This is a genomic window from Pseudomonas sp. S37, assembly GCF_016658545.1.
Classification (GTDB): Bacteria; Pseudomonadota; Gammaproteobacteria; order Pseudomonadales; family Pseudomonadaceae; genus Aquipseudomonas.
Map to the genome: position 1 here is coordinate 1 of NZ_JACVZC010000024.1, position 57,087 is coordinate 57,087.

A 57,087-nucleotide genomic window follows, 5' to 3' on the forward strand; every position below is an offset into this window, starting at 1 on the left:
TCCCGTCATCCGGCCCCTACGCTGCGCTCCGGGGTTCCCTCTCTCCGGCCTCCTGAAGTCGCGAAGATCAAGATCAAGATCAAAAGCCAGAGCAACAGCCAGAGCAACAGCAACAGCTATAGCTACAGCGGTACAGTACAGTTTTGACTCGTTATTGCTATTGACTGTACTGGCCACTGACTCCGCATAATGCCCCCTCGAACTGACCGGAGGTGGCATGCACAAGACAGTCCTGGTACTGGTGGAAACCGTCGATGATTACCTGCCCATGCTCGAGCAGGCCGGTTACCGCCTCATCCGTGCCCCCTCACCGCAACAGCGGGCCAATGCCATCCAGCGCCACGCCAATGAAATCGACGCCGTGCTCACCCGTGGCCCATTGGGCCTGACCGCCGCCGAAATCGACGCATTGCCCAACCTGCAGATCATCTGCGTCATCGGTGCCGGCTACGAGCAAGTCGACCTGGCCGCTGCCGCCGCCCGTGGCATTACCGTCACCAACGGCGCCGGGGCCAATGCTGCTGCCGTTGCCGACCACACCCTGGCCCTGCTGCTGGCCCTGCTGCGCGACATCCCCCGCGGCGATGCCAGCACCCGGCGCGGCGAGTGGAACCGGGTGATCAGCCCCTCGGTCAGCGGCAAGCGCCTGGGCATTCTCGGCCTCGGCGCAGTAGGCCTGGCCATCGCCAAACGCGCCCACCTCGGCTTTGACATGCCCATCAGCTACCACAGCCGCACGCCCCGCCAGGATGTGCCCTACACCTGGTACGACAGCCCGCAACACCTGGCCGATGCCGTGGATATCCTGGTCGTAGCCACCCCCGGTGGTGCCAACACCCGGCACCTGGTCGATGCCCAGGTGCTGGAGGCCTTGGGCGCCGAGGGCTATCTGGTGAATATCGCCCGGGCCAGCGTGGTCGACACCCAGGCCTTGGTTGCCGCACTGCAACGTGGCCAACTGGCCGGCGCCGCGCTGGATGTGTTCGACGACGAGCCGGCAGTGCCCGATGCGTTGAAAGCCTTGGCCAACACCGTGCTAACGCCCCATGTAGCCGGCCAGTCACCAGAGGCGGCGCGCGACACGGTGACCCTGGTGCTGCGCAACCTGCAGGCGTTCTTTGCCGGTGAGCCGGTATTGACTCCGGTACGCCCGTAACCCTATTCAGACATCTGCCTGGCAACGCCCGGGCAACAAGGAGCGTGTGCATGCAACTCGAAATCTTCCAGGTCGATGCCTTTTCCGCTGAGCCGTTCGGTGGCAACCCGGCGGCGGTGATCCCGCTGCAAAGCTGGCTGCCGGACGATGTACTGCAACGCATCGCCGAAGAAAACAACCTGTCGGAAACCGCCTACTTCGTGCGCAATGGCGAAACCTACGACCTGCGCTGGTTCACCCCGACCGTGGAAGTCGACCTGTGCGGCCACGCCACCCTGGCCTCGGCCTATGTACTGTTCGAGCAACTGGGGGAGCAGGCAAAGGTGCTGCGCTTCAATACCCGCAGCGGTGAGCTGCGCGTCAGCCGTAGCGCCGATGGCCTGCTGGCCATGGATTTCCCGGCCAAGCAGCCCGTCGCCGAGGAAGTCCCGGCGGGCCTGTTGCAGGCGCTGGGCCTGAGCCAGGCGCAGGCGCTGTACCGCAGTGACGATTACGTGGTGGTGATTGACGACGCGTTGCTGCTCGATACGCTGAAACCAGACTTCGTTGCGCTGTCGGCCTTCGATGTGCGCGGCATTGCCGTGACTGCAGCTGGGCGTGGCTTTGATTTCGTCACCCGCTGGTTCGGCCCCAACGTTGGTGTGAATGAAGACCCGGTGACCGGTTCGGCGCACACCTCGCTGGCGCCAGTGTGGGCCGAGCGGCTGGGCAAGCAGGTGCTGGCGTGCGAGCAGGGCGGGGCGCGCAAGGGGCAGTTGCTGTGTGAAGTGCCGGGTAATGGGCGGGTGATCATCAGTGGGCGGGCGGCGTTGTATCTGCGCGGTACGGTCTTCATCTGACGGCCAACGCTGTCCTTGTAGGAGCGGCCTTGCGTCGCGATCGGGCCGCAACGCGGCCCCGCGATTTTCGCGTTATTGCATAAACCCCGGGGCTGCTTTGCAGCCCATCGCGACACAAGGCCGCTCCTACAAAAAACGCGCATCTATAATTGCTGGCCCAACCCCCGTTCAAGGAGCCAGCCATGGCCCTGGAAAAACACGGCACCTGCCTGTGCGGCGCCACCCGGCTCACCGTCACCGTCGACAACACCCACATCAGCGCCTGCCATTGCAGCATGTGCCGCAAGTGGACCGGCGGCCCACTGCTGGTGGTTGATTGCAGCAAGCCGCCGCTGATCGAGGGGCGTGCGCCTAGCGTCTATGACTCGTCCGACTGGGCACAGCGCGCTTTTTGCGGCCAGTGCGGTACGCATCTGTATTACCGGCTCAAGGCCAATGACTTCCATGCCATACCGGTCGGCCTGTTCGACGGCGACCAGGACTGGGATTTCAACATGCAGATTTTCGTCGAAGAGAAACCCGCCTGGTACTGCTTCGCCAACCAGACCAGGCAACTGACCGGCCAGGAGGTGTTCGAGCAGAACAGCTGATTCAGGCCTGCGCCAACAGCCACTCGGCAAACACCTGGGCGGCAGGCGAGGGCAGGGTCTGGCGGTCATGCACCAGGTAGTCGGCCTGGCCGGTGCGCACCTCGAAATCGCACACCTGTCGGATCAGGCCGCTGTTGATGCGGTCGCGGGCCATGGACTCCCAGCCAAGACCCACGCCCATGCCTTGCATCACCGCGTCGAACACCAGGTTCACCTGGTTGAAGGTCGGCGCGTCGGCCGGTGCCTGGTAGCGCAGGCCAAAGTGGGCGAACCAGTCGTGCCAGTCCAGGCAGTTCCAGGCCGAAGCGTCCAACTGGATCAGGGGCAACCCTTGTAGCGCCATAAGGCTGTCGACCTGGCTAAGGGCCCAGTTAGTGCTGGCAATCGGGTAGATCACTTCGTCGAACAATTTGCTGGCCTGCAGCGAACGCCAGCGGCCATGCCCGTAGAGAATACCGAAGTCGTAGTCGGCCACCAGGCTCTCATTGATGTCATTGCTGGCGTGTATGTTCACGGTCAACCCGGGGTGCTGTTCGTTGAAGCGCAGCAGGCGCGGGAACAGCCAGTACTGAGCCACGGCGTGGGTACAGATGACACTGACGTTGCGGCTGCCGTGGCCGCTTTTCAGCCGTTGGACATTGGCCAGCAGCTTGTCCAGCATGGGTTCGACAAAACCGTGGAATTGCTCGCCGGCGGTGGTCAGGGCAATGCCCCGGGCGCGGCGTTCGAACAGCTGGGTGCCGAGCTGGTCTTCGAGCAGGCGAATCTGCTTGGACACTGCGCTCTGGGTCAGGTACAGCTCGCCGGCGGCACGGGTGAAGCTGCCCGTGCGAGCTACTGCCTCGAAGGCGATCAACGTGTCGAGCGGGGGCAGATGGCGGCTGTAGCGGCTCATGGTCGATTCCGATCCACTGTATGAATGCACTGGCAACATCATAATTTGCCCCGAGCCATTCCTCCAGGGAATGCCACCATGCAAATTGATCTTTTGCCCGACACCCCGCGTACAGGTAGCCTGCGCTCATCTTCAAACAGGAGCAGACAGGTGAAACGCGGTGTGATGTATGCCGGCATGGCCGGTGCGTTATGGGGCATGGTGCTGATGGTTCCCGAGCTGCTGCCCGAGTTCAACCCGATGCTGCTGAGCAGCGTGCGCTACCTGATGGTGGGCGTGATTTCGCTGTTGCTGGCCCTGCCCATGGCCCGCCAGCTGCGCCAACTGACTGCCAGCGATGCATGGATGCTGTTGCGCCTGGCGGTGATCGGCAACCTGGTGTACTTCGTGTTCCTGGTTGCAGCGATCCAGCGCCTGGGCGTGGCCCCGGCTTCGCTGATCGTCGGTGTGCTGCCGCTGACCATCACCTTGTACGGTCGCAACGACAGTGGCGCGGTGCCCCTGTCGCGGCTGGTCGGCCCGCTGGCACTGATCCTCGCCGGCATGCTGTGCATCAACCTGGAAACCTTCGCCTTCGCCCCCGGCGACATCGGCGACAAGTTGATGGGCCTGCTCTATGCGCTGGCAGCGTTGGCCTGCTGGACCTGGTACGCCGTGCAGAACAGCCGCTACCTGAAACAGTGCGGGCATTTTGACAGCCACCAGTGGTCGGTGCTGTGCGGGGTCATGACGGGCGTGGCCAGCCTGTTGATGGTCGCCGGCCTTGCGGTGTGGCAACCGCAGCAACTGCAGGTAGAAGCGCCCCTGTCACGCTGGTGGCTGTTCTGGGCGGCCAGCCTGGGCTGCGCGGTGCTCGGGTCGTGGCTGGCCATGGCGTTGTGGAATGCCGCGTCCAAGCGCTTGCCGTTGACCTTGAGTGGTCAACTGATCGTGTTCGAGACCCTGTTCGCGCTGCTGTACGCCTTCCTCTGGCGGCAGACCGGGCCGAGCCTGCTGGAGGCGGCGGCGATCGTGCTGGTGGTGGGCGGTGTGCTGTGGTCGATGCGCCAGCACGAAACGCCACGCGCGCTTGCCAAACCGGTGCATTCCTGAGAAAAGGGCGGCTTTGTTTTCAAGCGTTGGAGTATGCCCATGAGCCAAGAGCTGCAGATCATCGAACTGGTCGAGGGTGATGGCAAAGCCGCCGTCAAAGGCGCCCTGATCACTACCCACTACACCGGCTGGCTGGCCGATGGCAGCGAGTTCGATTCGTCCTGGTCGCGCGGCAAGCCGTTCCAGTGCGTGATCGGCACCGGCCGGGTGATCAAAGGCTGGGATCAGGGCCTGATGGGCATGCGCGTGGGCGGCAAGCGCAAGCTGCTGGTGCCGGCGCACCTGGGCTATGGCGAGCGCAGTGTGGGGGCGATTCCACCGAATTCGGACCTGACTTTCGAGATCGAGTTGCTGGAAGTGCTGACGCGGGATGATTGAGTTGTGGGCGCCAGGGCTAGGGCTATAGAGGTGTGTGATTGTTAAAACCGAGCGCCGCGCGGGCGGCGCTCGTTCTCGGCAACAACGCTCCCCTTCAGCCGTACATTTCCTGCACCATCTTGAAACCCCAGGTTCTTGCACCCTACACATTTGTGCAACACCCATCCCCTAATCTAGGCCTTGCCTAGGGAACGGCATCCACCTCCAGGGAGGAACCAAACGGGTTCAGGGCACTCTGACCCTCACTCGTTGCCAAGGATGGCATTCACTACTAAAGGCGCCCTGCAACCGGCGGGGCGATGTGGCGGGTAAACCCGATTTCTCTGCCACACGAGCCTGTTTTGATGAAGTTGCCAACATTCTTCCGCCGTCGCCGTCACTTGCTGCTGAGCCTGGTGCTGACAGCCGTCGCCGTACCGCTGGCGCTGGAGGCTGTCGAAAGCCGTGCGCAGCCGGTGGATGGTACTCAGACGCTGGTATTCCTGCGCCATGCCGAGAAACCGGGCGAGGGCCTGGGCCAGTTGAACTGCCAGGGCCTCAACCGGGCGCTGGACCTGGCCACGGTGTTGCCCGAGCGTTTCGGCAAGGCCGATTACGTGTTTGCAGCCAACCCGTCGCGGCATGTCGAAGAGGGCAGCAAGGATGAAAGCTACAGCTACATCCGCCCGCTGATGACCATCACCCCCAGCGCCATCCGCCTCGGCTTGCCAGTGAACATCGACTACGGCGCCAACGACACCGACGAGTTGGCCGATGAACTGCTCAGCAACAAATACCGCAATGCCACCGTGTACACCGCCTGGTCCCATGGCTACCTGCCAGAACTGATCAATACCGTTGCCGGCAAGGCCCTGGGTGAAGACCGGGTGATCACCGAAGACTGGAGCGGCGACGACTTCGATACCCTCTATGTACTGACCCTGACCTGGCATGATGGCAAGGCCAGCCTGCTCAGCCGCAACGTGCGCCAAGGCCTGAATGGCGGTGCGCATAGCTGCCCGACCTGATCCGCTGTTACTGTTCGGGCAGGATGCTGGAACAGGGATGAGCGATGACGCAGCAGGTAACGGTAATCGGTGGTGGGGTGGTGGGGCTGGCGACGGCCTACGCGCTTGTTCGTGAGGGGTATTGCGTCGACCTGATAGAGGGTCGCGACAGCCTGGCTTCGGCCACCAGCTTCGCCAATGGCGGGCAGTTGTCCTATCGCTACGTGGCGCCGCTGGCCGATGCCGGGGTGCCGTGGCAGGCATTGGGCTGGTTGCTGCAGGGTGAGTCGCCGCTGCGCCTGCGTTTGCGCCTGGACCCGGCGCAGTGGCGCTGGCTACTGGCGTTTAGCCTGGCCTGTCGGCGTAGCGTCAATCGCCGCAATGCCGGGCAATTACTGGAGTTAGCGCTACACAGCCAACGCGTGCTGGCGCAATGGCGCGAACAGCAGAACCTGGGTGATTTTGCCTGGCGGCGCAATGGCAAGCTGGTGGCTTTCCGGAGCGAAAAGGCTTTTGCCCATGGTCGAGAGCAATTGACGGATCCAGCGGGCCAGCGAGTGCTGACGGCAGCCGAACTGCGGGCACTGGAACCCGCACTGGATGGCGCACCGTTCGTGGGTGGCGTGTACACACCAGACGAAGAAGTCGGCGATTGTCACCTGTTTTGCAAACGCCTGGAGGCGCTGTTACGCGCTTCGGGTCAGTGCCGCTTTGTGCTTGGCCAGACGGTGACGAAGCTGGTTTCGCGCCAGGACCAAGTTGTAGCGTTGCAATTGGGCGAGGAGCAGCTGGCCGTGCAGCAGTTGGTGCTGTGCGCCGGGCATCGCGGCCCGGGGCTGGGCTTGCCGGGCCTGCAGATTCCGGTCTACCCGTTGAAGGGCTACAGCCTGACGGCGCCGATCACTGCCGGACACTGCGCGCCGGAGGTGAGCCTTACCGACTACGAGCGCAAGATCGTCTACGCCCGCCTGGGGCAGCAGCTGCGGGTGGCGGCGATGGTGGATATTGTCGGTTTCGATGAGTCGGTGGAGCAGCGCAGGTTGCAAAGCATGCGGCGGCTGGCGCTGGAGACATTGCCGAGGGCGGCGGATTATGGCCAGGCGGTGGAGTGGGCGGGGATGCGGCCGGCGACTCCGACCGGGGTGCCGATCATTGGCGGCACGGTGTATCGCAATTTGTGGCTGAACCTGGGGCATGGGGCTTTGGGGTTCACCCTGGCCTGTGGCAGTGCGCAGCGGTTGGCCAGAATGGTGGGTTGGCAGGGCCGGCCTCTTCGCGGCTAAAGCCGCTCCCACAGGGTCACCACAAACCTGAACCCTGTGGGGTCTCTGTGGGAGCGGCTTTAGCCGCGAAGAGGCCGGTACAGGCTAAAGATGCCTTAACGGCCAAACCGCATCGGCCACCCGATCACCTTCTTCGCCCGCGGCGTGGCATAGGTGCGTACCTTGGAGGTACTCAAGCCCATGCGCACCAGCGATTCGGCAATGGTCACCGCCGCACTCACCCCATCCACCACCGGCACACCGGTGCGCTGGCGGATCTGCTCGTCCAGCCCGGCCATGCCGCCGCAACCCAGGCAGATCACCTCGGCCTTGTCCTCACGCACGGCGCGCTCGGCCTGCTCGACAATCGCTTCCACTGCCCGTTGCGGGTCGGCTTCCAGTTCGAGCACGGCCAGCCCGCTGGCCCGTACCGAGGCGCAGCGGTCATACAGGCCGGATAGCTTCAGGCGGTCCTCGATCAGCGGCACAGTCCGGTCCAGGGTGGTCACCACCGAGTAGGCATGGCCCAGGTACATGGCCGTGCTGGCGGCGGCATCGGTAATGTCCACCACCGGTACATTGAGCAGTTCCTGCAGGCCTTCGCGGCCGTGCTCGCCATAACCGGCCTGGATCACGGCGTCATAAGGGCCATCGTAGGCCAGCACCCGGTCCATCACCGCAATGGCAGCCAGGTAGCTTTCGAAGTTGCCTTCTACCGACTCGGCGCCGAACCACGGGGTAAGGCCGATGATTTCAGTGCCGGGCGCGGCGACCGCACGGGCCTGCTCGGCAATGGCTTCAGTGATGGCTTCGGTGGTGTTGACGTTGGCGATCAGAATACGCATGGGCAGTCCTCCCTGATTAATGGCTGCTGTGGTCGACGGCGATGCACTCGCCGCTGACGTCGTGGTATTGGCGGTTGCGGGGTGCGATCAGCAGGTAGATGGCGGCGGCGATGCCGGCACCGATCAGCCAGGAGAACGGCGCCACGCTGTGGAAGTTGGGCACCAGGGCCAGGATGATGGCCAGCAGTGCGGCCGGTACGAAGGCGGCTACGGCGCGCAGGTTGATGCCCTTGCTGTAGTGGTAGGCGCCGGCCGGGTCTTCGCTGTACAGCTGGGGCACGTTGATGCAGCCTTTGCGCAGCAGCCAGTAGTCGGACATGATCACCCCGTACAGCGGGCCGAGCAGGGCGCCCAGGCCCGACAGGAAATACACGATCACCAACGGGCTGTTGTAGAGGTTCCATGGCAGGATCAGCACTGCCAGGGTGGCGCTGATCAGCCCGGCGCGGCGGAAGTTCAGGTGGCGTGGCGCCAGGTTGCTGAGCACGAAGGCCGGGGCGACGAAGTTGGCCATGATGTTCACCGCCACGGTAACGATCAGGAAGGCCAGGCAACCGAGTACCAGGAACGGTGTGCTGGGGATGGCGGCGACGATCTGCGTCGGGCTGTCGATGATCTGGCCGTTGATCTGGAACTGCGCGCCGCACAGCACCACGGTGATCACCGCGAACACCAGGATGTTCACCGGCAGGCCCCAGAAATTGCCGACGCGGATGGTCTTGCGGCACGGCGAGGAACGGGCGAAGTCACAGAAGTTCAGCACCAGAGTGCCGTAGATCGCCAACCACAGCGCGCCGCCGGCAAAGATGTTGCGCCACATCTCGTAGCCGCTCAGCGGCTCGGCCACCGACCAGGCGATGTGTGCATCGGCCTTGACGTACATGAACACTGCCAGCGCCGCGACGGTCAGCAGGATTACCGGGCCGGCGAAGCCTTCGTAGCGGCGCACCATCTCCATGCCGTAGGCAAGGATCACCAACTGCACCAGCCAGATCGCTACGAAACACACCCAGCCCAGGCTCGACAGGCCAAGGATGCTGTTGTGATCGTAGCTGGCCAGTTGCGGCCATACGGCGGTGAGCAGCACGCGCAGCACCACCGAGGCCAGGTAGGTCTGGATGCCGAACCAGGCAATGGCGATGACTGCACGGATCAGAGCCGGGAGCTGCGCGCCGTGGATGCCAAAGGCGATGCGGCTGATAACCGGGAACGGTACGCCGGTTTTCTGCCCCATGTAGCCGGACAGGTTCATGAAGAAGTACACCAGCGCCGCGCCAATGGCCAGCGACAAGAGAATTTGCCAGCCACCCAGGCCAAGGGCGAACAAGCCCATGGCGAAGGAATAGTTGGCGATATTGTGCACATCGTTTGTCCACAACGCGAAGATGCTATAGCCACCCCAGCGCCGTCCTTCGCTGCGGGTTGGCGCGAGGTCGCGGTTATGTAAACGCGGGCTCAGGGCAAGTTCCGGCTGTTGGCCAGTAAGGGTGGAAGCGGGGTGGGTGCTGGCGACGGATTGTTCAGGGGCAAGGTCGAGGCTGCTACTCATTCCGGCGGACTCCTGATGCACATGGACTGCGATGAGCGGGCATGCGCACGGGCTCGCCATCTCGTCGGTGCAGCGTTGGCATCACAGGGTTCTGGGCGCGGCGGCCAACATTGGGTCGGCGTCGCGGGTTCTTGTGTATTTATGTTTTGCTTGGGTTGTATACAAAACACGAACACACAAAAGCCATTTCTGTGCCAAGGAAAAGTCGACTTTCGGCGGGCCGGTATTTGGAATGTATCTTGTTGAAAGATAAGTTAATGAAATGCTGGAATTATAAGTTGACCAAATGAACAGGTTTAATTTTCAGGATCGCTATTTAGTTGATCATTTGGTCAAAATTAGTTGCGAGGAAGGTGTAACGTATTGGGGCGTTACTTTGAAAAGTGCACACAAAAATGGCGCTTAAGGTGACATTCTTGTGTACAAAAATTAGTCAGCTTTTTCCTGTGCAGGCCTCTTCGCGGGTAAACCCGCTCCTACAAGGTGCCACGTACCGATGTAGGAGCGGGTTTACCCGCGAATAGGCCAGAACAGGAAAACATCAATCCATCGGCGGTAACCGCCGCTTCACCGGGCTTTTCTTGATGATCGCGGTGTTGGTCTCGGCCAGCACATTGATGCGGTCGAGCAGGGTGTCCAGCTGTTCCATCGAGCGCACATGCAGCCGGGCGATGAAGCAGTCCTCGCCGGTAACCTTGTCGCATTCGGTGAACTCGGGTAGGGCAATGATCTGTCGCTCCACTTCCTGCAACTGCCCCGGCAGCGGGCGAATGCGCACGATGGCCTGCAACTGGTAGCCAAAGGCGCGCGGGTCGACTTCCACGGTGTAGCCGCGTAGCACGCCGCGTTCTTCCAGCCGCCGCAGGCGCTCGCTGACGCTGGGCGCAGACAGCCCACTGATCTGCGCCAAAGCCTTGAGCGAGCGGCGTGAGTCTTCCATCAGTGCATTGATCAGCAGTTGGTCGATGCTATCGGTCATGCTTACCTCAATAGGCCATTCGGGTTATTTGCCTTGATAGTAAAGGCAAGCTTGCCGATCTGCCTTGGATATCCGCTGGAAGGCGGGCAGGCAGCCTTTGCATACTAGTGCCATCGTTGACGGGAGGTGTGAGATGGACAGTTCATTGCGCCGTGGCTCGCTGGAAATGGTCGCTGCCATGCTGATTTCCGGGACCATCGGCTGGTTCGTGCTGGTGTCGGGCCAACCGGTGCTGGAAGTGGTGTTCTGGCGCTGCGTATTCGGCGCCGTGACCCTGTTGGTGATTTGCGCCGCTTTCGGCTTTCTGCGCTCGGGTGTGATCAGCCGCACGGCGTTCCTGTTGGCGATGGCCAGCGGCGTGGCCATTGTCGGCAACTGGTTGCTGTTGTTCGCCTCGTACTCGCGCGCGTCGATTGCCATCGGCACGGCGGTGTACAACGTGCAGCCGTTCATGCTGGTGGGGCTGGCGGCGCTGTTTCTGGGCGAGAAGATCACCTTGGCCAAGCTGACCTGGCTGAGTGTGGCGTTCCTTGGCATGCTCGCCATCGTCAGTGCCCATGGTGCGGGGCAGGGCGGTGGCGGGGACTATTTGCAAGGCATTGCCTTCGCGCTGGGGGCGGCGTTCCTGTATGCCATTGCGGCGTTGATCATCAAGCGCCTGAGCGGCACGCCGCCGCACCTGATTGCGCTGATCCAGGTCACCACCGGGGTGTTGCTGCTGGCGCCGTGGGTCAAGCTGGGCGGGTTGCCGGGTGAAATGCCGGCGCTGGCCAGTTTGCTGACCTTGGGCATGGTGCATACCGGTCTTATGTACGTGCTGTTGTACAGCGCCATCCAGCGCTTGCCCACGGCGTTTACCGGGGCGCTGTCGTTCATTTACCCGATTGCGGCGATATTGGTGGACTGGGTGGCGTTCGGGCATCGCCTGGCGCTGTTGCAGTGGCTGGGCGTGGGGCTGATCTTGCTGGCGGCGGCGGGGATGCAACAAGGCTGGTGGTTCCGGCCGACGCGGCACCCTGTAGGAGCGGGTTTACCCGCGAAGAGGCCGGCAAGGTAGAATGCTGCTTTTTGCCAGCCTGCGACCCGTCATGACATCCCCAATCGCCACCCTCGAGCAACACCTGCTCGCCGCCCTCGACCCTGCCCCGCAGGAAACCCGCCGCCTGTTCCACGGCCGCGGCCGCTGCTGGGCGGGCCTGGAGCAGGTCACCGTCGACTGGCTGCAAGGCGTGCTGTCGGTGGCCCTGTTCCGCGAGCCGCCCGAGGGCCAGCTGGCCGAACTGGAAGCCATGCTGCGTACCTTGGCCGAACGCCCGCAGTGGACTGGCCAGGCCATCATCATCCAGCACCGCTACCTGCCTGACAGCCCGGGCCAGTGGTTGCTGGGCGAGCCCTGCCAGCAACGCGAAGTGGTCGAGGACGGCCTGACCTACCTGCTGGACCTGGGCGTGCGGCAGAACAACGGCCTGTTCCTCGATATGCGCTATGGCCGCCGCTGGGTGCGTGAGCAGGCGGCGGGCAAGCGTGTGCTGAACCTGTTTGCCTACACCTGCGGGTTCTCGGTGGCAGCGATTGCCGGCGGCGCCGAGCAGGTGGTGAACCTGGACATGGCCAAGTCGGCCCTGTCGCGGGGGCGGGACAACCATCGCCTGAATGGCCATGATGCCTCGCGGGTGGCGTATCTGGGGCATGAGCTGTTCAAGTCGTGGGGCAAGGTGCGCAAGTACGGGCCATACGACCTGATCATCATCGACCCGCCAACCTTCCAGCGCGGCAGCTTTGTACTGACCCAGGATTACGCGAAGATCCTGCGGCGTTTGCCGGAGTTGTTGAGCGCGGGTGGGACGGTGCTGGCCTGTGTGAACGACCCGGGGATCGGGCCGGAGTTTTTGATCGAGGGGATGGCCGAGCAGGCGCCTTCGTTGGTGTTTGTGGAGCGGCTGGAGAACCCGCCGGAGTTTCCCGATGTGGACCTGGCGGGGGGGCTCAAGGCGTTGGTATTCCGCCAAGTGTGATGTTGCCATTGCTGGCCCTTTCGCGGCTAAAGCCGCTCCTACAAGGTGAGGTGTACCCCTGTAGGAGCGGCTTTAGCCGCGAAAGGGCCGGCACAGGCAACATCAAGCCCCAAGGGCCTGCACCGGCAGCGGATACACCTGGGCAAAACTCACATTCTCCGTCTGGTCCACCCGCTTCTTCAGCCGCTCGTTGAACGCCCGGCTCACTGCATACTGCCCCCCGGAAATGGTGCGGAATTGCGCCGTCAGCACAAACCCGTTCAAGTCCATGCGATCGACCCCGAACACCTGAAGCGGCCCCTGCAGGTTGATGCGCAGCAGCGGGTCTTCGCTGATCGACTTGCCTACTTCATGGATCAGCCCCAGTGCCGCATCCACATCACTGTCATAAGTGAACTGCACCGAAAAGAACGCATAGGCGAACTGCCGCGACTGGTTGGTAACCGCCTTGATCTGGCCAAACGGCACCGAGTGTACGAAGCCCTTGCCATCGCGCAGGCGCAGGGTGCGGATGGTCAGGCTTTCGACGGTGCCGGCATGGCCGGAGTCGAGTACCACCCAGTCGCCAATCGAGATAGTGTCCTCGATCAGGATGAACAACCCGGTGATCACATCCTGCACCAGTTGCTGCGAACCGAAGCCGATGGCCAGGCCGATCACCCCGGCACCGGCCAGCAGCGGCGCGACGTTGATGCCCAGGTTGGCCATGGTGGTAATGGTGCAGATAACGATCAGGATCACTTTGATGGCGTTGCGCAGCATTGGCAAGATGGTCCGCACCCGTGTACTCGGCTGGCGCGCACTGCGCCGGCCGACGGCAGGTTTGAGCGCTTCCTGGATGGCGGTATCGAGCACCACCCACAACAGCCAGGTGACCAGCAGGATCAGGCCAATGCTCGACAGCGAGTTGCTGATCGCCTGGCCCAGGCTGTTGCTGAGGGCGAAGTCGATCACCGAGAAGCCCCAGATGCGCCCCAGCAGCTCGATGAACGCTACGGCCATGGCAATGCGCAGCAAGGCGTGGGCGAGGCTGCGCAGCAGTTCCTTGTAGGGCCGCACGCGCTGCGCCGGGTCGCTTTCACGCGGGGCCAGCAGGTGTTGCAGCAAGGTGCTGAGGAACACGGTCGAGACCAGCAACACGGTGGTCAGCAAGGCTTTCTGCAGGGCCTTCTGGCTTTCTGCGCCGGCGCCGACCAAGTGAACCGCCGAGACCAGGATCATCAGCAGGATCGGCAGGTACCACAACGCCGAGAAGATCCGCAGCGTTTCCTGCACGGCCCGGTGTTGCACGCGGTCCTTGAACGCGCGGTTGCGGATCAGGTGGGCGACCGGGCGGCGCAAGCGGATGACCAGGCTGGCGAAGATGAAGGTGGCGGTAAGGCCGGTAATCACGGCGACGCTGGCGGTGATGTTGCCGCCCAACTGGCGGGCGATCTGTGGGCTGGTCAGGGCGTCGCTCCAGGCCGCGAGGAAGCCGATGAGGAACAGCGGGCGTGGCGCCAGGCGCTTGATTACGGCCACGGCCGGGCGCTTGTGGCCGGCGTCGAACAGGGTGACCAGGCAGAGGATGATCGAGGTCGAGAACAGGCCGCTGCTGGTGGCGTAGGCCAGGCTCAGCCCCAGTGCGCGGGCCACCGAGGGGTCGAGGAAGCGGCTGACGTACAGCGTCAGTGGCAGGCTGGCCAGCGCTGGCAGGGTGTAGGGCAGCAGGTAGCCGAGCAGGCTGCTGGCGCGTTTGCGCTCGCGCAGCCAGGGGGTACCTGACGTGCGCCTGGCCACCCAGCGGCCCAGGCTGGTGAGCAGGGCGAAGGCGGCCGCCCAGGTGAGGGTGAGCAACAGGAAGTTGCCGGCCAGTTGCAGCGAGTCGCTGGCCGAATGGCGGTCAACCAGGCGTTCCACCTCCTTGGCGGCGCGGTCGGTGCGCAGGCGCCAGGCATCGACCAGGTGGGCGTCCAGGTCCAGCTCCTGGGCGGCGCTGTCCAGGCCATCGGCCAGGGCGCCGAGCAGGCCGCCTTGCAGTACCGGTTCGGGCTCGGCGGGTTGTTCTTCGGTGGGGGCGGGGTCGGCAGCCAGCAGGTGGGTGCTCAGCAGGCAGCCGAGCAGCAGGGTAGAGAGGTAGCGCAGCACTGGAGTACTCCTTGGGCCGGGGTGAGCGGGGCAGGGTTACTCAAGGAACTGAGGCTGGAGGGGTGGGAAAGTTCGATTGGGTGTGTTGTCTGAGGGGCTGTGTGTTGCCTGGGCTGGCCTCTTCGCGGCTAAAGCCGCTCCTACAAGGGGATCGCGATCGGGTGTAGGAGCGGCTTTAGCCGCGAAAGGGCCAGGCCTGCCTGAATCAATTACTGATTGTTGGTGTAGATCTGGTCAAACACGCCACCATCGTTGAAGTGGGTCTTCTGCACGGTGCGCCAGTCACCAAAGGTCTTCTCCACCGACAGGAAGTCGACTTTCGGGAAGCGGTCGGTGTACTTGGCCAGCACCGTCGCATCACGCGGGCGCAGGTAGTTGTTGGCGGCGATCTCCTGGGCTTCTGGCGACCACAGGTACTTCAGGTATTCCTCGGCCACGGCCTGGGTGCCTTTCTTGGCCACCACCTTGTCAACCACACTCACCGGTGGCTCGGCTTCGGCCGACACGCTCGGGTAGACCACTTCGAACTGGTCGCGGCCGAACTCGCGGGCGATCATCTCGGCTTCGTTCTCGAAGGTGACCAGCACGTCACCGATCTGGTTGGTCATGAAGGTGGTCGTCGCGGCACGGCCACCGGTGTCCAGCACCGGGGCCTGCTTGAACAGCTTGCCGACAAAGTCCTTGGCCTTGGCTTCGTCACCGCCTTGCTTGAGCACGTAGCCCCAGGCCGACAGGTAGGTGTAGCGGCCGTTGCCCGAGGTTTTCGGGTTGGGCACGATCACCTGCACGCCGTCCTTGAGCAGGTCGGGCCAGTCTTTCAGGGCTTTCGGGTTGCCCTTGCGTACGATGAACACGGTGGCCGAGGTGAACGGCGCGCTGTTGTTCGGCAGGCGGGTCACCCAGTTGTCCGGCACCAGCTTGCCGTTGTCGACCAGGGCGTTGATGTCGGTGGCCATGTTCATGGTGATGACGTCGGCCGGCAGGCCATCGATCACCGCCCGCGCCTGCTTGCTCGAACCGCCGAAGGACATCTGCAGGTTGACCTTCTCTTTGTGCTCGGCTTCCCAGTGCTTCTGGAAGGCCGGGTTGTAGTCCTTGTAGAAGTCGCGCATCACGTCGTAGGAAACGTTGAGCAGGGTAGGGGCGGCCTGGGCGAGGTTGCCCAGGGCCAGGCCTGCAGCGAGCAGCGAGGCGGTGAAGAGTTTTTTCACGTTGCTTCCTTGTTCTTGAAGTTTGTCGGGGCAGATTGCCAGCGACTATAGCGGGTGGGTTTGTGGGGGTTAAAGAACAAAAATGACTTTGGTTATATCGTTGGCAGTGCCGGCCTCTTCGCGGGTGAACCCGCTCCTACATTGTCAGCGTATCGCCGGCCGTTGTAGGAGCGGGTTTACCCGCGAAGAGGCCAGTACAGGCAACATCACAGCTTGGGAAACAACCCATTCCCACACCGGGAACAGAACGCCGCCCCATGCTCATGAGTCTTCTTGCGGCAGACCGGGCAATCATGCTGCAACTGCTCCCCGCGCATGGCATTGGCCAGCTCTGCAGTAAAGATCCCGGTCGGCACCGCAATGATCGAATAACCGGTAATCATCACCAGCGACGACAGTACCTGCCCCAGCGGCGTCTTCGGCACGATGTCGCCAAAGCCCACGGTAGTCAGGGTAACGATGGCCCAGTAGATGCCCTTGGGGATACTGGTAAAGCCATGCTCCGGCCCTTCGATCACATACATCAGCGTGCCGAACACCGTCACCAGGGTCGATACCGTGACCAGGAACACGATGATCTTCTGCTTGCTGCCGCGCAGCGCCTCCATCAGGTAATGGGCCTGCTTCAGGTACGGGCTGAGCTTGAGCACGCGGAAAATGCGCAGCATCCGGATCACCCGGATGATCAGCAGGTACTGGGCGTCGCTGTAGTACAGCGCAATGATCCCCGGCACGATCGCCAGCAAGTCGACCAGGCCATAGAAGCTGAACGCATAGCGCAGCGGTTTGGGCGAGCAGTACAGGCGGGTGAGGTACTCGGCCAGGAAGATCGCGGTAAAGCCCCATTCGATACCGGCCAGCAGGCCGGCGTAGCCCTGGTGCACCTCGTCGATGCTGTCGAGGATTACCGTGACCAGGCTGGCCAGGATGATCAGCAGGAGGATCTTGTCGAAGCGCCGGCCGGCTACGGTGTCGGTCTGGAAGACCATTATGTAGAGGCGTTCGCGGAGATTTTGTGAAGCGGACATAGAGCTCGATAAGTGATCAGTCGGAGGGGACAAGAGTAAAGGCAGCATTTGGGTACTACAAGGACAGGCGGAAGGCAAGCCCTGGCATTTTTGCTAGTACCTTGCGGTCTGCATTTCCTTGAGAATGGGTCCAGGCTGAGGAGGAATTATGACTAACCACATTTGGCCAATAGCAGTTTCCTACAGCCCTTACGGGTATGAGTGTCCCGAGTCTCGACAGCGGCTCTTGGGATTCTGCGGTTACTGGCGGGTTGGAAAAAGTGCCGATTATCCATTGGGCAATGGCTACCGATTGTTCACCGCCGGCTTGATGCGTTTCCGTAGTCCTGATGTTGCGAGCCCCTTCGAAGAGGGAGGTATCAATGCCTATGCGTATTGCAACGGCGATCCGATAAACAGGGTCGATAGAACGGGCAGAGCGGGCACAGGGCTGACCGCTTTACTCAAGAAAAACAAGCTCACATTGAAGTTGAAGCCGTTCATCAAACAGTTGGAGCAAGGAAAAAAAATTACCGTATTCCGACAGGCGGACCAGAGCGTCAGCCAGCTCGTGATCAGTTCGGGAGAGTCTGGCATATCAATTAAGACTTCGCAGCAAGAGCAAGTGCCTGCGGGCGATTATCTCAATCGTAAGAACCTTTACATTCTTTGGCGCAACGAGGCAAGAAGCAGCGCTATAACATTGACCACCGGTTTCAAGCTGATGACAGTGCATCCACCACTTCCTAACGTGACCTTGCAAGGAGGTGGTAGCCCACTTGCGCAGGCCAACATCTATTCGGAGTTTCCTAGTCCGATTTCGAATTTGCGCTCAGTTGAGGTTCCATCAACGAACTACCAACATGGATCAACCAGCAGGCGATAACGAAGGGCGCGGTCAGGCCGGCTACCGGCAGCAACTTGAAAATCGGTTGCAACAGCAAGGCCAGGGCGATGGCAAGCAGCGTCACCCAGGGTTTTTCACCCTGCCTGCTGAAAGCCAATGCTGCCAGTGCCGCGTTGAAACCATACAGGCCCAGCCATGCGGCTTGCGCCTGGTCGGCGAGCAGCGCTAGGCCGCCACCTATGGCCGAGCCGATCACCGCCCACATCGCCGCATAGGGGTTGGCGATGAACATGCCGACGATAATTAGCAAGCCGGCCAGGGGCTGGTCGAGCAGGAAGATCTGCCCCACGCCGCGGGCCAGGGCATACAGCGGGTCGGCTTCGACGAAGCCGTTGGGGGCGGGACTGGCAAACAGCAGGGCAACCCAACCAAGCAGCACGAACGGTGCGGTGTAGGCAACCAGCAGCTTGCCACCGCGCTTGCGCCACTGGTGGGTGATGATGCTGGACAGGCCGCCAGCGGCGATGATCAGTGGCGGCAGGATGGCCGACCAGGGCAGCACGGCGCTGATCAGGATGCCGATGAGTACGCCGTTGTAGCAGTACAGCCCGGCCTGGCGGTCGGCGCGGTCGTAGCCGCGTTGTTGTGCAGTCAGCAGGCCGGCGAGGGCGCCGAGCAGGGCGCCGCCGACCAGGGCGGGGGCAGTCAGCAGAATGGCCAGCAGGCAGCACAGGCCGCACAGAGGGTTGCGCAGCAGCAGCACCTGGCTGAAGCCGTTGAGTAACGCCGTGGCCCAGTCGGGGCACGGGTTGACGAAATTTTTGGTGTACATGGGGCAGTCAGTGAGGTGGATGGGGAGCGGTGGGCCTCTTTGGGCCTCGGTTTTCCGCAGTTGAAGTCGGCGTACTGCTATTTCTGTGGGAGCGGGTTTACCCGCGAAGAATCCAACTCGGTGTATGGCACCGGCTTTGCCGGTGTTCGCGGGTGAACCCGCTCCCACAGGTTCTACGGTAACTTGTCAGATCAAAGTCTCGATCCGCAGCGTGTTAGTCGACCCTGGCTTGCCGAAAGGCACACCGGCCGTGATCAGCAGCGTGTCACCACGGCTGGCCATGCCTTGCGCCTGTGCAATTTCCAGGGCGGTAGACACCACTTCATCCACCTGGCGCAAGCGGTCGTTGACCACCGAATGCACACCCCAGGCCACGCTCAGGCGGCGTGCGGTGTTCAGGTTCGGCGTCAGGTTGAGGATCGGTGCCCGTGGCCGCTCGCGTGCCGCACGCAGGGTCGAGGCGCCAGACTCGCTGTAGTTGACCAGCACCGCCACCGGCAGGATGCCGCTGATACGGCGGATGGCGCAGCTGATGGCGTCCGACACGGTCGCCTCGGCCTTTGGCCGGCCGACGTCGAGCTGGGCCTGGTAGTCCGGGCCGTTCTCCACCTGGCGGATGATCTTGCTCATCATCTGCACGGCTTCGAGCGGGTAGTCACCCGAGGCGGTCTCGGCCGACAGCATCACTGCATCGGCACCTTCGGCCACGGCGTTGGCCACGTCGGTGACTTCGGCACGGGTCGGCGCAGGCGAGAAACGCATCGATTCAAGCATCTGCGTGGCCACCACCACCGGCTTGCCCAGCTGGCGGCAGGTGCCGATGATGCGCTTCTGGATCTGCGGCACGCTTTCGGCCGGCACTTCCACGCCCAGGTCGCCACGGGCCACCATGATCGCGTCTGCCAGTTCTGCGATGGCTTGCAGCTGTTCGACTGCCGAGGGTTTCTCGATCTTGGCCATCAGGTAGGCGCGGTCGCCGATCAGCTGGCGCGCCTCGACGATGTCTTCCGGGCGCTGCACGAACGACAGCGCCACCCAGTCCACGCCCAGTTCCAGGCCGAAGGCCAGGTCGCGGCGGTCTTTCTCGGTGAGCGGGGACAGGTCGAGCACCGCTTGCGGCACGTTTACGCCCTTGCGGTCGGACAGCTCGCCACCGTTCAGTACTTCGGTGTCGATGGCGTCGCTGTGCTTGGCGGTTACCCGCAGGCGCAGCTTGCCATCGTCCAGCAGCAGGTCCATGCCGGGCTCAAGGGCGGCGATGATTTCCGGGTGCGGCAGGTTGACCCGCTGGCTGTCGCCCGGGGTCTTGTCCAGGTCCAGGCGCAGGGCCTGGCCGCGTTGCAGTTGCACCTTGCCTTCGGCAAAGCGGCCGACGCGCAGCTTCGGCCCCTGCAGGTCCATGAGGATGCCCAGCGGGTAGTTCAGCTGCTGCTCGACTTCGCGGATCCACTGGTAGCGCAGGGCGTGGTCAGCGTGTTCGCCGTGGCTGAAGTTGAGGCGGAAGATGTTCACCCCGGCTTCGACCAGTTGGCGGATGTCGTCGATGCCGTTGATCGCAGGGCCGAGGGTGGCGAGGATTTTGACTTTTTTATCAGGCGTCATGATTGGGCAGTCTCGAGGATCAGGATGGCGCGGAAGTCGTTGACGTTGGTGCGGGTCGGCTCGGTGACGATCAGGGCATCCAGCGCGGCGAAGTAGCCATAGCCGTTGTTGTTGTCCAGCTCATCGCTGGCCGACAGGCCCAGGGCTTCGGCGCGGGCGTAACTGGCCGGGGTCATGAAGGCGCCGGCGTTTTCTTCCGAACCGTCGATACCGTCGGTGTCACCGGCCAGGGCGTAAACGCCCGGCAGGCCTTTCAGGCTTTCGGTGAGGCTGAGCAGGAACTCGGCATTGCGCCCGCCACGGCCATTGCCGCGCACGGTCACGGTGGTTTCGCCACCGGACAGGATCACGCAGGGCGCCTTCAGCGGCTGGCCGTGCAGCACGATCTGCCGGGCGATGCCGGCATGCACCTTGGCCACTTCGCGCGATTCACCCTCCAGGTCACCGAGGATCAGCGGGCTAAAGCCTGCCTGGCGGGCTTTGACGGCGGCGGCTTCGAGCGACTGCTGGGGCTTGGCGATCAGCTGGAAGTGGCTGCGGACCAGCGCTGGGTCATCGGCCTTGACGGTTTCTGAGGCCGGATTGTTGAGCCAGTCGATTACCGCTTTTGGCGCTTCGATGTTGTAGCGCTTGAGAATGGCCAAGGCATCGGCCGAGGTGCTCGGGTCGGCCACGGTGGGGCCGGAAGCGATGACTGTAGCGAGGTCGCCGGGTACATCGGAGATGGCATAGGTGTAGACCGTGGCTGGCCAGCAGGCCTTGGCCAGGCGGCCGCCCTTGATCGCCGAGAGGTGCTTGCGCACGCAGTTCATCTCGCCGATGGTGGCGCCGGATTTCAGCAGTGCCTTGTTGATCTGCTGTTTGTCGGCCAGGGTCAGGCCCTCGGCCGGGAGAGCCAGCAGGGCAGAGCCACCGCCAGAGAGCAGGAAGATGACGCGGTCGTCTTCATTGAGGTTGCTGACCAGTTCCAGTACGCGCTTGGCCACGGCCAGGCCGGCGGCGTCGGGGACCGGGTGGGCGGCTTCGACCACTTCAATCTTTTGGCAGTTGGCGCCGTGGCCGTAACGGGTCACGACCAGGCCAGAGACTTCGCCCTGCCAGCTTTTCTCGACCACTTCGGCCATGGCGGCTGCGGCTTTGCCGGCGCCGATGACAATGACCCGGCCGCTACGATCGGCGGGCAGGTAGGGTTCGAGGACTTGGCGGGGGTGGGCGGCGGCGATGGCTGTGTCGAACAGGTCGCGGAGAATTTTTTGCGGATCGACCGACATGGCAGGCTCCCAATTATTGTTGTTCTGCAGAATCAAAAACGCCCCTGGAACTGCCTCCGTGCAGGCCGAACCAGGGGCGGGTGTTGCTCGGTGCCACCTGATGAACCTGTGGTCGCAGGCTCATCGGTGTTGGGTTCTTCGCGGCGGTTCGACGCCTCGATGAACCCGCTCCCACAGGATTACCGCAGCCCTCAGGCCTGTGGAGTACCTGTAGGAGCGGGTTTACCCGCGAAGAGGCCCTTGAGGGTTACATCAAGATCACTTATCGCCGCGGATCGAGAAGTTGGCCATGTGTTCCAGGCCTTTGATCAGCGCCGAGTGGTCCCAGTTGCCGCCACCCAGGGCCTGGCAGGTGTTGAACACTTGCTGGGCATTGGAGGTGTTGGGCAGGTTGATGCCCAGTTCCTTGGCGCCTTGCAGGGCCAGGTTCAGGTCTTTCTGGTGCAGGTTGATGCGGAAGCCTGGGTCGAAGGTGCCCTTGATCATGCGCTCGGCATGCACTTCGAGGATTTTCGACGAAGCGAAACCGCCCATCAGCGCTTCACGCACCTTGGCCGGGTCGGCGCCGTTCTTGGCGGCGAACAGCAGTGCTTCGCTGACGGCCTGGATGTTCAGGGCGACGATGATCTGGTTGGCCACCTTGGCAGTCTGGCCATCACCGTTGCCACCCACGCGGGTGATGTTCTTGCCCATGGCTTCGAACAGCGGCAGGGCGCGCTCGAAGGCTTTCGGGCAGCCGCCGACCATGATGCTCAGGGTCGCGGCCTTGGCACCGACTTCACCACCGGATACCGGGGCGTCCAGGTAGGCAGCGCCGGTGGCCTTGATTTTTTCGGCGAAGGCTTTGGTGGCGGTTGGCGAGATCGAGCTCATGTCGATCACCACCTTGTTCGGGCCAACGCCTTCGGCCACGCCGTTTTCACCGAACAGGACGGCTTCGACCTGCGGGGTGTCCGGGACCATGACGATGATGAATTCGGCTTCCTGGGCCACTTCCTTCGGGTTGGCCAGGGCCACTGCACCGGCGGCTACCAGCTCGGCCGGGGCGACGTCGTGGTGGGTGGAAACGAACAGGCTGTGACCTGCTTTTTGCAGGTTCTGGGCCATGGGCTTGCCCATGATGCCGGTGCCGATGAAACCGATTTTAGCCATGAGAGATTACCTCGTTGTATTTGTTGAATCTCTGTAGGAGCGGCCTTGCGTCGCGAAAGGGGTGCGCAGCGCCCCCAGGATTTTCGCCACATCAGAGATTGCCGGGGCTGCTGCGCAGCCCATCGCGACGCAAGGCCGCTCCTACAAGGGATCGCGTGAAGCCTTAACGCAGCACGCCCTCTTCCACCAGCAGCTTGAGGATGGCTTCAGCGCCTTCCTGTGGAGAAACGTCCTTCAATACCTTGCCGCCCCCACCACTGGCCTTGGCCGTCGCTGCCTTCATGCGGTCTGCACCGCTCTTGGCCTTGATCACTTTCAACCGCTTGGGCCGTGGCCGGGCCGGTTGCAGCTCGGCCTCGGCCAGCGGCTCGTCTTCGACAATGGCCACGTTACGCGCCGCCAATACCCCCCGGCGCGCAGGCCCGAAGGCACTCTGCCGTGGCTTGGGCGCAGCGTTATCCACAGTCGCCAGTAACGGCAGGCGCACCTTCAAGCGACGCCGCTGACCACGCGGCAAGGCTTGCAGCACCTGCGCAGTGCCGTTGTCGATCGACTCCACCTCGGCCAGCCCGACAATCAACGGCCAGCCGAGCTTCTCAGCCAGCAGGAACGGCAACATGCCCGACCCCTCACCCGTCTCTGCCTGGCTGCCGGTCAGTACCAGTTGCGCCCCGGCATCGCGCAGGTAATCCCCCAGCACGCCCAGCACATCGGCCCCCGCCGGCTGCTCCAGCACGTCCAGGTGGTCCAGGCCCATGCCCAGGTAAGCGCGCAGCGCTTCTTCGCGCGGGTCACCAGCGTGTACCACCTGCAAGTTATCCCCAGCCAGCTGCAACCCCAGCTCCACGGCGCGGGCGTCCTGCTCGGCGCGGCGGGCGCGGCCGGAGCTGGGGTGGGCACCGATGGAAACCAGGCTGATCACTTTCGTACTCATGCTTGTGCCCTTATGCCGCGTCGCGCTGGCCGCCGCTGCGGTAGTTGTCCACAGCCTCGATCAGTGCCTTGAGAATTGCCGAACTGTCGCCAATCACCGACAGGTCGGCCCGTTTGATCATGTCGCAGCCTGGGTCCATGTTGATCGCCACCACCTTGTCACAGGCGCCGATACCCTGCAGATGCTGGATCGCCCCAGAGATACCCACAGCCACGTACACCCGTGCGGTAACCCAGGTGCCGGTGGCACCCACTTGGCGGTTGCGCGGCATGAAACCGTCGTCCACCGCCACCCGCGAGGCGCCTTCGGTGGCGCCCAAGGCCGCAGTGGCCTGGTGGTACAGGTCCCAGTCCTTGACGCCGTTACCACCGGAGACGATGAACTCAGCTTCGGCCATGGCGATGGTGGCCGGGTCGACCGCCACCGAGCCCAGGTCTTCGATACGCGTCAGGCTGCGCGCGACGCTTGTGGACAACTCCACCGGCAGCGCTTCGTGACGGGTTTCGCTGACCGGCTCGGCACACTCTGCTGCCGCCAGGACCAGGCGTGGCACGGCGCGTTGCAGGTCTTGCTGGCCGGCACCGGCACGGCCGATGCACTGGCCATCCTTGACCTGCCACACCCGCGTCGCCGGGCGCTCGCCCAGCGCGGCACCCAGGCGCCGGCCCAGTTCGCCGCCACCGGTGCGGCTGTCGGGCAGTAGCCAGTGGCGCGGGGCGAACTGGTTATCCACAGCGCGCAGACCTTGAACAAGCTGCTCCGGTGCATAGCCTTCGAAGGCCTCGCCTTCGATGACCAGCAGGCGGTCGACGCCGGCTGTGGAAAAGTTGCTTTCCTTGTGCTCGCCAAACACCACCGCCAGCACCGCACCGTCGTTGCCCGCCAGGCTGTGGGCCAAGCCGAGCAAGTCACGGTCGTGGCTGCTCAGGCGGCCGCCGACCATGTCCGGCACCACGGCAATGAAGAACGCTGGCACAGGTACCTGGTGCAGCGGCAGCTTGACCTCGGCCGCCGCCGTGCGCCGCCCGCCGACACCGGTGCCCTGCTGGGCGCCGCTGCGGTCGATGCGCTTGATGCCGGCGGGGCCGATAAAGCCTGCGGCAATCGCATGGGGGTTCTTGCGGATGAGGCCGTTGGGGCCCATCCAGTTGGTCTGTTGCGTCTGCATGGCCGCATGCAGCGGGTGCAGGCGGTTACGGGCGATCCACTCGGCGCGTGGGTCGCGGCGGATAATGTCGCTCATCAGTGCACCTCCGCAGGTTCACGTTTAGCCGTTTGCGGCTTTGGGGCGGCAGGGGTGTCCTCTTCGATCAGCACGTCGGCCACCAATTCGGCCAGGTCCTTGATCTGTGGGCGCGGTTCGACCACACCTTCGAGCATGGCGGTGCACTGCGGGCAACCTACGGCCACCAGTTCGGCCTCGGTCTCGCGGATGTCGTCCATGCGCATGTCGGGGATACGCTGCTTGCCCGGGATGTCGGTGATCGGCGCGCCGCCACCACCGCCGCAGCAACGGGAGCGGAAGCCCGAACGCTGCATCTCGCGCACTTCGATACCCAGCGCCTTGAGCACTTCACGCGGGGCTTCGTACTCGCCGTTGTAACGGCCCAGGTAGCAAGGGTCGTGGTAGGTGACGCTGCCGCCCTTGTGCTGGCCGAGGTTCAACTTCTTCGCCGCAATCAGCTCGGCGATGTAGGTGCTGTGATGCTGCACCTGGTAGTCGCCGCCCAAGGCGCCGTATTCGTTTTTCAGCACATGGAAGCTGTGCGGGTCGCAGGTGACGATGCGCTGGAACTTGTACTTGGCCAGGGTCTGGATATTGCGCTTGGCCAGTTGCTGGAAGGTCGCTTCGTCACCCAGGCGCCGTGCCACGTCGCCGCTGTCGCGTTCTTCCAGGCCGAGCACGGCAAAGTCCACGCCCGAGGCCTTCAGTACTTTAACGAACGAGCGCAGGGTGCGCTGGTTGCGCATGTCGAAGGCACCATCACCCACCCAGAACAGCACCTCGGTGGCTTTCACCTCCGACAGCAGTTGCAGGTTGAGGTCGGCGGCCCAGTTCATGCGCCCGCCAGGGGCGAAGCCGCCCGGGTTGTCGGTGGCGATCAGGTTGTCCAGCACCTCGGCGCCCTTGTTCGGGGTGGCGCCCTTTTCCAGGGTCAGATGGCGGCGCATGTCGACGATGGCATCGACGTGCTCGATCATCATCGGGCATTCCTCGACGCAGGCGCGGCAAGTGGTGCACGACCACAGCGTTTCGGCGTCGACCAGGCCATTGACGATCGGCTGATGCGGGTTGCCCCCGTGCTCGCCAATCGGCTTGCCCGGATACGGGCTGCCGGCAAACTGGGCGTCGGTGCCACCGGCCAGGCCGATGACCATGTCCTGGATGAGTTTTTTCGGGTTCAGCGGCTGGCCGGCAGCAAACGCCGGGCACATGGCTTCACATTTACCGCACTGCACGCAGGCATCGAAACCGAGCAGTTGGTTCCAGGTGAAGTCGACCGGTTTTTCCACGCCCAGCGGCGCGTTCGGGTCTTCCAGGTCCAGCGGCTTGAGGCCGGTGGAACGGCCACCGCCGAAGCGCTCGGCGCGGCGGTGCCAGGCCAGGTGCAGGGCACCGGCAAAGGCGTGCTTCATCGGCCCGCCCCAGGTCATGCCGAAGAACAGCTCCGACACGCCCCACAGCACGCCCAGGCCGAGCACGGCGACCATCACCCAGCCGCCGGTATTGGCCGGCAGGATACCGGCGACCGGCAAGGTGGCGATGAAGAAGCTCGCGGCAAACGCCAGCAGGCTCTTCGGCAGGCGCATCCACGGGCCCTTGGACAGGCGCGCAGGCGGGTTGAGGCGGCGTTTGAAGACGAACAGGGCGCCGGTGAACATGATGACCGTGGCCACCAGCAGCGCGTAGCCAAGAATCTTGCTCTGCAGGCCGAAGCCGTGCACCAGGATCGCCAGGGCAGCCGACAGCACGAAGCCGCCCGCCGTGGCCACGTGGGTCTTGGACATGTACTTGTCGCGCTCGACCACGTGGTGCAAGTCCACCAGGTAACGGCGTGGCATGGCCAGCAAACCGCCGATCAGGTCGACCTTGGAAGCCCGGCCACGGCGCCACATGCGCACCCGGCGCAGAGCGCCGAGCACTGCCAGGCCAAGGGCAGCGAACAGCAGGATGGGTAAAAGGGTGTTCAACATGGGAGGCTCCCACAACAGCTGGATTCTTGCGCCGACCTGAGGGCGAGACTGGCCCCATGTAGGAGCGGGTTTACCCGCGAATGCGTCCGGTCAGGCAACGGTGTTGTCAGTGCTGACGCATTCGCGGGTAAACCCGCTCCTACAGGGATCGCGCCCGATGGCGGCGACTGTTAACGATCAGAAGTCCTTGCACAGGCGCAAGGCGTCGTAGATCGCCGCATGCACGTTGCGCTGGGCCACGCAGTCGCCAATGCGGTACAGCAGGTAGCCTTCGCCCGGCTGGCTGAGGATCGGCTGTGGCTTGATGGCGAACAGCGCCTCCACGTCGATCTGGCCTTTGTTGCGCGAACCTTCCTTCAGCGCGTAGTACAGCTGCTCGTCAGGGCGCACGCCGTTCTCCACCACCACCTGGTCGACCACGCGCTCTTCCTTGGCGCCGGTGTATTCGTTCTCCAGCACCGCCACCAGCTTGTCGCCTTCGCGGTAGACCTTTTCCAGCATCATGTCGCCGGTCATGATCACTTCTTTCGGGTACATGCTGCGGTAGTAGGTCGGGAAAGTTGTACCGCCCATGGCCACGCCCGGTTTGATGTCGTCGGTGACGATCTCGACCTGGCTGCCCTTGTCGGCGATGAAGTCGGCCACCGACATGCCGGTGAATTCGCAGATGGTGTCGTACACCAGCACGTTCTTGCCCGGCGCAACCTTGCCGTCGAGCACGTCCCAGCTGCTGACCACCAGCCCTTCGGCGGCGCCCCAGTGCTCGTTCTGCTCAAGGAACGAATGGCCACCCACCGCCAGCACGATGACGTCCGGGCGCAGGTCCTGGATGGTCGCCACGTCAGCGGCGGTGCCCAGGCGCAGGTCGACCTTCAGACGCGCCAGCTCCAGCTGGTACCAACGGGTGATACCGGCAATCTGGTCGCGCTGCGGCGCCTTGGCGGCGATGGTGATCTGCCCGCCGATCTGCTCCTTCTTCTCGAACAGGGTCACGTCGTGGCCACGTTCGGCCGCCACGCGGGCCGCTTCCATGCCGGCCGGGCCGGCGCCAACCACCACCACCTTGCGCTTGACGCCGGTGGTCTTCTCGATGATGTGCGGCACGCCCATGTACTCACGGGAGGTCGCGGCGTTCTGGATGCACAGCACATCCAGGCCCTGGTACTGGCGGTCGATGCAGTAGTTGGCACCGACGCACTGCTTGATCTGGTCGATCTGGCCCATCTTGATCTTGGCGATCAGGTGCGGGTCGGCCATGTGTGCACGGGTCATGCCGACCATGTCCACGTAGCCGCCTTCCAGAATGCGCGTGGCCTGGTTCGGGTCCTTGATGTTCTGCGCGTGCAGCACCGGGACCTTGACCACTTCCTTGATGCCCGCCGCCAGGTGCAGGAACGGCTCCGGCGGGTAGCTCATGTTGGGGATGACGTTGGCCAGGGTGTTGTGGGTGTCGCAACCCGAGCCGACCACACCGATGAAGTCGAGCATGCCGGTGGCATCGTAATAGGCGGCGATCTGCTTCATGTCCTCGTGGCTGAGGCCATCGGGGTGGAACTCGTCACCGCAGATACGCATGCCCACGCAGAAGTCGTCACCGACTTCGGCACGCACGGCTTTCAATACTTCCATACCGAACTTCATACGGCCTTCGAAGCTGCCGCCCCATTCGTCGGTACGCTTGTTGACCCGTGGGCTCCAGAACTGGTCGATCATGTGCTGGTGCACCGCCGACAGCTCAACGCCGTCCAGGCCACCCTCTTTGGCACGCCGCGCAGCCTGCGCGTAGTTGCCGATCACCCGCCAGATCTCTTCCACCTCGATGGTTTTGCAGGTGGCGCGGTGAACGGGTTCACGGATACCCGACGGCGACATCAGGGTCGGCCAGTTGAAGCCGTCCCAGCGCGAGCGGCGGCCCATGTGGGTAATCTGGATCATGATCTTGGCGCCATGCTTGTGCATGGCGTCGGCCAGGTTCTGGAAGTGCGGGATGATGCGGTCGGTCGACAGGTTGACCGAGGCCCACCACTCCTGCGGGCTGTCGATGGCCACCACCGACGAGCCGCCGCAGATCGCCAGGCCGATGCCGCCCTTGGCCTTTTCTTCGTAGTACTTCACGTAGCGGTCGGTCGTCATGCCGCCGTCAGTGGCGTAGACCTCGGCGTGCGCGGTGCTGAGCACACGGTTGCGGATGGTCAGTTTGCCGATCTGGATCGGCTGGAACATTGCTTCGAATGCCATGACGCTATCTCCGGCTTACAACGGCTTTGTAACGAACAGGCCATCTTCGTGGCCTTCTTCCGACCCGCCGTAGACCTGTTCGGCCACGGTGCGGATCTTGCTGCCGCGGGCAGCGAGAATCTGGTCCATGGCGCCGGCGAACCAGCCGGTGAACATGTAGTCGACCTTGCGGCCGCACTTGCCATAGACGTACACAAAAGCGGAGTGCTTGAGCTTGACGCTGCAGGTGCCTTTGTCCAGGTCGATGTCCTGGATCTCGAACAGGCCCCAGCCACGCTGGCTCAGGCGCTTCATGTAGTGCTCGAATACCGCCACGCCTTCCAGGCCATGGCACTCGGCTTCTTTTTCACACCAGTGCCAGGCGGACTTGTAACCGGCCTTGTAGAGGATCTCGGCGTAGGCGTCGGCGCCCAGCACTTCTTCGATGCCGATGTGGTTGTTGACGAAGAAATGGCGCGGCACATACAGCATCGGCAGGGCGTCGCTGGTCCATACGCCGGTTTCGGTATCGACTTCGATTGGCAATTGCGGGGCGATCTTGGCCATGGAAACTCAACTCCATAAAATTTTTATTTGGGATGCCCCGGCGTTGCTGGCAGGGGCTTTCAGGCTTGGAGAGCGGCTTACTCGCCCCACACGTCCTTGAGGACGTTGACCCAGTTCTCGCCCATGATCTTGCGCACCACGCGCTCGGAGTGGCCGCGCTTGAGCAAGGTTTCGGTGAGGTTGGGGAATTCGCCCACGGTGCGGATGCCCAGCGGGTTGATGATCTTGCCGAAGTTGGTCAGGCGACGGGCGTAGCCCTTGTCGTGGGTCAGGTACTCGAAGAAGTCCTGGCCGTGGCCCTGGGTGAAGTCGGTACCGATACCGATGGCGTCTTCACCAACGATGTTCATGGTGTATTCGATGGCTTCGGCGTAGTCGTCGATGGTCGAGTCGATGCCCTTGGCCAGGAACGGCGCGAACATGGTCACGCCAACAAAGCCGCCGTGGTCGGCGATGAACTTCAGCTCTTCGTCCGACTTGTTGCGCGGGTGCTCTTTCAGGCCCGAGGGCAGGCAGTGCGAGTAGCACACCGGCTTTTTCGATTCGAGGATGACTTCTTCGGAAGTCTTGGAGCCGACGTGGGACAGGTCACACATGATGCCGACGCGGTTCATTTCCGCCACGATCTCGCGGCCGAAGCCCGACAGGCCGCCGTCACGCTCGTAGCAACCGGTGCCCACCAGGTTCTGGGTGTTGTAGCACATCTGCACGATGCCCACGCCCAGCTGCTTGAACACATCGACGTAGGCGATCTGGTCTTCGAAGGCGTGGGCGTTCTGGAAGCCGAAGAGGATGCCGGTCTTCCCCAGTTCCTTGGCCTTGCGGATGTCGGCGGTGGTGCGTACCGGCATCACCAGGTCGCCGTTGTCGCGGATCAGCTTCTGGCTGGCGGCGATCTGGTCGACGGTCGCCTTGAAGCCTTCCCAGACCGACACCGTGCAGTTGGCCGCAGTCAGCCCGCCTTTGCGCATGTCCTCGAACAGCTCGCGGTTCCATTTGGCAATGATCAGGCCGTCGATGACGATGCTGTCGGCGTGAAGTTCGGCTGGGCTCATCAGGCTGTCCCCTTTGTTGATTTGGGCCACGCCGAATCTTCTGCCGGCGCTTTGGGGCCAGCATATGCCTGTGCCCAAAGGCGCCCCGATGCAAAAACGACAGGGGGTTTGCCGAAAGCGTCAATGCGCGACAACAGCCCCTCTGCCGCACTGCCTGGCGATGAGAGACAGTCTCGATAACGACGTTTGCGGCCACTTCATGAACATTTGGACAGGTAGCTACCGCCGCGCCTTCGTCTGAGCGAGAATCCCAGCGATTCGTCAGCCTGTTGAGGAGGAAAGGGATGAAATCAATGGCATGGCTGGTACTGCTGGCCGTCGTATCGGGCGCCCACGCGGGCGAGGAAGAAAGCACCCCGTGCGACAACGTCGAGACCGACCAGCAGACATTCGCCTGTGCGGCATTCAACAAGCAGACTGCCGAGCGCGAACTGAAAGCGGCGTATGACGATTTGATTCAGCGCATTCGCGACCAGTATGCCGATGAAGCGGACCAGGCTACTGCGCTGGTCGGGCGCATGGAGGCGGCGGAGAAGCTGTGGACGCAGCTGCGCGATGCTGATTGCAAGGTCGAGACCTATGCCGAAAAGCCCGGCAGCAAGGCGTTCCAGGCGGCGTGGGATACCTGTGTGGCGCAGCGTAGTGATGACCGCTCGGAATACCTGCAGTCCATCGGCCAGCAGTGAGGTCCCGCTTTCCTGTACTGGCTTGCCGGCGATGAGGCCAGTACAGGAGGACCTCAGACCACCCTGACCAAGCGGTCCTCCCGCGGGCAACGCTGATACCGCGCCCGGTAACACCGGGTAAAGTACGAAGCCGACTCGAACCCGCACGCCACCCCCACCTCCAGCACACTCATATCGGTCTGGCGCAACAACTGCCTGGCCTTATCCAGCCGCAGGCGCAGATAGAACCCACTGGGCGTGTCGTCCAGGTGCACACGAAACAGCCGCTCCAGCTGCCGCCGGGTCACCTGCACCGCTTCGGCCAGCACCTGGGTATTGAGCGGCTGCTCGGTGTTGCGCTCCATTTCGCCAATCACCTTCACCAGCTTCTTGTTGCTGATGCCATAGCGGCTGGCGATCTGCATGCGCTGGTGGTCCTGTCGCTGGCGGATACGCCCGAGCACGAACTGTTCCGACACCTGCACCGCCAGTTCACTGCCGTGGGCCTGGGCAATCAGGTCGAGCATCAGGTCGATCGACGCCGTACCACCCGCACAGGTAATGCGCCGCCGGTCGATTTCGAACAGTTCCTGGGTCGCCTGCAGGCTCGGGTAGTTCTCCTTGAACGCCTCCAGCGCCTCCCAGTGCACGGTGGCGCGGTGGCCGTCGAGCAGGCCGGCCTCGGCCAGCACCACTGCGCCGGTATCGATGCCACCCAGAATCACCCCGTCATGGTCCATCCGGCGTAGCGCCTGCTGCAGCACCGGCCCATAACAGGCCAGCGGCTCAAAGCCGGCCACAATCAGCAGGATGCCAGCCGGCTCGCCCGCCGCCAGTGCCGCATCGGCGTTCACCGACATGCCATTGCTGGCCTGCACCGCGCCGCCATCCAGGCTCAGCACCTGCCAGCGGTACGACGGGCCCTTGAAGCGGTTGGCTACCCGCAGCGGCTCCAGGGCACTGATGAAGCCCATGGCCGAGAACCCGGGCAACAACAGGAAATGAATGATTTGCGGCATTGCATGCTCCACGGCAAAGGTGGTCGCCTCCGTGCAAGTGTTGGTCGCCAGGGTGCGATTTTTCACCCTGCCAGCAGCGTAGCGTGTTCACACGGTCCAGAGAGATCGAAACCCATAACAATATGCACTGCCGATGGAGAGCCACCATGCACAGCTTGATCCGCCGCAGCCTGTTGACCCTTGCCCTGAGCAGCCTCGCCACTTCCCCGCTTTTCGCCGCCGAGCCCGGGGCCTGCAAGAACGTCCGCCTGGGCGTGGTCAACTGGACCGACGTCATCGCCACCAGCGCCATGGCCCAGGTGCTGCTCGACGGCCTGGGTTACCAGACCAAACAGACCAGCGCTTCGCAGCAGATCATCTTCGCCGGCATCCGCGACAAACGCCTGGACATGTTCCTGGGTTACTGGAACCCGATCATGACCCAGACCATCACCCCGTTCGTCGACGCCAAGCAGGTCAAGGTACTGGAGAACCCAAGCCTGGAGGACGCCCGCGCCACCCTGGCCGTGCCGAAATACCTCTACGACAAGGGTTTGAAGACCTTCGCCGACATCCACAAGTTCGAGAAGGAGCTAGGCGGCAAGATCTATGGCATCGAACCGGGCTCCGGCGCCAACACCCAGATCAAGGCAATGATCACCAAGAACCAGTTCGACCTGGGCAAGTTCCAGCTGGTCGAGTCCAGCGAAGCCGGCATGCTCGCCGCGGTCGACCGCGCGGTGCGGCGCAAGGAGGCGGTGGTGTTCTTCGGCTGGGCACCGCACCCGATGAACGTGAACATCGACATGGCCTACCTGGGTGAAAGCCAGGACGCCCTGGGTCCGGATGAAGGCCGTGCCACAGTGTGGACCGTTACCGCGCCGGACTACGCCGAACGCTGCCCCAACGCCCACCGCCTGCTGGCCAACCTGAACTTCAGCGCCGAGGACGAGAGCCGCATGATGCAGCCGCTGCTCGACCACAAGGACGCGCTGGAATCGGCCCGCCAGTGGCTGAAAGACCACCCCGAGGACAAGGCCCGCTGGCTGGAAGGTGTGACCACCTTCGATGGCAAGCCGGCCGCCGACAACCTCAAGCTCACTGCCAACTGACAGGGCCTCTTCGCGGCGGTTCGACGCCTCGATGAACCCGCTCCCACAGGAACTCCACCGAACTCAGGATCGATGCCGACCCTGTGGGAGCGGGTTTACCCGCGAAAAGGCCAGCACAGACACCACAAGGAACCCGCCATGAACCACGACGTCATCATCACTTGCGCCCTCACCGGCGCCGGCGACACCGCCTCGAAAAGCCACCTTGTCCCAGTCACCCCCAAGCAAATCGCCGAAGCCGCGGTAGAAGCCGCCAAAGCCGGCGCCACCGTCGTTCACTGCCACGTCCGCGACCCGCAAACCGGCCGTTTCAGCCGTGACGTAGCGCTGTACCGCGAAGTCATGGAGCGCATCCGCGAAGCCGACGTGGACATCATCGTCAACCTCACCGCCGGCATGGGCGGCGACCTGGAAATCGGCCCGGGTGAATCGCCGATGGAGTTCGGCCCCGGCACCGACCTGATCGGCCCACTGGAGCGCCTGGCGCACGTCGAAGCGCTGCTGCCGGAGATCTGCACCCTCGACTGCGGCACGCTCAACTTCGGTGACGGCAATTCGATCTATGTGTCAACCCCGGCGCAGTTGCGCGCCGGCGCCAAGCGCATCACCGAGCTGGGCGTGAAAGCCGAGCTGGAAATCTTCGACACCGGCCACCTGTGGTTCGCCAAGCAAATGATGAAGGAAGGCCTGCTCGACGACCCGCTGTTCCAGCTGTGCCTGGGCATCCCATGGGGCGCGCCAGCCGACACCACCACCATGAAGGCCATGGTCGACAACCTGCCAGCCAACGTTACCTGGGCTGGCTTCGGCATCGGCCGCATGCAGATGCCGATGGCGGCACAGGCGGTGCTGCTGGGCGGCAACGTGCGGGTGGGCCTGGAAGACAACCTGTACCTGGACCGTGGCGTGCTGGCCAGCAACGGCCAGTTGGTCGAGCGCGCGGTAGAGATCATTTCGCGCCTGGGCGCCCGTGTGCTGACCCCGGCTGAAGGCCGGGAAAAGATGAACCTCAAACGCCGCTGAGCCTTTCATGCGTTCGCGAGCACACCGCATACCCTGTGGGAGCGGCTTTAGCCGCGAAGCAAGCGACGCATTGGCTGGCACCGGCTGAAGCCGGTGTTCGCGGCTGAAGCCGCTCCCACAACACCGGCATCAACTCTATCGACTATGTTTCGCCCTGAGGACTCGCTATGCCTTTCATCACCGAGATCAAGACTTTCGCCGCCCTGGGTAGCGGCGTGATCGGCAGCGGCTGGGTTGCCCGCGCCCTGGCCCACGGCCTGGACGTGGTCGCCTGGGACCCGGCGCCCGGCGCAGATCAGGCGCTGCGCAAACGTATCGCCAACGCCTGGCCGGCGCTGGAGAAGCAAGGCCTGGCGCCAGGCGCAGCACAAGACCGGCTGACGTTCGTGGCCACTATCGAGGAATGCGTACGCGACGCCGACTTCATCCAGGAAAGCGCACCAGAGCGCCTGGACCTGAAGCTCGACCTGCACGCGAAGATCAGTGCTGCCGCCAAGCCCAATGCGATCATCGGTTCCAGCACCTCGGGCCTGCTTCCCAGCGAGTTCTACGAATCGGCCACTCACCCCGAGCGTTGCGTAGTCGGCCACCCGTTCAACCCGGTGTACCTGCTGCCACTGGTCGAGATCGTCGGCGGCAACCGCACCGCACCTGAAGCCATCGAAGCCGCCAAGACCATCTACACCGCCCTGGGCATGCGCCCGCTGCATGTGCGCAAGGAAGTGCCCGGTTTCATCGCCGACCGCCTGCTGGAAGCGCTGTGGCGCGAAGCCCTGCACCTGGTCAACGACGGCGTCGCCAGCACCGGCGAGATCGACGATGCGATCCGCTTTGGCGCCGGCCTGCGCTGGTCGTTCATGGGCACGTTCCTCACCTACACCCTGGCCGGGGGCGATGCCGGCATGCGCCACTTCATGGCCCAGTTCGGCCCGGCGCTGCAGCTGCCGTGGACTTACCTGCCGGCGCCGGAGCTGACCGACAAGCTGATCGACGATGTGGTCGAAGGCACCTCGGAACAACTGGGCGAACGCAGCATCGCCGCGCTGGAGCGCTATCGTGATGACACCCTTTTGGCGGTGCTGGACGCGGTGAAAACCAGCAAAGCCAGGCACGGCATGGCCTTTGGCGATTGAGGAGCCCGCGATGCCCGCATTGATCACCTACCGCACCCCGGTCCCGCAAGAGTGGGTCGACTACAACGGGCATTTGCGCGATGCCTTCTACCTGCTGATCTTCAGCTACGCCACCGATGCGCTGATGGAGCGCATCGGCCTGGATGCCGACAGCCGTGGGCAGAGTGGTAATTCGCTGTTCACCCTGGAAGCGCACATCAACTACCTGCATGAAGTGAAACTGGGCAGTGAGGTGTGGGTGCAGACGCAGATCATCGGCTTTGATCGCAAGCGCCTGCACGTCTACCACAGCCTGCACCGCGCGGGGTTCGACCAGGTGCTGGCGGCCAGTGAGCAGATGTTGCTGCATGTGGACCTGGCGGGGCCGAAGTCGGCGCCGTTCAGTGAGCGCAGTGGCGGGTTGCTGAGAGGGTTGGTGGATGAGCAACAGGATCTGCCGCCAGCCGAGTACCTGGGCCGAGTGATGGGCCTGAACACCAAAAACTGAAGGTGGCTGCGCCACCCTGTGGGAGCGGGTTCACCCGCGAATGCTTTGGTAGCTTCACCATCGCATTCGCGGGTAAACCCGCTCCCACAGGGATTTGTGCATGCCTTCAAGTATTGCTTCGGGCAAAAAATAACCCCGGAAAGCCGTGAGCATCCGGGGCCAAGAGCGAGCAACATCCACTGTGCACGAACGAGGGTGACCAAACCCTCCGTTGCGGTAGATGGCTTGAGTGTGCGCACTTCCCCGCAGGTGGATTTAGCCGGGAACGACCTGTTCTTAGCCAAAGCAGCCATACCGGCATTCTGTTGTTGCGGGTATGTCGCGGGCGTCACAGAATCGGTCGTAAATCAAAGCAGCACTCTCTTAGCGATAAAAGGGACAACAGCCATGATGCATGCGGATTTGATTGACCAGGACGATCTGGCAGGCCACCTGCGCGCGCGCGGGTTCGAGATTCCGGCCGGGGCCAGCGCCGAGCAGGCTTGCGAAGCGGTGGTGCGTGGGCTGACCGAGCCCAATGCCCGGGCACTGAAGGGCATGGTCGAGCAGATGTATACCGGTAGTGCGACGATCTTGCCGGCGGTGCGCCAGGCGATCGACAAGCAGCTGCTGCCAGCGTTGGCGCAGTTCAGCAGGCGCGCCTGATTCGTTTTTCCTGTACTGGCCTCTTCGCGGGTAAACCCGCTCCTACACGGATTGCACAAGGCCTGAGGCCTGTGGAGTACCTTGTAGGAGCGGGTTTACCCGCGAAGAGGCCGGCACTGTCTTACGCCGGTTCTGCCAACCGCTCCAGCTCAAAGGTCCGGTCAAACAACGCGGCCAGGCCCTCCTGGTGAGTCACGCCCACCACTGTGCATTCCGGCAGCTCCCGCCTGAGCATCTTCAGCAACACCCGGGCACTCTCCATATCCAGCTGACTGGTCGCCTCATCCAGGTACAGCGTATCCGGCCGGTACAACAGCGCCCGCGCCAGGCTCAGCCGCTGCTGCTCGCCACCCGACAGCACCCGCTCCCACTCCGCCTGCTGGTCCAGCTGCCCGATCAGGCCACCCAGCCCAACCTTGCCTAATGCATCGACCAACTGCACATCATCGATCGAGCGCACCTGTGGATAAGCCACTAACCCACGCAAACTCATGTGCGGCATGTAAGGCTTCTGTGGCAACAACAGGCTACGCCCCGGCGGCAGCTGCCAGTCACCCACGCAGTAAGGCCACAGCCCCTGCAAGGTGCGCAGCAAAGTCGACTTGCCCAACCCGCTGCGACCGCCCAGACGCAGCCATTCGCCCTGCCCCACGCTGAGGTCGAGAGCCTCCAGCAAAACCCCGCCATCGGGCTTGCACAGCGTCAGGCCCTGCAGGCACAGGCACTGCCCCTGTGGTGCCTCGAGCACCTGCTGGCGACTCGCCGCAATCGCCTGCTCGAACTGCTCCAGCCGCTGCAGCGCCGCACTCCAGCGCACCAGCTTGTGATACAGCTTGATGAACCAGCTGAGCGAACCGTGCACGGCGTTGAAGGCGCTGCGAATCTGCATCAACCCGCCCAGGGTGATGGCCTTGGCCATGAACGCCGGCAAGGCGGCGAACACCGGAATGATCAGGCTCAGGCGCTCGTAGGAAACCGTGAACAGGCTGAGGTTGCGCTCCCGCCCCATCAGTTGCCGCCAGTTGTCGGCGATGGAGCGAAAGCGCGCGGCCAGGTGTTCGCGCTCCACCGCTTCACCGCGGTACAGCGCGATCTGCTCGGCATGGTCGCGCTTGCGCAGCAGGCTGGCGCGAAAGTCTGCCTCGCGGTGTTCACGTTCATAGTTCAGCGCGTGCAGCGGCTTGCCGATCAGGTGGGTCAGCAGGCTGCCGGCCAGGGTGTAGAGCAGCACGATCCACACCAGGTAGCCATGCACCGTGAAGGCTTCGCCGAACAGGCTGAAGGTTTGCACGCCCGACAGGTTCCACAGGATCACCACGAAGGCGCCGACTTGCGCCAGGTTGATCACCAGCGACGCCACCAGTTCGATGCTCAGGCCGACCATCAGGTCGATGTCCTGGGCAATGCGCTGGTCGGGGTTGTCGGGTTCGCCGGTCAGCCCCAGGCGGTAGAACGCCTGGTCGGCCAGCCAGGCGTCGGTCAGGCGCCCGGTCATCGCCTGGCGCCAGCGAAGCTCCAGCCCTTTGCGCAGGTAGTCCATGGTCACTACGATCAGCACATAGCTGCCCAGGTACAGCGCGTATTCGCCGACCAGGCCGTACAGCCCGGTGGTGTCGAATGCTGCCAGGGTGTCGTAGAAGGTCTTGCTCCAGCTGTTGATCAACACATTGATCTGCACCACCAGCAACCCCAGGCCAATCACCGCTGCCAGCATCAGCCAGGCCGGCCATTGCTGGCGGCTGCGCCAGAACGGCTGGCTGAGGCGATAGAAGGTACGCAGGGTCTTCACAGGGCCTGCTCCAGTGCCGCCGCCGAGGGCAGCAGGCGCAGCTGCACCTGGTTGGCCCGTGGGAACAGTTGCCGGGCCTGCTGCTGCATTTCCGGCAGGGTCAGCGCTTCAGGCAGCTGTGCCTGGCTTTGCAGGTAACGCGGGTCTTGCCAGCGGCGGTCACTGAGGATCAGGCGCTTGAATTGAGTTTGCGGGTCGTCGCGGCGTTTACCCTCCTGGCGCAGGAACTCGGCACGCTCGGTGACCAGCCACCGGGCATCCGGTTGCAAATCGGCCAGGGTCTTCTGGGCCATGGCCCACAGCTCGTCGACACGTGCCGGGTCGCACGTGAAGCTCAGGCTGCTTTCGATGCGCTGGGTGTCGGCATTCAGTTCGCTGTCGAAACGCAGGCGATACACGCCGGAGGCCTCGCCGCGCAACTGGGCCTTGAGCCGCTGGTTGGCCAGATCCCGCAACAGCGAGACGCGCGCCGCCGCTTCCGGGCTCCAGGCTTGTGGCTGGAAGCTGCTGGCTTGCAGCACTGCACGCGGCTCCAGGGCGATGGCCAGGTCCTTGCGGCGCTGGCCGGGTTGCTGCAGTGCCAGCTTGCCGATTGCTGTCTGGCGGCGAGGGATGGTTGCCAGCACGCTGCGCACCAGGGGCTCGAGCCGTTCCGGGGCGATGTCTGCCATCACGTAATAGGTCACAGGGGCGCTGGCCATGCGCAGCCAGTCGGCGCTGAGTTGGGCCACCGTAAGCCCTTCAAGGCTGGCGACATCCGGCGACTGCCAGAGATCGATACCGTACTTCAGTGTGCGCTGCGCCTGCTCCTGGTGCCCACGCACATCGTCGGGGCGGCTGCGCAGGCGTTGCAGCAGCTCATCGCGGGCTTCGTCGAACACGGCCGGGTCAACACTGACCATCTGGCTCATCCGGTAGCTCTGCAGCAGGAACAGGAACTGCTCGGGGGCAGCACCCAGGTTGATCTGCAGGCGTTGCGGCTGGTGATCCAGGCTAAGCGTGGAGCGTTGTTGCTGGCGCCAGTCGGCCAAAGCCTGCGGGTCCATGCCAGGTGAAGGGCTGCGCAGGGCCAACTGTGCCGCCATCTGCAGGCGCCAGGCTGGTACGCCGTCCTGCTGGTAGCCGGCAGACGATTCTGCCTGCAGCAGCCACTTGCCCTCCGGCCCGTTGCGTTTAAGCCACACCAGGCGATCACCATTGCTCAGTTGCCAGTGTTCGACCTGCTGCTCAGGGAAGGCCTTGCGCGCGACGATATCAGCCGCCGGCGCAAGTGCAGGCATCACCACCTTGGCCCGCGCGGCTACCACCGGCGCCTGCTGGACGGGTGCGCCGAGCGTGCGGCTGGCCAGCTCGGCCTGCTGTGCCTCGACCTGTGCAACGCTTGGCAGCGCCACCTCGGAGGTACCCGCCGCGCTTACTTGCAACACCCGGTCCGGGCTGGCCAGCCAGCGCCGCAGGCGGGCATCCAGGTCAGCCCGGCCGATGCTGCCCAGCACTTCCAGATAGCGCTCGGCCGTGGCCTGACGCTCGGTCAGCGCATTGCCCTGCGCGGCGGCGTTGTTTAGTTGCTCGACCCACTGCTCGAAGGTACACGGTGCCTGGTTGGCCACGGTCTTGGCGCCCAGCTTGCGAATGTGATCCCGCTCGCGCTGCCAGTCCGCCTCGGTGAAACCGTGCTGGCGCAGGCGCTCGATCTCGGTCAGCAGCTGTTGCAACGCCTGGGCGTGGGCCTGGCCGTCGACACCGGCAGCGATGCCCAGTACGGCGGAGTGTTCACCGATCAGGGTCTTCTGCACGACCAGGCTACGCACGCCCGGCTCGCGGGGCTGGCGGCGCAGGACGTCGAGCATGGCGGCCAGGGTCATGCGGTCGATCAGCCGCTCGCGCAGGGCCTTGCGGGTAGTGCCGCGGCTGTCCGGTTCGTGGGAGCGGAACAGCATCGCCACCTGATTGCTGCCCGACTGGGTGTCCTGCAGGCGGAATACCTTGAGCGTGTCGTCCAGCGGCAGCTCGCGCTGCTCGCGACTGGCCAGCTTGCCGGCCTTGGCCGAAGCGAAAGCCTGCTCGATCTGCGCGCGCATCGCTTGCGGGTCGAAGTCACCCACCGCTGACAGCACCATGTTGTTCGGCAGGTACCAGCGGTTCTGGAAGGATTGCAGGTTCGCCAGGCTGGCCGAACGGATCGCCGCCTCGTTGCCGATGGTGCGGTGCTCGGGGTAGCGCGAACCTACCCGCTGCGAAGCGGTGCGCTGCTCGTTCATGCGCTGCGCCACACCCAGGCCGCCGCGCCATTCCTCGATCACGATCGGCCGCTCTTGCTCCAGGTCGCGGGCGTTGTAGTCACGGGCGAAGGCCAGGTCGGCCAGGGCCTGCAATGCTTGTGGCGCCTGGCGTACCCCCGCAGGCGGGCCGATCAGGTATTGGGTACGCTCGTAGTTGGTCACGGCGTTGAAGTGCCGGCCCTGCACCCAGCCCAGGTCGGTCATGCGCTGGCGCAGCTTCTGGTCGCCACCGGCCCGGCTGTGGAAGGCCAGGTGTTCGACCATGTGCGCCACGCCGACCTGGTCGTCGGCCTCGTCCACCGAGCCGGCCTTGACAGTCAGGCGAAGGTCCAGCCGACCGGGTTGCGAGGTATCGCGCACCAGCCGATAAGCCAGGCCGTTGGCCAACTGGCCATGGACAACCTGGCTGTCCCAGGGCAATGGCGAATCGGGTTCGGGTATCGACGCACAGGCGCCGAGCAACAGCGGGCCGAGCAGGCCCGCGATGAGCTTTTTCATCAGGGTATCCACGGTTTCTTGGTATTAGAAGCGGTAGCCGACTTCCAGCCAGTACTGGCGGCCGACTTCGTAGCGTGTCACGGCCTGGCTGCCGGAACTGACGGTGGGGTTGATCTTGTCGGCGACGTTGGTGATGTCGACCGAGGCGAACACCGCCTGGTCCTTGGCCGTAGGCAGCTCCCAGTACACCTGCATGTCCCAGGTCATGGCGCTGCCAACGGGTGCGGCTTCGAAAACGCTGAGCGTTTCATTCTCAAGGTCAACGGTCTTGCCGGTGTCGATGATCTGCTTGTACTTGCTACGGAAACGCAGGAAGTTGCTGATGCTCATATGCCAGGCAGGGATCTCGGTGATGGTGGTCAGCCGGGCGGTCCATGGGCGGTTGAAGTTGTTTGGCGGCAACTCTACAAAGTCCATGCGTTTGCTGTCATACAGCACGGGGCTGCCTTCGTACTCCTCATCGTTGAGAATCGAGTCATAGTCGGTGTACGAGTCTTCGCTGCGCTGCCAGCCTGCGGCGAACTGTGCGCTGGTACTGGTACCCAGGAACTTGAGCTCTTTCTGCGGGGTCACCGTCAGTGTCACCGTGTCGCTCTCGCTGCGCCCCTGGTTGGTGTAGATGTAATAGTTGCTGCGGTAGCCGGGCAGTTCTGGCAGGTTTTCAACGCTGGAGTAGGAGCGTACGATCTTGTCATGGCCCTTGCGGTTGACGTATTTCAGGTCGAAAACGGTATCGAGCCAAACCTGCTGGAGGCCGAGCGTCAGTTCATCGTCATAAGGAATGTCCAACGTCGAAAAACGCGTGTCGTTCGCTACCCGGCTGGCTTCGATCCAGGGTGAGGTCTGGTTGGCCCGCAAGTAGCGCACGTTGAGTTGGCCACGGCCATCGTTGAGGCGGTTCTTGAACAGGTTTCGGCCGTAATAGCGGTTGGCACCGAAGGTCATTACCGTGGAACGGTCACCAAAGAAATCGTAGTCGCCGGCAAAGCGTGGGGCGATGGTCTTTTTCTCCATGTAGTCATCGCCTTCCACCCGCACACCTGGGCGCAGGCCCAGTTTGCCTATCTGAATGCTGTCCTGCAGGTAGAAGGCGTACTTCTTCTCGTCCACGCTGATCTTGCCCGCTTCGTAGGTCATGCGCGCATTGGCCCACTGCCGGGTCTTGCCATTCATCAACAGGCCTACCGAGCAGTAAGGGTCAGTACCACAACTGCTACCGTCGTCGCGGATATTCATGGTGACGCTGCTGGCAGCGTTCGATCGCTCCCAGACGGCGCGCTTGTAGGACAGGTCCATGCCGGTGACAAATGAATGGGACACACCGCCGAACCATACGGGCAACCACTCGGCCTTCACCGAATAGTCCAGGCCGTCCTGAGTCTGGTCGATGTCACCATAGGCACCTTCAGCGCTGCGCGACGTGTTGGTCAGCGACTTGCCCCAGTTTTTGACGTCGGAGTAGTACCAGTTGATGTAGTCGTCCTGCTCGGAGTCGCGCGAGCTGGTCAGGCGGGTCACCGCCAAGGTGTGAGTCCAGGTAGCGTTGTCAGCCAGCCAGGTGGCTTTTACCGAGCCTTGGTAACCGCCCTCTTGGGTGACGAACTCAGAGTTGCGCTGGTTGGCACGGAAATAGGTGTTTTCGCCGGGGCCATAGATGAACGAGCTGTCCAGGGTCAGCTGGTCACTCACGCTCCAGTAGGTCTTGAGCATGTAGTTGGTCAGCTCGCGGGTTTGGTCCTTCCGCGAAGGCCCGTTGCCACCTTCGTAGCCATCGCTATAGGCATTGAGCGGCAGCACCGAGCGTTTTTGCGAGAACGCGAGGATGGCGCCGAAGTCCTCGGTCAGGTGGCCTTCGAGCATCCCACGCACTGTGGTTTTTTCGAACTCGGGCTGGTACTGCTCGTCCGAGGCCTGGTCAAAGCGTTCCTGGTCAGCCTCGGTGATGTGGTATTTGGTCCAGGCCGAGCGGCTCATCGCGTAAGAGAACTTACCGTGAAAGTCCTTGCTCGGGCGGCGAGTGATGGCATCGACCACGCCGCCATTGAAGCCGCCATATTCGGCCGGCACGTTGCTGTCGTAGACCTTCACTTCCTGCAACAGGTCGGCGTCCAGGGCAATGCCGTGCGAGCGGCTGGGGGTGGAGTCGAACTGGCGGACATCGCCGTAGTCATGAGCGCCAGGGTCGAGGTCATTGTTGATCGAGATGCCATCGATCATGAAGTTGTTCTGGTAGTACTTGGCACCGTTGATGCTGATGTCCGCCGGGGCAATTTCGCCCGGTGTATTGGAACTCTGCTGGCTGGTGCTGAACTGCACGCTGGGGTGCATCTGCAGCAGCGTGGTGATGTCGCCATTGGCGCCCGGGAAGGCCTTGATCGCCTTGCTGCCGATGACGGTGGCGCCCATGTAGCTGTTCTCTTCGGTCTGCCCCAGCACCACGGTATTGTGCAGTTCCAGCGGGCCTTCACCGTCACTGTGCAGCAGGCGGAAGATGAACGTGCCTGCCTCGAACTCCCAGGTGATGCCGCTGCTTTGCAACAGCCGTGAGAGTGCCGCTTCGCTGCTGAGGTTGCCACTGACGGCGGTGGACTCCAGCCCTTCGAGCATGTCGGGGTCGACGCTGACCTGCAGCCCGCTTTGCTGGCCGAACGTGATCAGGGCAATAGCCAGGCCTTGGCTGGGGATGCTGAACGCATGCACCTGGGTGAGCTCGGCATGTTCTGCGCCAGCCTGGGCATGGGCCGGCAACTGGTTCAGTAGGGCACACAACCCCAGCATGCCCGCACTGCCGGCTTTTTTCAGGCGCAACGACCAACCCCGCGCGCTGCGCGGCTTTCGGCTTGATGTTTCAGTCATCCCACATCCCCGCCCCCGGCGTTTGCCGGGATGCAAATTTTAATAAGAATCGGTATCAGTTGTTGCGCGCGGGGGAGAAGACGGGGCAGTGCGGGGAATTTTCAGAAGATTTTGAAATTATTTTTGCCGGGGGATTTTGGGGCTGCTTTGCAGCCCATCCGACCGGTCCGGCGCCCCGGCAAGGCCGCTCCTACAGGGGACCGCGTCAATTTCAGGTTATGCGGTCCCTGTAGGAGCGGCCTTGTGTCGCGATAGGGCCGCAAAGCGGCCCCGGCAATTTCAAGGTTTACTCAATACCAGCAGCCAAGGACCGTAACTGCGAATCTCACCACCATGCGGCCGGATCACCGCACGCAAGGCTGCCTCAGGCCGGCGCAGGTCATACACCCCGGTCACCCGCTTGGCCCCCAGGGCATCGTCCCGCAGCAGCACCTCGCCCGGCATGTAGCGCGCCAGCGCCTGCACCAGCTCAGCCACGGTCTGGTCGTCGGCAATCAACTGCCCTTGGCGCCAGGCCGCCGCCTGCGATGGCACAAAGGCCCGTAGCTGCACCTGCCCATCGGCATAGCGCAGCCGTTGCCCAGCCGTCAGTGCCTGGGCCAGCACCTGCGCAGCGGCAGTGTCCTCGACACGCACCGAGCCATGCTGCACATCCACCCCTACCCTGCCCGGCCGCAGCTCGACGTTGAACGCGGTGCCGGTCACCGTCACCTGCACGTCATCGGCACGCACATGGAAGGGCTTGGCCTTATCGGGCCTTACCTCGAAGAACGCCTGGCCAGCCAGCAGCTTCACGTCCCGGTGATCGCCGCTGTAATCCACGGCAATGGCCGTGCCGCTGTCCAGCTGTACCACGCTGCCGTCGGCCAGGGTGATGTCGCGGGTTTCGCCCTGGGCGGTGCGGTAGTCGGCCTGCAGGCGCAGGCTCAGGGATGGCGCGACGGCGACCAGCAGACAGGCGGCCACTGCAGCACCCAGCCACCAGCGACGGCGGCGCATAGGCAGCTGTACGACAGGCGCCTTGGGCCAATGCTCGGTGGTGGTCGGTGCCAGCTGCCCGGTGAGCTGCCACACCCGCTCGGCCTTGCGATAGGCCTCGGCATTGGCCGCATCGCCCGCGCACCATTGCTCGAACGCCTCGCGCAACTGCGGGTCGTGCGGGGCCTGCTGCAGGCGCAGGAGCCAGTCCATGGCATGCTCGCGGCGGCTGGCTGTGAGGTCTGCTGACGTCATGTCGGGCATGGCTCCTGGTGGCTGGAAGGCGCGAATGGCCGCGAAGGGTCGCACAGAGTCGCCCGGTTCGGCAAAAGACGCGGCAGCCTGGCGTTTTTTCACAGGTCGTCCTCCAGGCGTGCCATGCAATGGCTGAGGGCGTCGCGCACCAACTGGTGCACCAGGCTTACCGAGACATTCAGGTGGTTGGCCACTTCTTGCAGGGTATGGCCGCCCAGGCGGTGCATCTCGAAGGCGATGCGAGTGCGTAGCGGCAGTTCTTCAAGGGCGCGGCTGATGGCGCTGAGTTCGTTCTGCTGGGTGACGGCCTGTTCAGGCGAAGCGCTGCTGGAGGGTAACTCGGCGAGAATCTCGTCACCGCCCGGCTGGGCTTTTTCGGTGGCGCTGCGGCGGGTCTGGTCGAGCGCCAGGTTGCGCACGATGCGGTACAGGTAGCTGGCCGGGTGGCGGATGTCGGCATCGTCCTGCTGGCGGCTGAAGCGCAGCCAGGCTTCCTGCACCACGTCTTCGGCGCGGGCACGGCAGCCGACGATCGGTGCGGCATAGTCGAGCAATGCCGCCCGGTGGGCCAGGTAGAGCTGGAGTTTTTCGTCCGCCACGGGGTGGTATGCCAGTGTGTTTCGGGGGCGGCGATGTTACCCGTAGTCGAGAATCATTATCAACAGGTAGAGGTGTGTTGCCTGTGCTGGCCTCTTCGCGGGTAAATCCGCTCCCACAGGGATTGCACAAGTTTCGGAGGCTGTGCAATCCCTGTGGGAGCGGCTTTAGCCGCGAAGCAGGCGACGCGGTATCAGAGCCTTACACTGGCAAACGTCGATTCATTACGCGCCTGGCTCAAGGCCGCCATCGGCCCGCTGTGCGGCGACAGGGTCATGGCCTGCGGAATAGGCATCATCGCCACCTGCTGCGCGGTGTTGGAGCCTACGCGCTCGTCACGCGGCGGAATGCCGAAGTACTCGCGGTAGCACTTGGAGAAGTGCGGGGTCGACACAAAGCCGCACACCGAGGCCACTTCGATGATCGACATCGGCGTCTGCTTCAGCAGCTGCCGCGCACGGATCAGGCGCAGTTTCAGGTAGTAGCGCGACGGCGAGCAATGCAGGTACTTCTGGAACAGGCGCTCGAGCTGGCGTCGCGACACCGACACGTACACCGCCAGTTCGTCGAGGTCGATCGGCTCTTCAAGGTTGGCTTCCATCAGCGCGACGATTTCCTGCAGCTTCGGCTGGTTGGTGCCGAGCATGTGCTTGAGCGGCACGCGCTGGTGGTCCTGTTCGTTGCGGATACGTTCGTAGACGAACATTTCGGAAATCGCCGCCGACAGTTCGCGGCCATGGTCGCGGCTGATCAGGTGCAGCATCATGTCCAGCGGCGCGGTGCCACCGGAGCTGGTGAAGCGGTTACGGTCGAGGGTGAACAGGCGGGTGCTCATGTTCACCCGCGGGTAGGCCTCCTGCATGGCCGCCAGGCATTCCCAGTGCACGCTGCAATCAAAACCATCGAGCAGGCCGGCACAAGCCAGCGCCCAGCTGCCGGTGCACACTGCACCCAGGCGACGCGACTGACGGGCCTGGGCCTGCAGCCAGGTGACATGTTCACGGGTAACGGTGCGCTGGATGCCGACGCCACCACACACGATCACGGTGTCGATCGGTGGCGCGCTGTGCATCGCCGCGTCGGGGGTAATCTGCAAGCCATCGCTGGCCCACACCTGGCCGCCATCGACGGTGAGCGTGTGCCAGCGGTACAGCTCACGGCCGGACAGCTGGTTGGCCATGCGCAGCGGCTCGACAGCGGATGCCAGGGAAATAAGGGTGAAGTTGTCCAAAAGAAGAAACCCGATGGACTGGGGTGCTGTGCGGTTCTGGGTTGGGGTCCCGGAGGTGTACGACGTCATCGCGATTTCTCCTCACACAAATGCAGGGTGTGCCTCAGGCGGGCACTGATTTCTTGTTATTACCCCGGTTCATGTGCCGGGGCTTGGTGGCCAATCTCTACGCAAACGCCGTGCCTGAAGTTGAACGGCTATCCAAAAAAACCTGAAAACGACGCCTTTGTTCGGCAAATCAGGTGCTTTGGGTGAGTTGGCCAATGTATCGCAAACGGGCGTGCTAGGCGCCGTGCGTGTAACGGCTGAGCAATTTGGTGACAGGTGCAGTGTAGGTTGCCCAGAAACGACACTCTTGAGTGTCACCGACAACGCTAACACTGATAACGACACCCGACGATCGGTATGCGTCGCCGTGCACCATATGGGGGCATGGCAGGTTGCAATGCACCCAATGTAGGAGCGGCCTTGTGTCGCGATCGGGCCGCGAAGCGGCCCCAGGATTTCTGCTGTGATGCAAAAAATGCTGGGGCCGCTTCGCGGCCCGATCGCGACACAAGGCCGCTCCTACAAATCCGCGCTGGGCTTACTCAGGTCTATCAACACTCGATAGCGCTGACCGCCAGGCCACCGCGCGAGGTCTCTTTGTACTTGTCGTGCATGTCGGCCCCGGTATCACGCATGGTGCGGATCACCTGGTCGAGGGAGATGAAGTGCTCGCCATCGCCACGCAATGCCATCTGCACCGCGTTGATGGCCTTGACCGCAGCAATCGCGTTGCGCTCGATGCATGGCACCTGCACCAACCCGCCAACCGGGTCGCAGGTCAGGCCAAGGTTGTGCTCCAGGGCAATTTCTGCCGCGTTTTCCAGCTGCGGCGGCGTTGCCCCCAGCACTTGCGCAAGGCCGGCAGCGGCCATGGCACAGGCCGAACCGACCTCACCCTGGCAACCCACTTCAGCGCCGGAAATGGACGCGTTCTTCTTGCACAGAATGCCAACCGCCGCGGCACCGAGGAAGAAGTCGGTCACGCTCGACTCGTCCACCGCATCGCTGAAGCGCATGTAGTAGTGCAGCACCGCCGGGATGATGCCCGCCGCGCCGTTGGTGGGCGCGGTGACCATGCGCCCGCCGGCGGCGTTTTCTTCGTTGACCGCCAGGGCGAACAGGTTGACCCACTCCATGGCGCTCATGGTCGAGCCGATCACGTTGGGCTTGCCGATTTCCTGCAGGCTGCGGTGCAGCTTGGCGGCACGGCGGCGCACGTTCAGCCCACCGGGCAACGTGCCCTCGTATTTCAGGCCGTTGTTCACGCAGTCCTGCATGGCTTCCCACAACTTGCGCAGGCCGGCGTGAATCTCTGCCTCGCTGCGCCAGACCTTTTCGTTGGCCATCATCAATTGCGACACGCTGAGGTCGTTTTGCTTGCACAGCTGCAGCAGTTCGGCGGCGCTGTTGAAGTCGTACGGCAACACCGTCTGGTCGGCGTCCAGCACACCACTGGCGGCCTGCGCGGCATCGACCACAAAGCCGCCACCCACCGAGTAATAGGTGTCGCGGTGCAACTCACCCTGCTCGCCTTCGGCAATCAGGGTCATGGCGTTGGGGTGGTAGGGCAGGTTCTCGTCCAGCAACAGCATGTCGCGGGCCCAGACGAACTCAATGGGCAGACGCCCATCCAGCTTCAGGGTATCGGTTTCGCGCAGGTCGGCGATGCGCGGCACGATCTGGGTCGGGTCGATGGCGTCCGGCCAGTCGCCCATCAGGCCCATGATGGTGGCGTTGTCGGTGCCGTGACCGACACCGGTTGCCGACAGCGAGCCATACAGGCGCACCTCGATCCGCCTTACCTGCTCCAGCTCGCCGCGCTCACGCAGCCCCTGGACGAACAGGGCGCCAGCCCGCATGGGGCCGACGGTGTGGGAGCTGGAAGGCCCGACACCGATCTTGAACAGGTCGAACACGCTGATGGCCATTGTCGATTCACCTCTTGCTGGGCTTGTCTGTGCGCGTCATGCGCACGGCGGGGTAACTGCTAGGCTCAAGCAGGGCCGCCTTGAATTGCCTGCATCATCGGGCTTTTACCGGCCCCCTCGCCGTCTGCAACCGACGCCATTTTGTCCAGCAGCGCCGCACTATTTTGCTTGGGGCGTTACCCAGGGAGTGGGCCCACCACGCCGTTTTACAGCGGCCTGGTGACGCAAAAATGCGGCCGAGGGGGTGGAAAAATCCATAAACGACATCGCCCGTGCTGGATACGACCCGTTCCGTACTGGATACGACCCCACCAGTAGGCGATTGCCCGGCGCTGGAGGATTATCGAAAGCGACTCGTAAAGCACGGCCACGCAACCTGCCCTCTGCAGGCCTGGTCGACCGGACCCTCAGAAAGCCCGGCGACCCACGCGAACCCGAAGACAAAATCACAGGAGTCCATCCATGAAAGGTTCACCCTCGCTGTTGTTGGCTGCGTTGTTGTCTGCGCCGCTACTGGCCCAGGCCGCCGAACCCGAGCAATGCCAGACGGTACGCTTCTCGGATGTCGGCTGGACCGACATCACGGTCACCACCGCGACCACCAGCGTTGTGCTCGAAGCCCTGGGCTACAAGACCCACACCACCATGATCTCGGTACCGGTGACCTACAAGTCGCTGGCCACCGGCAAGGACCTGGACGTGTTTCTCGGCAACTGGATGCCGACCATGGAGAACGACATCAAGCAATACCGCGACGCTGGCACGGTGGAGACCGTGCGCGCCAACCTGGAAAACGCCAAGTACACCCTGGCCGTGCCCCAGGCGCTGTACGACAAGGGCCTGAAGGATTTCAGCGACATTCCCAAGTTCAAGAAGGAACTGGACGGCAAGATCTACGGCATCGAGCCCGGCAACGATGGCAACCGCACCATCCAGAGCATGATCGACAAAAACGCCTTCGGCCTGAAGGACGCCGGGTTCAAGATCGTCCAGTCCAGCGAGGCCGGCATGCTGTCGCAGGTTGACCGCGCACAGAAGCGTGGTGAAGCGCTGGTGTTCCTCGGCTGGGAACCGCACCCGATGAACACCCGCTTCAAGATGCAGTACCTGACCGGCGGGGACGATTTCTTCGGCCCCGACTTCGGCAAGGCGACCGTATTGACCAACACCCGCAAGGGCTATGTGCAGGAGTGCAGCAACGTTGGCCAACTGTTGAAGAACCTGTCGTTCGAGCTCAAGGATGAAAGCACCATGATGGGCTATGTCCTGGACGACAAGATGAAACCAGAGGCCGCTGCCAAGAAATGGCTCAAGGACAACCCAGGCAAGCTGGACGCCTGGCTGGCCGGCGTTACCACCGTGGATGGCAAACCCGGCCTGGAGGCGGCCAAGGCCAAGCTCACGCAATAACGAAATACGCAGTAGCGCTACCTCGGGGCAGGACCGTGCCTGCCCCGGGTTGATTTCAATCTACGCAGGTGGAAGCTCGCTATCATGCTTATCGATCAGAAAATACCCTTGGGGCAGTACATCGCGTCGTTCGTCGAATGGCTGACCCAGAACGGCGCGAACTACTTCGACGCCATCGCGCAAGGCCTGGAGTTCATGATCCATGGCGTCACCAGTGCCCTGACCTGGTTCAACCCTTTTGTCCTCATCGCCCTGTTTGCTGCCCTGGCCCACCTGATCCAGCGCAAGTGGGCGCTGACCGTGTTCGTTGCGCTGTCGTTCCTGCTGATCCTCAACCTGGGGTACTGGCAGGAAACCATGGAAACCCTGGCCCAGGTGACCTTCGCCACGGTGGTGTGCGTGGCCATCGGCGTGCCGCTGGGCATCGTCGCGGCGCACAAGCCGATGTTCTACACCGCCATGCGCCCGGTACTCGACCTGATGCAGACGGTACCCACCTTCGTCTACCTGATCCCTACCCTGACCCTGTTCGGCCTGGGCGTGGTGCCGGGGCTGATCTCGACCGTGGTGTTCGCCATTGCCGCGCCCATCCGCCTTACCTACCTGGGCATCTGCGACGTGCCACAAGAGCTGATGGACGCCGGCAAAGCGTTCGGCTGCTCGCGGCGCCAGCTGCTGACCCGTATCGAACTGCCGCACGCGATGCCGAGCATCGCCGCCGGCGTTACCCAGTGCATCATGCTGTCGCTGTCGATGGTGGTGATTGCCGCCCTGGTCGGCGCTGACGGCCTGGGCAAACCTGTGGTCAACGCACTGAACACCGCCGATATTTCCCTGGGCTTCGAAGCGGGCCTGGCGATCGTGCTGCTGGCGATCATGCTCGACCGTATCTGCAAGCAACCGGAGCTGCCGGTAAGGGGTGAAGCATGAGCATCATTCGTTTCGAAGACGTCGACGTCATCTTCTCCAACAAGCCACGCGAGGCACTGGCGCTGCTGGACAAAGGCCAGACCCGCGAGCAGATCCTCAAGCAGACTGGCCTGGTGGTCGGCGTCGAAAAGGCCAACCTGGACATCCAGAAGGGCGAGATCTGCGTACTGATGGGCTTGTCCGGTTCAGGCAAGTCGAGCCTGCTGCGCTGCATCAACGGCCTGAACACCGTCAGCCGCGGCAAGCTGTTTGTCGAACATGAAGGCAAACACATCGACATTGCCCACTGCACCCCGGCCGAGCTGAAGATGATGCGCACCAAGCGCATTGCCATGGTGTTCCAGAAGTTCGCCCTGATGCCCTGGCTGACGGTGCGCGAGAACATCAGCTTTGGCCTGGAAATGCAGGGCCGCCCGGAAAAGGAACGGCGCAAACTGGTCGACGAAAAGCTTGAGCTGGTAGGCCTGACCCAGTGGCGCAACAAGAAGCCGGACGAGTTGTCGGGCGGCATGCAGCAGCGCGTAGGCCTGGCCCGGGCGCTGGCGATGGATGCCGACATCCTGCTGATGGACGAACCGTTCTCGGCCCTGGACCCGCTGATCCGCCAGGGCCTGCAGGACGAACTGCTGGGCCTGCAGGCCAAACTGAGCAAAACCATCGTGTTCGTCAGCCACGACCTGGACGAGGCGCTGAAGCTGGGTAGCCGCATTGCGATCATGAAGGACGGGCGGATCATCCAGTACAGCAAGCCGGAAGAGATCGTGCTGAACCCGGCCGACGAGTATGTGCGCACCTTCGTCGCCCACACCAACCCGTTGAACGTGCTGTGCGGCCGCAGCCTGATGCGCAGCCTGGACAATTGCAAACGGGTTAATGGCTCGGTGTGCCTGGACCCGGGTGGCGATTCGTGGCTGGACCTGGGCGAAGGCAACTCGATCAAGCGCGCACGCCAAGGGCAGAACGGGCTGGAGATGCAGAACTGGGCGCCGGGGCAATCGGTGGAGGGGCTGGGGCGCCGGCCTACGCTGGTGCATGCGGATATTGGCATGCGTGAGGCACTGCAGATTCGTTACCAGACCGGCAACAAGCTGGTGCTGCAGGAGAACGACAAAATGGTCGGGATTCTGGGGGATACCGAGCTGTATCACGCGTTGCTCGGCAAGAATCACGGGTGATGCCATTGGGGCCGCGTTGCGGCCCATCGCGACACAAGGCCGCTCCTACAGGGGAACGCGTAACCATCTGGTAAACGCGTATCCCTGTAGGAGCGGCCTTGTGTCGCGATAGGAGGGCGAAGCCCTCCCGGCGGTCTGTCAGCGAACGACGATCCCGCGCGAAGCCATATAGGCCTTAGCCTCCGGCACCGTATACTCGCCAAAGTGGAAGATACTGGCCGCCAGCACCGCGCTGGCATGCCCTTCCAGAATGCCGTCAGCCAGGTGCTGCAGGTTACCCACCCCGCCCGAAGCAATCACCGGAATCCCCAGCGCATCACTGATGGCGCGGGTAACACCCAGGTCGAAGCCGTTCTTCATGCCGTCCTGGTCCATGCTGGTCAGCAGGATCTCACCGGCACCCAGGCCTTCCATCTTCTTCGCCCACTCCACGGCATCCAGCCCGGTCGGCTTGCGCCCACCGTGGGTGAAGATCTCCCAACGAGGCTCTTCACCCGGCCCGGACACCTTCTTGGCATCGATGGCAACCACGATGCACTGCGAACCGAAACGGTCCGCCGCCTCACCCACGAACTCCGGGTTGAACACCGCCGCCGTGTTGATCGAAACCTTGTCGGCACCGGCATTGAGCAGGTTGCGGATGTCCTGCACGGTGCGCACGCCACCGCCCACGGTCAGCGGGATGAACACCTGGCTGGCCATGCGCTCGACGGTATGCAGGGTAGTGTCGCGGCCATCGACGCTGGCGGTGATGTCGAGGAAGGTGATTTCGTCGGCACCTTGCTCGTTGTAGCGACGGGCGATTTCCACCGGGTCGCCGGCATCACGGATGTTCTCGAACTTGACGCCCTTGACCACCCGGCCGTTGTCCACGTCCAGGCAAGGGATGATGCGCTTGGCCAGTGCCATGGTTAAGTCCTCAGCCTTGGTAGTTGTCGCAGAAGGCCTGGGCCTCGGCGACATCGAGGGTGCCTTCGTAGATGGCACGGCCGGTAATGGCACCAACGATGCCCGGGGCCTTGGCGTCCAGCAGGGCCTTGATGTCGCCCAGGTTGTGGATGCCGCCCGAGGCGATCACCGGAATGCGCGTGGCTTCGGCCAGGGCTTTGGTGAAGGGCACGTTGCACCCTTGCATCATGCCGTCCTTGGCGATGTCGGTGTAGACGATCGCCGAGACGCCATCGGCCTCGAAACGCTTGGCCAGGTCGATGACCTGCACCGAGCTCACTTCAGCCCAGCCATCGGTAGCAACGAAGCCGTCCTTGGCGTCCAGGCCAACGATCACCTTGCCCGGGAAGGCCTTGCACGCTTCGGCGACGAATTCTGGCTGCTTGACCGCCTTGGTGCCGATGATCACGTAGCTGACGCCGGCCTTGACGTAGTGTTCGATGGTTTCCAGCGAGCGGATGCCACCGCCGATCTGGATCGGCAGGGTGGGGTAGCGCTTGGCGATGGCGGTGACCACTTCACCGTTGACCGGCTGGCCTTCGAAGGCGCCGTTGAGGTCGACCAGGTGCAGGCGGCGGCAGCCACCCTCGACCCACTTGGCGGCCATGCTCACCGGGTCGTCGGAAAATACCGTGGAGTCTTCCATGCGGCCCTGGCGCAGGCGCACGCAAGCACCGTCCTTCAGATCGATAGCGGGGATAATCAGCATCTTGGGAACCTGTCTGTTCTTGGGGTTTCAGGGCTTCTCGAGCGCCCACAGATCGCTTTCGATGCTCTCGAACCGCTCCTTGAGGTGCAGCTGAACATCGGCAATCGCCCTGTTGTAGTAAAGGGGTGCAATTTCTTTGCTGAACAGCTCAAGGACCTCGGCCACCTCGAACGACCCCAGTTCCAGCTCGAAACGGTCTTCGAGAAAGCGCTTGAGCGTGTGCAACGCATCACGCTCCTGCTCGGGGGCCAGGGTAAGGACCGGGGCCTTGGTCTTTGACTTGCTCATTTACCAGCGCCCGTCCCAGGCGACGAAGTTCTGCAGCAGTTGCAGGCCATGGGTATGGCTCTTCTCCGGGTGGAACTGCACGGCAAAGCGCGAGCCATCGGCCAGCGCGGCGGCGAAATCGACGCCATAGTGGCCGCGGCCGACCACCTGGCCCGGCTTGCCGGCATTGATGTAGTAACTGTGCACGAAGTAGAAACGTGCGCGGTCAGGGATGTCGTGCCACAGCGGGTGGTCGATGGTCTGGCTGACTTCGTTCCAGCCCATGTGCGGCACCTTCAGGTGCTCGCCGTCTTCTTGCAGGTCTTTGCCGAAGAAACGCACCTGGCCGGGGAACAGGCCGATGCAGTCGACGCCGGTGTTTTCCTCGCTGTGCTCCAGCAGCGCCTGCATACCCACGCAGATACCGAGGAACGGGCGGTCCTGGCTGACTTCACGCACCAGGCTGTCGAAGCCCAGGCGGCGGATTTCGGCCATGCAGTCACGAATCGCGCCTACGCCCGGGAACACCACGCGGTCAGCTTCGCGAATGACCGCGGCATCACTGGTGACCAGCACTTTACCGGCACCTACGTGCTCAAGCGCCTTGGCCACCGAGTGCAGGTTGCCCATGCCATAGTCGATTACGGCTACCGTCTGCATTTACAGGCACCCTTTGGTGGACGGCATCTGGCCGGCCATGCGCTCGTCAAGGGTGACAGCCATGCGCAGCGCGCGGCCGAAAGCCTTGAACACGGTTTCGATCTGGTGGTGGGTGTTGTGGCCACGCAGGTTGTCGATGTGCAGGGTCACCAGGGCGTGGTTGACGAAGCCCTGGAAGAACTCCTGGAACAGGTCGACATCGAAGCCGCCGACGCTGGCACGGGTGTACGGCACATGCATCTGCAGGCCTGGGCGGCCAGAGAAGTCGATGACCACGCGCGACAGCGCTTCGTCCAGCGGCACGTAGGCGTGGCCGTAGCGGAAGATGCCTTTCTTGTCACCGATGGCCTGGGCGAATGCCATGCCCAGGGTGATCCCGACGTCTTCGACGGTATGGTGATCGTCGATATGCGTGTCACCCTTGCACTCGATATCCAGATCGATCAGCCCATGGCGGGCGATCTGGTCCAGCATGTGTTCAAGGAAAGGCACACCGATATCGAATCGGGCCTTGCCACTGCCATCGAGGTTGATCGAGCACTTGACCTGGGTTTCCAGGGTATTGCGCTCGACGGAAGCCTTACGTTCGACCATCACCAGCTCCGCAAAATCATTGGGCGAAAAGGGCTCCATTATAGGCCCAGAACGCGCCAGCTTGAAACGCGGATGACATATGGCAAAGCGAGGAATTGCGGGGGGTTGATAGCGCTACAGGTCTATACAACCGCGTAATTGGGGCTGCTTTGCAGCCCATCGCGACACAAGGCCGCTCCCACAGGGACCGTGCAACCCTGAAGCTTACGCGGTCCCTGTGGGAGCGGCCTTGCCGGGGCGCCGGACCGGTCGGAAAGGGGCGCAAAGCGCCCCCACTGGCCAGCACAGGATTACATCAGTGGAACAGCACCGCCGTCTTCTGCAGGGTAATCCACACCCCCCAGGCCAACGGCACAACCACCACTGCCCAGGCCAGCAACACCAGTGGCAAGCTGCCCGGCGCCGCTTTCCACTCCAGCGAGCGCGCCCCATCGGCGCCTTTGTCATGGCTCAACGCCCGCTCGGCCGCCAGCTCGGCATCGCTCATGAAGTGCTTGTCGGCCACCGGCCGCACCAGCATGTTGCAGATAAAGCCCAGCACCAGCAGCCCAGCCAGGATGTACAAGGTCATGTCGTAAGCCGCCGCGCGCTCCACGCCCGCCGCCAGCTGGTACTCACGCAGGTAGGTGATCAGCACCGGCCCCAGCACCCCGGCTGCTGCCCAGGCGGTCAGCAAGCGGCCATGAATGGCACCGACCATCTGCGTACCGAACAGGTCGGCCAGGTACGCCGGCACCGTGGCAAAGCCACCGCCATACATCGACAGGATGATGCAGAACGCCGCCACGAACAGCGCCACGTTGCCCAGGTGGCCCATGTTCGGCACCAGGCTGTACAAGCCCACGCCCAGGGCGAAGAAGGCGAAATAGGTGTTCTTGCGGCCGATATAGTCGGAGAACGACGCCCAGAAGAACCGCCCGCCAATGTTGAACAGGCTCAGCAGGCCAGTGAAACCGGCGGCGATCGCGGCAATCTGCGCCAGCTGGGCAGTGTTCAGCTGGCTGAAGGTCAGTTCGTTGCCCAGCAGTTTGCCGGCGAACACTTCCTGCAGCAGCGGCGAGGCCATGCCGAGAATACCGATACCCGCAGACACGTTCAGGCACAGCACCAGCCAGATCAGCGCGAACTGCGGGGTTTTCCAGGCCACGCTGACGTGCACATGGCGGTCGGTCACCATGGTGTTGCCGGCTTTCTTCAGCGGGGCGGTCCAGCCTTCAGGCTTCCAGCCGGTTGGCGGCACCCGGTAGGCCAAGGCGCCAGCGGTCA

General features: G+C 63.3%; 50 protein-coding genes (1 of these 50 only partly in view). 19 read left to right on the plus strand and 31 right to left on the minus strand.

Going from position 1 to position 57,087, the window contains the following annotated elements; translation table 11 throughout:
* The first annotated feature begins 217 nt into the window (after positions 1 to 217).
* From IAE39_RS10730 to IAE39_RS10740, 3 genes are all read left to right on the plus strand, one after another.
* On the plus strand, positions 218 to 1,156 hold the full coding sequence (locus IAE39_RS10730) for a 2-hydroxyacid dehydrogenase (RefSeq protein WP_201202087.1): 939 nt from the start codon (positions 218 to 220) through the stop codon (positions 1,154 to 1,156).
* Positions 1,157 to 1,206: 50 nt separating this feature from the next.
* A complete protein-coding gene (locus IAE39_RS10735; protein WP_201202089.1) occupies positions 1,207 to 1,995 on the plus strand; it encodes a PhzF family phenazine biosynthesis protein in 789 nt (262 codons plus the stop codon).
* Positions 1,996 to 2,177: 182 nt separating this feature from the next.
* Positions 2,178 to 2,585 (plus strand): GFA family protein, encoded by a 408-nt coding sequence (locus tag IAE39_RS10740; protein ID WP_201202091.1) that lies wholly within the window; start codon positions 2,178 to 2,180, stop codon positions 2,583 to 2,585.
* A gap of 1 nt (position 2,586) precedes the next feature.
* Here IAE39_RS10740 and IAE39_RS10745 read toward each other — a convergent pair whose 3' ends face one another.
* Positions 2,587 to 3,480, minus strand: coding sequence for a LysR substrate-binding domain-containing protein (locus tag IAE39_RS10745; protein ID WP_201202093.1), 894 nt, complete (start codon positions 3,478 to 3,480; stop codon positions 2,587 to 2,589).
* 150 nt (positions 3,481 to 3,630) lie between these two features.
* Here IAE39_RS10745 and IAE39_RS10750 point away from each other — a divergent pair, with 150 nt between their 5' ends.
* The 4 genes from IAE39_RS10750 (at position 3,631) to IAE39_RS10765 (ending at position 7,219) form a co-directional block, all read left to right on the plus strand.
* On the plus strand, positions 3,631 to 4,572 hold the full coding sequence (locus tag IAE39_RS10750; RefSeq protein WP_201202095.1) for a DMT family transporter: 942 nt from the start codon (positions 3,631 to 3,633) through the stop codon (positions 4,570 to 4,572).
* 39 nt (positions 4,573 to 4,611) lie between these two features.
* On the plus strand, positions 4,612 to 4,950 hold the full coding sequence (locus IAE39_RS10755) for an FKBP-type peptidyl-prolyl cis-trans isomerase (RefSeq protein ID WP_201202097.1): 339 nt from the start codon (positions 4,612 to 4,614) through the stop codon (positions 4,948 to 4,950).
* 344 nt (positions 4,951 to 5,294) lie between these two features.
* A complete protein-coding gene (locus IAE39_RS10760) occupies positions 5,295 to 5,957 on the plus strand; it encodes a histidine phosphatase family protein (RefSeq protein ID WP_201202099.1) in 663 nt (220 codons plus the stop codon).
* Positions 5,958 to 6,001: 44 nt separating this feature from the next.
* Positions 6,002 to 7,219 carry a D-amino acid dehydrogenase gene (locus IAE39_RS10765; protein WP_201202100.1) on the plus strand — a complete coding sequence of 406 codons (1,218 nt, stop codon included), beginning with the start codon at positions 6,002 to 6,004 and terminating at the stop codon, positions 7,217 to 7,219.
* Between the two features lie 95 nt (positions 7,220 to 7,314).
* Here IAE39_RS10765 and IAE39_RS10770 read toward each other — a convergent pair whose 3' ends face one another.
* The 3 genes from IAE39_RS10770 to IAE39_RS10780 form a co-directional block, all read right to left on the minus strand.
* Positions 7,315 to 8,043, minus strand: coding sequence for an aspartate/glutamate racemase family protein (locus IAE39_RS10770; RefSeq protein WP_201202101.1), 729 nt, complete (start codon positions 8,041 to 8,043; stop codon positions 7,315 to 7,317).
* A 16-nt stretch (positions 8,044 to 8,059) separates the two neighbouring features.
* Positions 8,060 to 9,592, minus strand: a complete 1,533-nt coding sequence (locus tag IAE39_RS10775) for an NCS1 family nucleobase:cation symporter-1 (protein ID WP_201202102.1) — start codon at positions 9,590 to 9,592, stop codon at positions 8,060 to 8,062.
* Positions 9,593 to 10,133: 541 nt separating this feature from the next.
* A complete protein-coding gene (locus IAE39_RS10780) occupies positions 10,134 to 10,571 on the minus strand; it encodes an Lrp/AsnC family transcriptional regulator (protein WP_201202103.1) in 438 nt (145 codons plus the stop codon).
* 133 nt (positions 10,572 to 10,704) lie between these two features.
* On the opposite strand from IAE39_RS10780, the gene IAE39_RS10785 reads away from it, so the two are divergent.
* On the plus strand, positions 10,705 to 11,628 hold the full coding sequence (locus IAE39_RS10785) for a DMT family transporter (RefSeq protein ID WP_201202106.1): 924 nt from the start codon (positions 10,705 to 10,707) through the stop codon (positions 11,626 to 11,628).
* Positions 11,629 to 11,659: 31 nt separating this feature from the next.
* On the plus strand, positions 11,660 to 12,586 hold the full coding sequence (locus IAE39_RS10790; protein ID WP_442968435.1) for a class I SAM-dependent methyltransferase: 927 nt from the start codon (positions 11,660 to 11,662) through the stop codon (positions 12,584 to 12,586).
* Positions 12,587 to 12,688: 102 nt separating this feature from the next.
* Here IAE39_RS10790 and IAE39_RS10795 read toward each other — a convergent pair whose 3' ends face one another.
* From IAE39_RS10795 to IAE39_RS10805, 3 genes are all read right to left on the minus strand, one after another.
* On the minus strand, positions 12,689 to 14,713 hold the full coding sequence (locus tag IAE39_RS10795; RefSeq protein ID WP_201202111.1) for a mechanosensitive ion channel family protein: 2,025 nt from the start codon (positions 14,711 to 14,713) through the stop codon (positions 12,689 to 12,691).
* A 209-nt stretch (positions 14,714 to 14,922) separates the two neighbouring features.
* Entirely contained in the window at positions 14,923 to 15,924 is a 1,002-nt protein-coding gene (locus tag IAE39_RS10800; RefSeq protein ID WP_201202113.1) for a sulfate ABC transporter substrate-binding protein, read from the minus strand.
* Positions 15,925 to 16,130: 206 nt separating this feature from the next.
* Positions 16,131 to 16,952, minus strand: coding sequence for an ion transporter (locus IAE39_RS10805; RefSeq protein ID WP_201202114.1), 822 nt, complete (start codon positions 16,950 to 16,952; stop codon positions 16,131 to 16,133).
* A 148-nt stretch (positions 16,953 to 17,100) separates the two neighbouring features.
* Between IAE39_RS10805 and IAE39_RS10810 the strand changes: the two genes are divergently transcribed.
* A complete protein-coding gene (locus IAE39_RS10810; RefSeq protein WP_201202115.1) occupies positions 17,101 to 17,817 on the plus strand; it encodes an RHS repeat-associated core domain-containing protein in 717 nt (238 codons plus the stop codon).
* On the opposite strand, the gene IAE39_RS10815 is transcribed toward IAE39_RS10810, so the two are convergent.
* The 10 genes from IAE39_RS10815 to IAE39_RS10860 all read right to left on the minus strand — a co-directional run bounded on the left by IAE39_RS10815 (position 17,741) and on the right by IAE39_RS10860 (position 30,603).
* Positions 17,741 to 18,610, minus strand: coding sequence for an urea transporter (locus IAE39_RS10815; protein ID WP_201202116.1), 870 nt, complete (start codon positions 18,608 to 18,610; stop codon positions 17,741 to 17,743). The two genes, IAE39_RS10810 and IAE39_RS10815, sit on opposite strands and share 77 nt — an antisense overlap.
* A 186-nt stretch (positions 18,611 to 18,796) precedes the next feature.
* Entirely contained in the window at positions 18,797 to 20,212 is a 1,416-nt protein-coding gene (gene pyk, locus IAE39_RS10820; RefSeq protein ID WP_201202117.1) for a pyruvate kinase, read from the minus strand.
* A complete protein-coding gene (locus IAE39_RS10825; protein ID WP_201202118.1) occupies positions 20,209 to 21,483 on the minus strand; it encodes a glycerate kinase type-2 family protein in 1,275 nt (424 codons plus the stop codon). The genes pyk and IAE39_RS10825 overlap by 4 nt, the downstream gene beginning before the upstream one ends.
* A gap of 258 nt (positions 21,484 to 21,741) precedes the next feature.
* Complete coding sequence (locus tag IAE39_RS10830; protein ID WP_201202120.1) at positions 21,742 to 22,635, minus strand: 2-hydroxy-3-oxopropionate reductase; 894 nt, start codon at positions 22,633 to 22,635, stop codon at positions 21,742 to 21,744.
* A gap of 163 nt (positions 22,636 to 22,798) precedes the next feature.
* Complete coding sequence (gene etfB, locus IAE39_RS10835) at positions 22,799 to 23,569, minus strand: electron transfer flavoprotein subunit beta (RefSeq protein WP_201202122.1); 771 nt, start codon at positions 23,567 to 23,569, stop codon at positions 22,799 to 22,801.
* A gap of 10 nt (positions 23,570 to 23,579) precedes the next feature.
* Positions 23,580 to 24,812, minus strand: coding sequence for an electron transfer flavoprotein subunit alpha (gene etfA / locus IAE39_RS10840; protein WP_201202123.1), 1,233 nt, complete (start codon positions 24,810 to 24,812; stop codon positions 23,580 to 23,582).
* Positions 24,812 to 26,764 (minus strand): dimethylglycine demethylation protein DgcB, encoded by a 1,953-nt coding sequence (dgcB, locus tag IAE39_RS10845; protein WP_201202124.1) that lies wholly within the window; start codon positions 26,762 to 26,764, stop codon positions 24,812 to 24,814. Before dgcB ends, etfA begins: the two co-directional genes overlap by 1 nt.
* 177 nt (positions 26,765 to 26,941) lie before the next feature.
* Positions 26,942 to 29,002 carry a dimethylglycine demethylation protein DgcA gene (gene dgcA / locus IAE39_RS10850; protein WP_201202125.1) on the minus strand — a complete coding sequence of 687 codons (2,061 nt, stop codon included), beginning with the start codon at positions 29,000 to 29,002 and terminating at the stop codon, positions 26,942 to 26,944.
* A gap of 15 nt (positions 29,003 to 29,017) precedes the next feature.
* Positions 29,018 to 29,548, minus strand: a complete 531-nt coding sequence (locus IAE39_RS10855) for a DUF5943 domain-containing protein (protein ID WP_201202126.1) — start codon at positions 29,546 to 29,548, stop codon at positions 29,018 to 29,020.
* Between the two features lie 77 nt (positions 29,549 to 29,625).
* Complete coding sequence (locus tag IAE39_RS10860) at positions 29,626 to 30,603, minus strand: dipeptidase (protein ID WP_033703163.1); 978 nt, start codon at positions 30,601 to 30,603, stop codon at positions 29,626 to 29,628.
* Positions 30,604 to 30,887: 284 nt separating this feature from the next.
* Between IAE39_RS10860 and IAE39_RS10865 the strand changes: the two genes are divergently transcribed.
* The gene (locus tag IAE39_RS10865; RefSeq protein ID WP_201202127.1) at positions 30,888 to 31,289 is read left to right on the plus strand and encodes a lysozyme inhibitor LprI family protein; all 402 of its coding nucleotides are present in this window, start codon (positions 30,888 to 30,890) and stop codon (positions 31,287 to 31,289) included.
* 53 nt (positions 31,290 to 31,342) lie between these two features.
* On the opposite strand, the gene IAE39_RS10870 is transcribed toward IAE39_RS10865, so the two are convergent.
* Positions 31,343 to 32,287, minus strand: coding sequence for a GlxA family transcriptional regulator (locus IAE39_RS10870; RefSeq protein ID WP_201202129.1), 945 nt, complete (start codon positions 32,285 to 32,287; stop codon positions 31,343 to 31,345).
* 146 nt (positions 32,288 to 32,433) lie between these two features.
* Between IAE39_RS10870 and choX the strand changes: the two genes are divergently transcribed.
* The 5 genes from choX to IAE39_RS10895 all read left to right on the plus strand — a co-directional run bounded on the left by choX (position 32,434) and on the right by IAE39_RS10895 (position 36,666).
* Positions 32,434 to 33,378 carry a choline ABC transporter substrate-binding protein gene (gene choX, locus IAE39_RS10875; RefSeq protein ID WP_201202138.1) on the plus strand — a complete coding sequence of 315 codons (945 nt, stop codon included), beginning with the start codon at positions 32,434 to 32,436 and terminating at the stop codon, positions 33,376 to 33,378.
* Between the two features lie 138 nt (positions 33,379 to 33,516).
* Positions 33,517 to 34,401 carry a 3-keto-5-aminohexanoate cleavage protein gene (locus tag IAE39_RS10880; protein ID WP_201202140.1) on the plus strand — a complete coding sequence of 295 codons (885 nt, stop codon included), beginning with the start codon at positions 33,517 to 33,519 and terminating at the stop codon, positions 34,399 to 34,401.
* Positions 34,402 to 34,568: 167 nt separating this feature from the next.
* Entirely contained in the window at positions 34,569 to 35,534 is a 966-nt protein-coding gene (locus IAE39_RS10885; RefSeq protein ID WP_201202142.1) for an L-carnitine dehydrogenase, read from the plus strand.
* Between the two features lie 10 nt (positions 35,535 to 35,544).
* The gene (locus tag IAE39_RS10890) at positions 35,545 to 36,021 is read left to right on the plus strand and encodes a thioesterase family protein (protein ID WP_201202145.1); all 477 of its coding nucleotides are present in this window, start codon (positions 35,545 to 35,547) and stop codon (positions 36,019 to 36,021) included.
* 387 nt (positions 36,022 to 36,408) lie between these two features.
* The gene (locus IAE39_RS10895) at positions 36,409 to 36,666 is read left to right on the plus strand and encodes a hypothetical protein (RefSeq protein WP_201202147.1); all 258 of its coding nucleotides are present in this window, start codon (positions 36,409 to 36,411) and stop codon (positions 36,664 to 36,666) included.
* A 121-nt stretch (positions 36,667 to 36,787) separates the two neighbouring features.
* Here IAE39_RS10895 and IAE39_RS10900 read toward each other — a convergent pair whose 3' ends face one another.
* The 7 genes from IAE39_RS10900 to IAE39_RS10930 all read right to left on the minus strand — a co-directional run bounded on the left by IAE39_RS10900 (position 36,788) and on the right by IAE39_RS10930 (position 49,128).
* Positions 36,788 to 38,455, minus strand: coding sequence for an ABC transporter ATP-binding protein/permease (locus IAE39_RS10900; protein ID WP_201202148.1), 1,668 nt, complete (start codon positions 38,453 to 38,455; stop codon positions 36,788 to 36,790).
* Positions 38,452 to 41,235: a M16 family metallopeptidase gene (locus IAE39_RS10905; RefSeq protein WP_201202149.1), complete on the minus strand. Its 2,784-nt coding sequence runs from the start codon at positions 41,233 to 41,235 to the stop codon at positions 38,452 to 38,454. Before IAE39_RS10905 ends, IAE39_RS10900 begins: the two co-directional genes overlap by 4 nt.
* Positions 41,236 to 41,259: 24 nt before the next feature.
* On the minus strand, positions 41,260 to 44,091 hold the full coding sequence (locus IAE39_RS10910; protein ID WP_236548514.1) for a TonB-dependent receptor: 2,832 nt from the start codon (positions 44,089 to 44,091) through the stop codon (positions 41,260 to 41,262).
* A gap of 279 nt (positions 44,092 to 44,370) precedes the next feature.
* A complete protein-coding gene (locus IAE39_RS10915; RefSeq protein WP_201202151.1) occupies positions 44,371 to 45,324 on the minus strand; it encodes a FecR family protein in 954 nt (317 codons plus the stop codon).
* 98 nt (positions 45,325 to 45,422) lie between these two features.
* On the minus strand, positions 45,423 to 45,923 hold the full coding sequence (locus IAE39_RS10920) for a sigma-70 family RNA polymerase sigma factor (RefSeq protein ID WP_201202153.1): 501 nt from the start codon (positions 45,921 to 45,923) through the stop codon (positions 45,423 to 45,425).
* 191 nt (positions 45,924 to 46,114) lie between these two features.
* Complete coding sequence (locus tag IAE39_RS10925) at positions 46,115 to 47,221, minus strand: GlxA family transcriptional regulator (protein WP_016484513.1); 1,107 nt, start codon at positions 47,219 to 47,221, stop codon at positions 46,115 to 46,117.
* Between the two features lie 530 nt (positions 47,222 to 47,751).
* Positions 47,752 to 49,128: an L-serine ammonia-lyase gene (locus IAE39_RS10930; RefSeq protein WP_201202155.1), complete on the minus strand. Its 1,377-nt coding sequence runs from the start codon at positions 49,126 to 49,128 to the stop codon at positions 47,752 to 47,754.
* Between the two features lie 462 nt (positions 49,129 to 49,590).
* Here IAE39_RS10930 and IAE39_RS10935 point away from each other — a divergent pair, with 462 nt between their 5' ends.
* The 3 genes from IAE39_RS10935 (at position 49,591) to choV (ending at position 52,643) form a co-directional block, all read left to right on the plus strand.
* Positions 49,591 to 50,538 (plus strand): choline ABC transporter substrate-binding protein, encoded by a 948-nt coding sequence (locus IAE39_RS10935; protein ID WP_201202156.1) that lies wholly within the window; start codon positions 49,591 to 49,593, stop codon positions 50,536 to 50,538.
* An 81-nt stretch (positions 50,539 to 50,619) separates the two neighbouring features.
* On the plus strand, positions 50,620 to 51,468 hold the full coding sequence (gene choW / locus IAE39_RS10940; RefSeq protein WP_201202175.1) for a choline ABC transporter permease subunit: 849 nt from the start codon (positions 50,620 to 50,622) through the stop codon (positions 51,466 to 51,468).
* Positions 51,465 to 52,643, plus strand: coding sequence for a choline ABC transporter ATP-binding protein (gene choV / locus IAE39_RS10945; protein WP_201202158.1), 1,179 nt, complete (start codon positions 51,465 to 51,467; stop codon positions 52,641 to 52,643). The genes choW and choV overlap by 4 nt, the downstream gene beginning before the upstream one ends.
* Before the next feature lie 138 nt (positions 52,644 to 52,781).
* Here choV and hisF read toward each other — a convergent pair whose 3' ends face one another.
* The 6 genes from hisF to IAE39_RS10975 form a co-directional block, all read right to left on the minus strand.
* Complete coding sequence (hisF, locus tag IAE39_RS10950; RefSeq protein ID WP_079226229.1) at positions 52,782 to 53,552, minus strand: imidazole glycerol phosphate synthase subunit HisF; 771 nt, start codon at positions 53,550 to 53,552, stop codon at positions 52,782 to 52,784.
* A gap of 10 nt (positions 53,553 to 53,562) precedes the next feature.
* On the minus strand, positions 53,563 to 54,300 hold the full coding sequence (hisA, locus tag IAE39_RS10955) for a 1-(5-phosphoribosyl)-5-[(5-phosphoribosylamino)methylideneamino]imidazole-4-carboxamide isomerase (protein WP_060494680.1): 738 nt from the start codon (positions 54,298 to 54,300) through the stop codon (positions 53,563 to 53,565).
* Between the two features lie 27 nt (positions 54,301 to 54,327).
* Entirely contained in the window at positions 54,328 to 54,588 is a 261-nt protein-coding gene (locus IAE39_RS10960; RefSeq protein WP_201202159.1) for a DUF2164 domain-containing protein, read from the minus strand.
* Positions 54,589 to 55,227 carry an imidazole glycerol phosphate synthase subunit HisH gene (gene hisH / locus IAE39_RS10965; RefSeq protein WP_016484506.1) on the minus strand — a complete coding sequence of 213 codons (639 nt, stop codon included), beginning with the start codon at positions 55,225 to 55,227 and terminating at the stop codon, positions 54,589 to 54,591.
* Positions 55,228 to 55,821 (minus strand): imidazoleglycerol-phosphate dehydratase HisB, encoded by a 594-nt coding sequence (gene hisB, locus IAE39_RS10970; RefSeq protein WP_009682881.1) that lies wholly within the window; start codon positions 55,819 to 55,821, stop codon positions 55,228 to 55,230.
* A 295-nt stretch (positions 55,822 to 56,116) separates the two neighbouring features.
* Positions 56,117 to 57,087 carry the 3' portion of an OFA family MFS transporter gene (locus IAE39_RS10975; RefSeq protein WP_201202160.1) on the minus strand. The gene runs 691 nt beyond the window's last position, so only the last 971 of its 1,662 coding nucleotides appear in the window; the start codon falls outside the window, past its right edge; it ends in the stop codon at positions 56,117 to 56,119.

Excerpts from the sequence above, each read along its gene's own strand:
- IAE39_RS10730 (WP_201202087.1), top strand. The coding sequence starts at position 218 with ATGCACAAGACAGTCCTGGTACTGGTGGAAACCGTCGATGATTACCTG.
- IAE39_RS10735 (WP_201202089.1), top strand. The coding sequence starts at position 1,207 with ATGCAACTCGAAATCTTCCAGGTCGATGCCTTTTCCGCTGAGCCGTTC.
- IAE39_RS10740 (WP_201202091.1), top strand. The coding sequence starts at position 2,178 with ATGGCCCTGGAAAAACACGGCACCTGCCTGTGCGGCGCCACCCGGCTC.
- IAE39_RS10745 (WP_201202093.1), bottom strand. The coding sequence starts at position 3,480 with ATGAGCCGCTACAGCCGCCATCTGCCCCCGCTCGACACGTTGATCGCC.
- IAE39_RS10755 (WP_201202097.1), top strand. The coding sequence starts at position 4,612 with ATGAGCCAAGAGCTGCAGATCATCGAACTGGTCGAGGGTGATGGCAAA.
- IAE39_RS10760 (WP_201202099.1), top strand. The coding sequence starts at position 5,295 with ATGAAGTTGCCAACATTCTTCCGCCGTCGCCGTCACTTGCTGCTGAGC.
- IAE39_RS10765 (WP_201202100.1), top strand. The coding sequence starts at position 6,002 with ATGACGCAGCAGGTAACGGTAATCGGTGGTGGGGTGGTGGGGCTGGCG.
- IAE39_RS10770 (WP_201202101.1), bottom strand. The coding sequence starts at position 8,043 with ATGCGTATTCTGATCGCCAACGTCAACACCACCGAAGCCATCACTGAA.
- IAE39_RS10775 (WP_201202102.1), bottom strand. The coding sequence starts at position 9,592 with ATGAGTAGCAGCCTCGACCTTGCCCCTGAACAATCCGTCGCCAGCACC.
- IAE39_RS10780 (WP_201202103.1), bottom strand. The coding sequence starts at position 10,571 with ATGACCGATAGCATCGACCAACTGCTGATCAATGCACTGATGGAAGAC.
- IAE39_RS10785 (WP_201202106.1), top strand. The coding sequence starts at position 10,705 with ATGGACAGTTCATTGCGCCGTGGCTCGCTGGAAATGGTCGCTGCCATG.
- IAE39_RS10790 (WP_442968435.1), top strand. The coding sequence starts at position 11,660 with ATGACATCCCCAATCGCCACCCTCGAGCAACACCTGCTCGCCGCCCTC.
- IAE39_RS10805 (WP_201202114.1), bottom strand. The coding sequence starts at position 16,952 with ATGTCCGCTTCACAAAATCTCCGCGAACGCCTCTACATAATGGTCTTC.
- IAE39_RS10810 (WP_201202115.1), top strand. The coding sequence starts at position 17,101 with ATGACTAACCACATTTGGCCAATAGCAGTTTCCTACAGCCCTTACGGG.
- IAE39_RS10815 (WP_201202116.1), bottom strand. The coding sequence starts at position 18,610 with ATGTACACCAAAAATTTCGTCAACCCGTGCCCCGACTGGGCCACGGCG.
- pyk (WP_201202117.1), bottom strand. The coding sequence starts at position 20,212 with ATGACGCCTGATAAAAAAGTCAAAATCCTCGCCACCCTCGGCCCTGCG.
- IAE39_RS10825 (WP_201202118.1), bottom strand. The coding sequence starts at position 21,483 with ATGTCGGTCGATCCGCAAAAAATTCTCCGCGACCTGTTCGACACAGCC.
- IAE39_RS10830 (WP_201202120.1), bottom strand. The coding sequence starts at position 22,635 with ATGGCTAAAATCGGTTTCATCGGCACCGGCATCATGGGCAAGCCCATG.
- etfB (WP_201202122.1), bottom strand. The coding sequence starts at position 23,569 with ATGAGTACGAAAGTGATCAGCCTGGTTTCCATCGGTGCCCACCCCAGC.
- etfA (WP_201202123.1), bottom strand. The coding sequence starts at position 24,812 with ATGAGCGACATTATCCGCCGCGACCCACGCGCCGAGTGGATCGCCCGT.
- dgcB (WP_201202124.1), bottom strand. The coding sequence starts at position 26,764 with ATGTTGAACACCCTTTTACCCATCCTGCTGTTCGCTGCCCTTGGCCTG.
- dgcA (WP_201202125.1), bottom strand. The coding sequence starts at position 29,002 with ATGGCATTCGAAGCAATGTTCCAGCCGATCCAGATCGGCAAACTGACC.
- IAE39_RS10855 (WP_201202126.1), bottom strand. The coding sequence starts at position 29,548 with ATGGCCAAGATCGCCCCGCAATTGCCAATCGAAGTCGATACCGAAACC.
- IAE39_RS10860 (WP_033703163.1), bottom strand. The coding sequence starts at position 30,603 with ATGAGCCCAGCCGAACTTCACGCCGACAGCATCGTCATCGACGGCCTG.
- IAE39_RS10865 (WP_201202127.1), top strand. The coding sequence starts at position 30,888 with ATGAAATCAATGGCATGGCTGGTACTGCTGGCCGTCGTATCGGGCGCC.
- IAE39_RS10870 (WP_201202129.1), bottom strand. The coding sequence starts at position 32,287 with ATGCCGCAAATCATTCATTTCCTGTTGTTGCCCGGGTTCTCGGCCATG.
- choX (WP_201202138.1), top strand. The coding sequence starts at position 32,434 with ATGCACAGCTTGATCCGCCGCAGCCTGTTGACCCTTGCCCTGAGCAGC.
- IAE39_RS10880 (WP_201202140.1), top strand. The coding sequence starts at position 33,517 with ATGAACCACGACGTCATCATCACTTGCGCCCTCACCGGCGCCGGCGAC.
- IAE39_RS10885 (WP_201202142.1), top strand. The coding sequence starts at position 34,569 with ATGCCTTTCATCACCGAGATCAAGACTTTCGCCGCCCTGGGTAGCGGC.
- IAE39_RS10890 (WP_201202145.1), top strand. The coding sequence starts at position 35,545 with ATGCCCGCATTGATCACCTACCGCACCCCGGTCCCGCAAGAGTGGGTC.
- IAE39_RS10895 (WP_201202147.1), top strand. The coding sequence starts at position 36,409 with ATGATGCATGCGGATTTGATTGACCAGGACGATCTGGCAGGCCACCTG.
- IAE39_RS10905 (WP_201202149.1), bottom strand. The coding sequence starts at position 41,235 with ATGAAAAAGCTCATCGCGGGCCTGCTCGGCCCGCTGTTGCTCGGCGCC.
- IAE39_RS10910 (WP_236548514.1), bottom strand. The coding sequence starts at position 44,091 with ATGACTGAAACATCAAGCCGAAAGCCGCGCAGCGCGCGGGGTTGGTCG.
- IAE39_RS10915 (WP_201202151.1), bottom strand. The coding sequence starts at position 45,324 with ATGACGTCAGCAGACCTCACAGCCAGCCGCCGCGAGCATGCCATGGAC.
- IAE39_RS10925 (WP_016484513.1), bottom strand. The coding sequence starts at position 47,221 with ATGACGTCGTACACCTCCGGGACCCCAACCCAGAACCGCACAGCACCC.
- IAE39_RS10930 (WP_201202155.1), bottom strand. The coding sequence starts at position 49,128 with ATGGCCATCAGCGTGTTCGACCTGTTCAAGATCGGTGTCGGGCCTTCC.
- IAE39_RS10935 (WP_201202156.1), top strand. The coding sequence starts at position 49,591 with ATGAAAGGTTCACCCTCGCTGTTGTTGGCTGCGTTGTTGTCTGCGCCG.
- choV (WP_201202158.1), top strand. The coding sequence starts at position 51,465 with ATGAGCATCATTCGTTTCGAAGACGTCGACGTCATCTTCTCCAACAAG.
- hisF (WP_079226229.1), bottom strand. The coding sequence starts at position 53,552 with ATGGCACTGGCCAAGCGCATCATCCCTTGCCTGGACGTGGACAACGGC.
- hisA (WP_060494680.1), bottom strand. The coding sequence starts at position 54,300 with ATGCTGATTATCCCCGCTATCGATCTGAAGGACGGTGCTTGCGTGCGC.
- IAE39_RS10960 (WP_201202159.1), bottom strand. The coding sequence starts at position 54,588 with ATGAGCAAGTCAAAGACCAAGGCCCCGGTCCTTACCCTGGCCCCCGAG.
- hisH (WP_016484506.1), bottom strand. The coding sequence starts at position 55,227 with ATGCAGACGGTAGCCGTAATCGACTATGGCATGGGCAACCTGCACTCG.
- hisB (WP_009682881.1), bottom strand. The coding sequence starts at position 55,821 with ATGGTCGAACGTAAGGCTTCCGTCGAGCGCAATACCCTGGAAACCCAG.